Source organism: Thioalkalivibrio sp. AKL19, assembly GCF_000420165.1.
In the GTDB taxonomy this organism is placed as follows: Bacteria; Pseudomonadota; Gammaproteobacteria; order Ectothiorhodospirales; family Ectothiorhodospiraceae; genus Thioalkalivibrio.
In genome coordinates this window covers 55,641-104,748 of sequence record NZ_ATUK01000001.1, presented here as the reverse complement: position 1 = coordinate 104,748, position 49,108 = coordinate 55,641, and the positions used below count along the sequence as shown (strand labels likewise).

Annotated in this window: 47 protein-coding genes (1 of these 47 running past the window's edge); 16 read left to right on the top strand and 31 right to left on the bottom strand. The window is 67.3% G+C overall.

Annotated features, from left to right (window positions below; genetic code table 11):
• On the bottom strand, positions 1-538 hold a 538-nt coding region (locus F817_RS0100530), incomplete at its 3' end, for a hypothetical protein (protein ID WP_024325811.1).
• Between the two features lie 353 nt (positions 539-891).
• Between F817_RS0100530 and F817_RS14785 the strand changes: the two genes are divergently transcribed.
• Complete coding sequence (locus F817_RS14785; RefSeq protein WP_024325810.1) at positions 892-1,200, top strand: S24 family peptidase; 309 nt, start codon at positions 892-894, stop codon at positions 1,198-1,200.
• A 13-nt stretch (positions 1,201-1,213) separates the two neighbouring features.
• Here F817_RS14785 and F817_RS0100520 read toward each other — a convergent pair whose 3' ends face one another.
• Positions 1,214-1,846, bottom strand: coding sequence for a DUF429 domain-containing protein (locus tag F817_RS0100520; protein WP_024325809.1), 633 nt, complete (start codon positions 1,844-1,846; stop codon positions 1,214-1,216).
• Positions 1,847-1,970: 124 nt separating this feature from the next.
• Here F817_RS0100520 and ubiG point away from each other — a divergent pair, with 124 nt between their 5' ends.
• Positions 1,971-2,729 carry a bifunctional 2-polyprenyl-6-hydroxyphenol methylase/3-demethylubiquinol 3-O-methyltransferase UbiG gene (gene ubiG, locus F817_RS0100515; protein WP_024325808.1) on the top strand — a complete coding sequence of 253 codons (759 nt, stop codon included), beginning with the start codon at positions 1,971-1,973 and terminating at the stop codon, positions 2,727-2,729.
• Here the strand turns inward: ubiG and F817_RS0100510 are convergent.
• Positions 2,676-3,344 carry a bifunctional 2-polyprenyl-6-hydroxyphenol methylase/3-demethylubiquinol 3-O-methyltransferase UbiG gene (locus F817_RS0100510; RefSeq protein WP_024325807.1) on the bottom strand — a complete coding sequence of 223 codons (669 nt, stop codon included), beginning with the start codon at positions 3,342-3,344 and terminating at the stop codon, positions 2,676-2,678. The two genes, ubiG and F817_RS0100510, sit on opposite strands and share 54 nt — an antisense overlap.
• Before the next feature lie 253 nt (positions 3,345-3,597).
• Between F817_RS0100510 and F817_RS0100505 the strand changes: the two genes are divergently transcribed.
• Positions 3,598-4,221 (top strand): SPOR domain-containing protein, encoded by a 624-nt coding sequence (locus tag F817_RS0100505; RefSeq protein WP_024325806.1) that lies wholly within the window; start codon positions 3,598-3,600, stop codon positions 4,219-4,221.
• Positions 4,222-4,229: 8 nt separating this feature from the next.
• Here the strand turns inward: F817_RS0100505 and F817_RS0100500 are convergent, their stop codons facing one another.
• A complete protein-coding gene (locus F817_RS0100500; RefSeq protein WP_024325805.1) occupies positions 4,230-4,775 on the bottom strand; it encodes a cyclin-dependent kinase inhibitor 3 family protein in 546 nt (181 codons plus the stop codon).
• A 34-nt stretch (positions 4,776-4,809) separates the two neighbouring features.
• Entirely contained in the window at positions 4,810-6,078 is a 1,269-nt protein-coding gene (locus tag F817_RS0100495; protein ID WP_024325804.1) for a phosphatidylserine/phosphatidylglycerophosphate/cardiolipin synthase family protein, read from the bottom strand.
• 217 nt (positions 6,079-6,295) lie between these two features.
• On the opposite strand from F817_RS0100495, the gene F817_RS0100490 reads away from it, so the two are divergent.
• Positions 6,296-9,454, top strand: coding sequence for an error-prone DNA polymerase (locus F817_RS0100490; protein WP_042799027.1), 3,159 nt, complete (start codon positions 6,296-6,298; stop codon positions 9,452-9,454).
• Between the two features lie 17 nt (positions 9,455-9,471).
• On the opposite strand, the gene F817_RS0100485 is transcribed toward F817_RS0100490, so the two are convergent.
• From F817_RS0100485 to F817_RS0100465, 5 genes are all read right to left on the bottom strand, one after another.
• Positions 9,472-10,521, bottom strand: a complete 1,050-nt coding sequence (locus F817_RS0100485) for a glycosyltransferase family 10 domain-containing protein (RefSeq protein WP_024325802.1) — start codon at positions 10,519-10,521, stop codon at positions 9,472-9,474.
• The gene (locus F817_RS0100480) at positions 10,518-11,483 is read right to left on the bottom strand and encodes a GDP-L-fucose synthase (protein ID WP_024325801.1); all 966 of its coding nucleotides are present in this window, start codon (positions 11,481-11,483) and stop codon (positions 10,518-10,520) included. Before F817_RS0100480 ends, F817_RS0100485 begins: the two co-directional genes overlap by 4 nt.
• Entirely contained in the window at positions 11,476-12,561 is a 1,086-nt protein-coding gene (gene gmd / locus F817_RS0100475) for a GDP-mannose 4,6-dehydratase (protein WP_018145793.1), read from the bottom strand. The genes F817_RS0100480 and gmd overlap by 8 nt, the downstream gene beginning before the upstream one ends.
• Positions 12,562-12,648: 87 nt before the next feature.
• Positions 12,649-14,079, bottom strand: coding sequence for a mannose-1-phosphate guanylyltransferase/mannose-6-phosphate isomerase (locus tag F817_RS0100470; protein WP_024325800.1), 1,431 nt, complete (start codon positions 14,077-14,079; stop codon positions 12,649-12,651).
• A 5-nt stretch (positions 14,080-14,084) separates the two neighbouring features.
• Positions 14,085-15,428 carry a phosphomannomutase/phosphoglucomutase gene (locus tag F817_RS0100465; protein WP_024325799.1) on the bottom strand — a complete coding sequence of 448 codons (1,344 nt, stop codon included), beginning with the start codon at positions 15,426-15,428 and terminating at the stop codon, positions 14,085-14,087.
• 180 nt (positions 15,429-15,608) lie between these two features.
• On the opposite strand from F817_RS0100465, the gene F817_RS0100460 reads away from it, so the two are divergent.
• Positions 15,609-16,370, top strand: coding sequence for a class I SAM-dependent methyltransferase (locus F817_RS0100460; RefSeq protein WP_024325798.1), 762 nt, complete (start codon positions 15,609-15,611; stop codon positions 16,368-16,370).
• Positions 16,371-16,486: 116 nt separating this feature from the next.
• Here F817_RS0100460 and F817_RS0100455 read toward each other — a convergent pair whose 3' ends face one another.
• From F817_RS0100455 to F817_RS0100440, 4 genes are all read right to left on the bottom strand, one after another.
• Positions 16,487-17,761 (bottom strand): diguanylate cyclase, encoded by a 1,275-nt coding sequence (locus tag F817_RS0100455; RefSeq protein WP_024325797.1) that lies wholly within the window; start codon positions 17,759-17,761, stop codon positions 16,487-16,489.
• 84 nt (positions 17,762-17,845) lie between these two features.
• Positions 17,846-18,238 carry a CBS domain-containing protein gene (locus F817_RS0100450; protein ID WP_024325796.1) on the bottom strand — a complete coding sequence of 131 codons (393 nt, stop codon included), beginning with the start codon at positions 18,236-18,238 and terminating at the stop codon, positions 17,846-17,848.
• Between the two features lie 11 nt (positions 18,239-18,249).
• Positions 18,250-18,597 (bottom strand): hypothetical protein, encoded by a 348-nt coding sequence (locus F817_RS0100445; protein WP_024325795.1) that lies wholly within the window; start codon positions 18,595-18,597, stop codon positions 18,250-18,252.
• Between the two features lie 3 nt (positions 18,598-18,600).
• Positions 18,601-20,112 carry a DUF1538 domain-containing protein gene (locus tag F817_RS0100440; protein WP_024325794.1) on the bottom strand — a complete coding sequence of 504 codons (1,512 nt, stop codon included), beginning with the start codon at positions 20,110-20,112 and terminating at the stop codon, positions 18,601-18,603.
• Between the two features lie 60 nt (positions 20,113-20,172).
• Between F817_RS0100440 and F817_RS0100435 the strand changes: the two genes are divergently transcribed.
• Together F817_RS0100435 and F817_RS0100430 are read left to right on the top strand one after the other, a co-directional pair.
• A complete protein-coding gene (locus F817_RS0100435) occupies positions 20,173-20,877 on the top strand; it encodes an SDR family NAD(P)-dependent oxidoreductase (RefSeq protein WP_024325793.1) in 705 nt (234 codons plus the stop codon).
• Positions 20,878-20,969: 92 nt separating this feature from the next.
• Positions 20,970-21,632, top strand: coding sequence for an OmpW family protein (locus F817_RS0100430; RefSeq protein WP_024325792.1), 663 nt, complete (start codon positions 20,970-20,972; stop codon positions 21,630-21,632).
• Between the two features lie 26 nt (positions 21,633-21,658).
• On the opposite strand, the gene F817_RS0100425 is transcribed toward F817_RS0100430, so the two are convergent.
• Genes F817_RS0100425 through F817_RS0100415 form a run of 3 tightly spaced genes read right to left on the bottom strand, consistent with a single transcriptional unit; the run spans position 21,659 to position 25,199 of the window.
• Positions 21,659-22,081, bottom strand: coding sequence for an HIT domain-containing protein (locus F817_RS0100425; RefSeq protein WP_024325791.1), 423 nt, complete (start codon positions 22,079-22,081; stop codon positions 21,659-21,661).
• Positions 22,071-24,038, bottom strand: a complete 1,968-nt coding sequence (locus tag F817_RS0100420; RefSeq protein WP_024325790.1) for a M1 family metallopeptidase — start codon at positions 24,036-24,038, stop codon at positions 22,071-22,073. Before F817_RS0100420 ends, F817_RS0100425 begins: the two co-directional genes overlap by 11 nt.
• Before the next feature lie 3 nt (positions 24,039-24,041).
• Positions 24,042-25,199 (bottom strand): ChaN family lipoprotein, encoded by a 1,158-nt coding sequence (locus F817_RS0100415; protein WP_024325789.1) that lies wholly within the window; start codon positions 25,197-25,199, stop codon positions 24,042-24,044.
• A 117-nt stretch (positions 25,200-25,316) separates the two neighbouring features.
• On the opposite strand from F817_RS0100415, the gene F817_RS0100410 reads away from it, so the two are divergent.
• Positions 25,317-26,123: an FkbM family methyltransferase gene (locus tag F817_RS0100410; protein ID WP_029680981.1), complete on the top strand. Its 807-nt coding sequence runs from the start codon at positions 25,317-25,319 to the stop codon at positions 26,121-26,123.
• Positions 26,124-26,127: 4 nt separating this feature from the next.
• Positions 26,128-26,931: a creatininase family protein gene (locus tag F817_RS0100405; RefSeq protein WP_024325787.1), complete on the top strand. Its 804-nt coding sequence runs from the start codon at positions 26,128-26,130 to the stop codon at positions 26,929-26,931.
• A 20-nt stretch (positions 26,932-26,951) separates the two neighbouring features.
• Here F817_RS0100405 and ribA read toward each other — a convergent pair whose 3' ends face one another.
• Complete coding sequence (gene ribA / locus F817_RS0100400; RefSeq protein WP_024325786.1) at positions 26,952-28,097, bottom strand: GTP cyclohydrolase II RibA; 1,146 nt, start codon at positions 28,095-28,097, stop codon at positions 26,952-26,954.
• 140 nt (positions 28,098-28,237) lie between these two features.
• Here ribA and F817_RS0100395 point away from each other — a divergent pair, with 140 nt between their 5' ends.
• Positions 28,238-29,023 carry a RibD family protein gene (locus F817_RS0100395; RefSeq protein ID WP_024325785.1) on the top strand — a complete coding sequence of 262 codons (786 nt, stop codon included), beginning with the start codon at positions 28,238-28,240 and terminating at the stop codon, positions 29,021-29,023.
• Between the two features lie 48 nt (positions 29,024-29,071).
• Here the strand turns inward: F817_RS0100395 and thrC are convergent, their stop codons facing one another.
• From thrC to alaC, 3 genes are all read right to left on the bottom strand, one after another.
• Complete coding sequence (gene thrC, locus F817_RS0100390; protein ID WP_024325784.1) at positions 29,072-30,214, bottom strand: threonine synthase; 1,143 nt, start codon at positions 30,212-30,214, stop codon at positions 29,072-29,074.
• A 39-nt stretch (positions 30,215-30,253) separates the two neighbouring features.
• On the bottom strand, positions 30,254-31,567 hold the full coding sequence (locus tag F817_RS0100385; RefSeq protein ID WP_024325783.1) for a homoserine dehydrogenase: 1,314 nt from the start codon (positions 31,565-31,567) through the stop codon (positions 30,254-30,256).
• A gap of 72 nt (positions 31,568-31,639) precedes the next feature.
• A complete protein-coding gene (gene alaC, locus F817_RS0100380; RefSeq protein WP_024325782.1) occupies positions 31,640-32,863 on the bottom strand; it encodes an alanine transaminase in 1,224 nt (407 codons plus the stop codon).
• Between the two features lie 189 nt (positions 32,864-33,052).
• Between alaC and F817_RS0100375 the strand changes: the two genes are divergently transcribed.
• Positions 33,053-33,427 (top strand): Mth938-like domain-containing protein, encoded by a 375-nt coding sequence (locus F817_RS0100375; protein WP_024325781.1) that lies wholly within the window; start codon positions 33,053-33,055, stop codon positions 33,425-33,427.
• A 31-nt stretch (positions 33,428-33,458) separates the two neighbouring features.
• On the opposite strand, the gene rpoS is transcribed toward F817_RS0100375, so the two are convergent.
• From rpoS to surE, 5 genes are read right to left on the bottom strand one after another with little or no spacing between them, the layout of a single operon-like run.
• Entirely contained in the window at positions 33,459-34,550 is a 1,092-nt protein-coding gene (rpoS, locus tag F817_RS0100370; RefSeq protein ID WP_024325780.1) for an RNA polymerase sigma factor RpoS, read from the bottom strand.
• A 23-nt stretch (positions 34,551-34,573) separates the two neighbouring features.
• Positions 34,574-35,356, bottom strand: a complete 783-nt coding sequence (locus F817_RS0100365; protein WP_024325779.1) for a peptidoglycan DD-metalloendopeptidase family protein — start codon at positions 35,354-35,356, stop codon at positions 34,574-34,576.
• Position 35,357: 1 nt separating this feature from the next.
• Positions 35,358-35,942 carry a YqaA family protein gene (locus F817_RS0100360; RefSeq protein WP_024325778.1) on the bottom strand — a complete coding sequence of 195 codons (585 nt, stop codon included), beginning with the start codon at positions 35,940-35,942 and terminating at the stop codon, positions 35,358-35,360.
• Between the two features lie 59 nt (positions 35,943-36,001).
• Positions 36,002-36,667, bottom strand: coding sequence for a protein-L-isoaspartate(D-aspartate) O-methyltransferase (locus F817_RS0100355; protein WP_024325777.1), 666 nt, complete (start codon positions 36,665-36,667; stop codon positions 36,002-36,004).
• Positions 36,657-37,427, bottom strand: a complete 771-nt coding sequence (gene surE, locus F817_RS0100350) for a 5'/3'-nucleotidase SurE (protein ID WP_024325776.1) — start codon at positions 37,425-37,427, stop codon at positions 36,657-36,659. The genes F817_RS0100355 and surE overlap by 11 nt, the downstream gene beginning before the upstream one ends.
• A 111-nt stretch (positions 37,428-37,538) precedes the next feature.
• Between surE and F817_RS0100345 the strand changes: the two genes are divergently transcribed.
• The 3 genes from F817_RS0100345 to F817_RS0100335 all read left to right on the top strand — a co-directional run bounded on the left by F817_RS0100345 (position 37,539) and on the right by F817_RS0100335 (position 39,616).
• Complete coding sequence (locus F817_RS0100345) at positions 37,539-38,096, top strand: Smr/MutS family protein (protein ID WP_024325775.1); 558 nt, start codon at positions 37,539-37,541, stop codon at positions 38,094-38,096.
• A 252-nt stretch (positions 38,097-38,348) separates the two neighbouring features.
• Complete coding sequence (locus tag F817_RS0100340; RefSeq protein WP_024325774.1) at positions 38,349-38,957, top strand: DUF3365 domain-containing protein; 609 nt, start codon at positions 38,349-38,351, stop codon at positions 38,955-38,957.
• Positions 38,958-39,184: 227 nt separating this feature from the next.
• A complete protein-coding gene (locus tag F817_RS0100335; RefSeq protein WP_024325773.1) occupies positions 39,185-39,616 on the top strand; it encodes a PAS sensor domain-containing protein in 432 nt (143 codons plus the stop codon).
• 10 nt (positions 39,617-39,626) lie between these two features.
• Here the strand turns inward: F817_RS0100335 and truD are convergent, their stop codons facing one another.
• From truD to mrcB, 5 genes are all read right to left on the bottom strand, one after another.
• Entirely contained in the window at positions 39,627-40,685 is a 1,059-nt protein-coding gene (gene truD / locus F817_RS0100330; protein ID WP_042799026.1) for a tRNA pseudouridine(13) synthase TruD, read from the bottom strand.
• Positions 40,686-40,699: 14 nt separating this feature from the next.
• Entirely contained in the window at positions 40,700-41,386 is a 687-nt protein-coding gene (tsaB, locus tag F817_RS0100325) for a tRNA (adenosine(37)-N6)-threonylcarbamoyltransferase complex dimerization subunit type 1 TsaB (protein WP_024325771.1), read from the bottom strand.
• A 281-nt stretch (positions 41,387-41,667) separates the two neighbouring features.
• Positions 41,668-43,635 (bottom strand): ATP-dependent DNA helicase, encoded by a 1,968-nt coding sequence (locus F817_RS0100320; RefSeq protein ID WP_024325770.1) that lies wholly within the window; start codon positions 43,633-43,635, stop codon positions 41,668-41,670.
• On the bottom strand, positions 43,628-44,200 hold the full coding sequence (locus tag F817_RS0100315) for a tetratricopeptide repeat protein (RefSeq protein ID WP_024325769.1): 573 nt from the start codon (positions 44,198-44,200) through the stop codon (positions 43,628-43,630). The genes F817_RS0100320 and F817_RS0100315 overlap by 8 nt, the downstream gene beginning before the upstream one ends.
• Positions 44,197-46,551, bottom strand: a complete 2,355-nt coding sequence (gene mrcB / locus F817_RS0100310; protein ID WP_081644428.1) for a penicillin-binding protein 1B — start codon at positions 46,549-46,551, stop codon at positions 44,197-44,199. Before mrcB ends, F817_RS0100315 begins: the two co-directional genes overlap by 4 nt.
• A 139-nt stretch (positions 46,552-46,690) precedes the next feature.
• On the opposite strand from mrcB, the gene F817_RS0100305 reads away from it, so the two are divergent.
• Together F817_RS0100305 and F817_RS0100300 are read left to right on the top strand one after the other, a co-directional pair.
• A complete protein-coding gene (locus F817_RS0100305; RefSeq protein ID WP_024325767.1) occupies positions 46,691-48,253 on the top strand; it encodes a bifunctional aminoglycoside phosphotransferase/ATP-binding protein in 1,563 nt (520 codons plus the stop codon).
• Between the two features lie 140 nt (positions 48,254-48,393).
• Positions 48,394-49,108, top strand: partial view of a hypothetical protein gene (locus F817_RS0100300; RefSeq protein WP_024325766.1) — the 5' portion only. It continues 86 nt past the right edge of the window; the window shows 715 of its 801 coding nt (coding positions 1-715); the start codon lies at positions 48,394-48,396; the stop codon falls past the right edge of the window.

The window sequence follows — 49,108 nt, the reverse complement described above, 5'->3', positions numbered from 1 at the left end:
TCTGCTCGATCGGCACCAGGAAGCCTTCGTAATCACCCGCCGGAGTCGCATACCGCTCTAGAGTGATGGGCATGACTCGGTGCTGGTACTCACCCGTGTGTTCAACCTCTTGCGTCTCTCTATTCACGACGGTGGCCCTGCCAGAGGCGCTCCATGTCCGGTCGGGCACGATCCTGCTGGGTAGCAGCACCACCGGTGGCTCGTACAGCACGGTCTGGCCTTGCGTCAGCACGTCCAGACCGGTCAGCACCACACTGCCATCCCAAAGCTCGGAAAGATGGAGAATGTTGTAGTCACCAAATCGAACTTCCCAGCGGCCTTCACCATCTGCGGGAATCAGTTCCAGCACGACTTGCCGTCCCTCTCCGTCGCCGTCGACCACCCTGAACGTGCTTTTACCGGGAACCAGAGGGAAAAGCGCTCCGGCCTCCACCTCTTGCACCGTCGGCATCGGAGGCGCCGATGTCTCCGCGAAGGTGGCCCCGGCGGTGCAGAGGCCGACGCCGATCAGTATCGCTCGCGCGTAAGACCGATACATCGCATCTCTCCTGGAGTCCGTGAGCAAGGTGCGGCGCAACACTCGTAGCAGTGAAACGACGTCAACGGCAAAACCGGCGCCACTGGCCGGGATGGTGGAGACCTCTCCTAGATTGTAGAGGACGTCGTGCTCACGCGGCTCGCTGCACAAGCACATCCGGGCCCTGGGGGCCGCGGGATATGGGCAGCCCCCCGCGGTCGCCTTCGAGGGGTCCGGCTGGCCGACGGCTTGTCCGACTCACCCTCTTGCGGAGACGAAGGTGCGGCAACCGGGTCAGGGGTGCCCACAACCTGCCCCGGATCGGACGCATCGCGGCCGGCCAACCGTTCGAGGCGCTTGCGCACCCCGAACCCTTGGAAGTACCCGTTGCCCTGCGTGGGCGCGCCGAGCGCTATGTGCTCGAGGTGAAGGGTGACTCCATGCAGGACGCCGGCATTCTGGACGGCGACTGGGTGGTGATCGAGTCGCGCAGCCACGCGCGCAACGGCGAGATCGTCGTGGCCCTGATCGATGGCGCGGACGCCACCCTCAAACGCGTCGAGCAGACCCCGAAGGGCATCCTGCTGCACGCGGAGAATCCGGCCCATGCGCCCCTCTTCGTCGCCCCGGACCAGCTCCGCATCCAGGGCGTACTGGTCGGGCAGATGCGCCGCTACCCCTGATCGAAGCCGCCCGTCAGCAGGCGAAGTCGAACGGGTGCAGCGGCGGCTCGGCCGAGTGGATCCAGGCGGGTTTGCCCTGCCTCCACTGCCAGGCCGCCAGACCCGCAGCACAGGCGGCCACCGAGTGATCACTGACCTGGTCGAGATCGCACACCCCGCGGAGCCCCTGCCCCTCCAGCCAGGCCAGCAGCTCGCGGCGCGCCTCCGGCTCATGCTTCATGGCCTTCAATGTCGCCACCGAGGCGCCTTTCAGGACCATCGCCACGGTGGGATGTACCTCCACCACCCGGGCGTCCGGGCGCTCGCTGCCGAGCATGCGGCTGACCGCCACGCCCCGCAGCGTCAGGTAGGCCATGCGCGGTGCGGAAGGTGCCATGACGGTTCCGGCCGGCAATCCGTGTTCGACCGCGACGCGTCGCAGGGACTGGTCGGATGTGCGGCTGCCTCCGGTGGGCGAATACGACAAGGGCGCATCCAGCCCCACAATCGCGCCCGCGGGTACACGGTCGAGGATCGCCTGGTCGTTGGCTCCCGCCACCAGCTCCAACAGATCGAGCGCCCCACCCTGTTCACGGAACACGGCGACGGAGGTATGCGCGGCACTCCCGGGGCCGGACAGGTCCACCCCGATGATCGTCTGCCCCATTCGATCTACCTCGGCCCGCTGCTAACGAAGGGCCACCATCGCATCGATCCTGGGCGGGTGCGATCAAAAACGGGATCGCGTGGTCCGAAAGTAACCTTCACAACCATGGTGAGCCGCGCAGCCAATGAATTCTCCGGATGTGGAACGCGACCGAACCGTCGATCCGAACGAGGTGGAGCGCTACCGCGCCCTGGCCGAGATGTGGTGGCAACCGGATGGCAGGCTCTGGCCCCTGCACGTGCTGAACCGCCTGCGCAGCGACTATATACGCCATCAGCTCTGCCACTCGCTCGGACGGGACCCGGAAGCCGAGCACCCCTTGTCCGGCCTGCGCATGCTGGACATCGGCTGCGGTGGCGGCCTGCTGAGCGAGGCCATGGCCCGCCTCGGTGCGGACGTGCTGGGCGTCGACGTGGTGGACCGCAACATCGCCGCGGCCCGGCATCACGCCGACGAGCAAGGCCTCGACATCCACTACGAGGTCAACACGGCGGAGGCCCTCGCGGAGCGCGGGGAAGATTTCGATGTGATCCTCAACATGGAGGTGGTCGAACACGTCGCGGACCTGCCGGCCTTCATGGGGAGCGTCAATCGCATGCTCCGCCCCGGCGGTCACACCTTCGTGGCCACGATCAACCGCAATCCGGTCTCGTTCGTGGTGGCGATTGTCGGGGCCGAGTACCTCTTCCGCATCCTGCCCCGAGGCACCCATCAGTGGAAGCGATTCGTCACGCCCCGGGAAACGCGGGACCTACTGGCACGGGACGGCCTGGAGCCCGTGGCGCAGACGGGGGTCAGGGTCAATCCGCTCAACCGCCGGATGTGGCTGTCACGATCCATGAGCGTCAACTACATGATCCTGGCGCGCAAGCCCATTGCCTGATTCGGCGCTCTCGCTCGCCGGGCACGCCACCACGAGGCAGGAAGCGCGCGACCCATGGGTGGCCAGCACGCTCCATTCCTCCACCACCAGATCCGCGGCCGCGAGCTGGGCGCGGAGATCCGCCTCGTAGGTCACGTGCCCGAAATCGATGGTCGTGATCCGTCGCAGCAGGGGCTTGAGGATCTCGACCCAGCGCACCGGGCGGTGCTGGATGGTCTGCGTGAACAGGAACCGGCCGCCTGGCGCGAGCAGCCCCTTGCAGTGGCGCAGCGCCTGTTCCGGATCGGGCAGCAGCATGAAGCTCGCGGAAAAGTACACCACGTCGTAGGGACCACCCGCGTGGTCGTACACGGATTCCCGAAACACCGCGGCGCAGTCGGCCAGGGTTGATTCCTGCAACCGGCGCCGCGCCCGCCGGACGTAGGCGCCATCGATGTCGATCCCGGTCAGGTGCAACTGCTTGTGCCGCGCCCGCTCAGCATTGGCCAGCAATGCCCCCGCCGTGCCGATGCCCACATCCAGCACTCGCGCGGCATCGGGCATCCGTTCCAGGGCCTCCGCATACCAGCGGGCGGTCAGTCGCAGGATCAGGAGATCGTAGATCGCACTTCGCATCAGGCTTCTCGCCAGGAACCAGAAAGGCAGCGCGGCCGGGACAAGCGCCGTACGGACCCTCGCCAGGCCCAGCGCGCATCATCCCACCCAGGTAGACAGCTTTCCACGAACCTCTCGACTCCTGGCCCGACCCATAACTGGCATTTTGTTTGCATGTCGCTACAAGAGGGCGGAAACGTCATTTTTCTGTCGCACGACGGAGGACCCGCCCCTCGATGACGAAAAGGCAAAGATTGCCAAGGAGGGTCACAAGATGATCAATCTGTTCCTTACCCGACGCCAACTGTTCCTCCTGGTGCTGGGCACGCCGCTGGCCACGGTCCTGCTGTTCGTTCTGGGTGTCTTTTCGGGCGCCGCGATCGGGGCCCCCGGACCGCTTGTCGCCGAGCCCGAATCGGCGGCAACCGATAACACGAGCTCGGCGCCGGAATCCGGAAGCGCCCGCGCGTCGTGGCTGGATGCCCCGGCACCCTTGTCGACCCGCGCCGGCGATGACGCCGTATTGCCACTGTTCTCGCCGGCTCGCCATTCCAGCCGCATTGAGAGAAAAAACCAGGAACCGTCGCGGGCGGAACCCACGCCGGAACGCCAGCATGAGCCGAGCGAAGACGCCTCCGCACCCGAGGAGCTGTATTCTATCCAGGCCGGCGTATTCACCGAACTGGAAAACGCCCGGAAGCTGGACCAGACCCTCAAGGCCCGCGGGCTTGCCAGCCGCCTGGAGGTCGTGGACGGACCCGAGCCGGCCTCCGAACGCTACCGGGTTCGCATCGGCCTGTTCGACTCGCGCGCAGCCGCGATGGCCGCCCTCGAGGCACAGCAAGGGGATACGCTCGCGGATGCCTTTATCGTCGCGCGGCCGTTGAACCACTCCTGAAACGCACCTCAGTCCGTGCGCGGCAAGCTGCGCAGGTAACGCTCCTGGTCGGGGCTTTCGATCGCGCCGGGGCGGGCCGACCGGACCTCCCGGATGGCCGCCTCCGGCGCAAGCCCGCGTTCGATGAGGGTCAGGGCGGCAATGGTGCCCGCACGGCCCTGACCGCCCCCGCAGTGGAACACCACACGCTCCCCGGCCCGCAACCACTGATGGACCTGCGGCCCGACATCCTGCCAGCCCTCTTCCCAGGGCCGATCGGGAGCGGCCATGTCGCCAATCGGGAGATGCAGCCAGCGCATCCCTGCCGCCTGAACGGTTTGCCCCAGATCCGGGATAGCCAGATCCGTGAGTTCGCGCGTCTGATTCAGGGTCACGAGCACCTGCGTACCCCAATCCCGCAGGGCCGCGAGATCGTCCTGTACGTCCTGCATCTCGCAACCCACCCCATCCGGCCGCTTGCCGGGACAGCGAGTCATGCCGATCGCCCCACCCTCGGGCAGATGGATAACCCCGATGTCGAGGGAAGGAGCCGGACGGGTCGTGGTCGGGGTCATGGCACTCTCCTGCCAGTGCATGTGGATGGCTGCCTCAGAGATAGGGCCCAATCAGCTGCGTGATCCACCCTGCCAGGCGTCGCCGCAGTGGCCGGTTCTCCCAGTCCTCGATGGTCAGGCGTTCGGCATCGGCCTTGTCCGACTCGATCAACTCGCGGATCTCGCGGGCGAAGTCCTCGTTCCAGATACTCAGGTTGGCCTCGTCGTTCAGGCGAAACGACCGATTGTGCAGATTGGCGGAACCGACGCTGGCCCAGCGGTCGTCAACCGCCATCAGCTTGGAGTGGTACATGCGCGGGCGGTATTCGTACAGTTCCACGCCGGATTCGAGCATCGGCCGCCAACGATTGACCGATGCGTGACGGAAGAAACCGAAGTTCATGCTGTCACCCGGGGTCAACACGCGAATATGGACGCCCCGATCTGCTGCCTCCATCAGTGCGTCCAGGAACCGCGGATCGGGATAGAAATAGGCCGTGCCAATGGTGATGTGTTCCTCCGCCGCGGCGATCGCATGCAGAAACATCAGGCGTACCCGGTGACGCCCCTCGCGCGGGGCGCTGTTGACCACCTGGGCGTCGCGATCACCCCTCTCCGTCAGGGCGGGAAAATAGGCCTCGCCGGTGGGCATCCGACCCGTGGCGTCCAGCCAGGTCTCCAGGAACACCGCCTGCAGATTGCCGACCACCGGACCCTGAATGCGAAAGTGGTTGTCGCGATAGCCCTCGCGGTCGTCACGATCAACCCAGGGATCCGCCACGTTGGCTCCCCCGATGAAACCGGTATGGCCGTCCACCACGAGCAGCTTGCGATGGGTGCGGTGATTGAAGCGCGACAACTGGTACCAGGACGGCTCGCGCCAACGCACCAGCTCCACCCCGGCCTCTTCCATGCGTTCGAACGCCTCGGGGTCGGCATTGCGCGAGCCAAGGAAATCCAGCAGGGCATGTACCCGGACGCCGCGTTCCGCCGCATGCGCCAGGGCCTCGGCGAAAATAACCGCCTGCTCGCCCCCGTATTCATAGACTTCAAAGGTAACGGAGTGCTCGGCGTTTGCAATCGCCTCAAGCTTCGCCGCGTAGATGGCCTCACCATCCTGCAACAGGTCAATCCGATTGCCGCTCACGACCGGTTGTTGCAGGAGCAGCCCCATGTCCCGCCGGAACTGCTCCGATGAAGTCCCGTATTCCAGCACCAGCGGCTCTTTCAGCCGGTCCGGTTTCGGCAGCGCATTGAACAGCACCACATTCCCCAGCGCGAAGATCAGGGCAATCAGCACCATCGGGAGCAATACGTAGCGCATGGGGAGCTCCAGGCAGCCAGCGGGTGGACGAGAATTTCGCCGCAGTGTACACAGCCGAATACAGCAAACCGGGGAGCGATTCATCACAGGGCCTGATCCCGGATTTTGAACTCCCGGTTACATCCGCGCATCCGACCCCGTTCTTCAAGCGTGATAAGTCGACGCTCCCTACGGGCATTGCGGGGCGGACTCCGCATACTGTATATATCGACAGTCTATGGAATCCGCCCCGCATGCCCCCACCCGCAAGCATCCTGTCGCCCCCCCGGCCTATGCCGAACTGACGACGCTCAGCAACTTCTCGTTCCTGCGCGGGGCTTCGCACCCGGAGGAACTGGTCGAAAGGGCGCAGGCGCTGGGCTACCGCGCGCTGGCGCTGACCGATATCGCCTCGCTGGCGGGTGTAGTACGAGCACACTCGGCAGCAAAGGAATGTGGGTTGCACCTGATCCTGGGGGCGACCTTCCGGCTTGCCGATGGCCCCGCCCTGACGCTTCTGGTGCGCAATCCCACGGGATACGCCGCCCTGTGCCGATTGATCACTGGGGCCCGCGGCGCGGCGGACAAAGGACACTACCACCTGACGCGCGCCGATCTGGATGCCCTGCCCGCCGAGAGCCGCACCGGCTGGCACAGCCTGCTGCGGGTCGAGGCCGACAGCCCAGGGGCGGCGCTCGCCGAAGCGGCCCACTGGCTGTCCGGATGGGCCGCCCCAGGTCAGGGCCACCTGGCCGTGAGCCAGTTGCGTACCCCCGAAGATGCCACCCTGACGGCCCGCGCCCGGGCGCTGGGAACCGCCACGGGGCTCCCGCTCGTCGCCTGCGGCGACGTGCACATGCACCGGCGCGGCCGGCGCGCCCTGCAGGATGTGCTGACCGCCCTGCGCCTGCGTTCGACGGTCGCGGAGGCGGCGCAGGAACGCTTCCCCAATGGGGAACGCTGCCTGCGCCCGCGGGCCGAGCTGGCCGCGCTGTATCCCGCCGCCTGGCTTGAGGCCAGTGTAGCCATCGCGCGGGACTGCGATTTCTCGCTGGACGCGGTCACCTACCGCTACCCCACCGACCCGTTGCCGAAGACCATGACCCCGTCCGCCTACCTGCGCGAGGAGACCCTCAAAGGTGCTCGCCAGCGTTGGCCCGACGGCATCCCGCCGACAGTGCAGGAACAGATCGAACGCGAACTGGGCATCATCCGCGAGCTGGGCTACGAGCCGTACTTCCTGACCGTCTACGACATCGTGTGCTTTGCCCGCAGCCGCGGGATCCTGTGCCAGGGGCGTGGCTCGGCCGCGAACTCGGCGGTTTGTTACGCACTCGGCATCACCGCGGTCGATCCCTCGCGCTCCAGCATGCTGTTCGAGCGCTTCATCTCCGCCGAGCGCGGCGAGCCGCCGGACATCGACGTCGACTTCGAGCACGAACGCCGCGAGGAGGTGATCCAGTACATCTACCGGCGCTACGGCCGCGAGCGCGCCGCGCTGGCCTGCACGGTAATCCGCTACCGCCGCCGCAGCGCCCTGCGCGACGTCGGCCGGGCGCTGGGCATCTCGCGCGCGCGGCTGGATGCGCTGACCGCCAACCTCGCCTGGTGGGACGACGGCATCCCCGCCGAGCGCCTGCGCGAGGTCGGACTGGACCCGGACGGCGCGCTGGCCCGGCAGTGGCAGACCCTGACCGCCGAGCTGCTCGGCTTCCCGCGCCACCTGTCGCAGCACACCGGCGGCTTCGTGATCGCCGACGGCCGGCTGGACGAACTGGTGCCCATCGAGAACGCGGCGATGCCGGAGCGCTCGGTGATCCAGTGGGACAAGGACGACCTTGACGCGGTGGGCCTGCTGAAGATCGACGTGCTGGCGCTGGGTATGCTCTCCTGCGTGCGCCGCGCGCTGGAGCTGATGGCGCATCACCGGGGCCGCGACTGGGGCCTGGCCGACATCCCCGCCGAGGATCCGGCGGTCTATCGCATTCTGCAGAAGGCCGACACCCTGGGCGTGTTCCAGATCGAGTCGCGCGCGCAGATGAGCATGCTGCCGCGCCTGAAGCCCGCGAACTTCTACGACCTGGTGATCGAGATCGCCATCGTGCGCCCCGGCCCGATCCAGGGCGAGATGGTGCACCCGTATCTCAAGCGCCGCGCCCACCCGGAGCGGGTGCGCTATCCGAACGCAGAGGTAAAACGCGTGCTCGGACGCACGCTGGGCGTGCCGATCTTCCAGGAGCAGGTGATCGAGCTGGCGATGGTCGCGGCCGGTTTCTCCGCCGGCGAGGCGGACGGGCTACGCCGCGCGATCGGCGCCTGGCGGCGCACCGGCCAGCTCGCGCGCTACCGCGAGCGCCTGATGGACGGCATGCGCGAACGCGGCTATCCGGAGAGATTCGCCGAGCAGCTGTACAAGCAGATCCTCGGCTTCGGCGAATACGGCTTCCCCGAGTCACACTCGGCGAGCTTTGCGCTGATCACCTATGTCTCGTCCTGGCTCAAGTGCCACGAGCCCGCGATCTTCGCCTGCGCCCTGCTGAACAGCCAGCCGATGGGCTTCTACGCCCCGGCGCAGATCGTCGCCGACGCCCGCCGCCACGGCGTGGAGGTCCGCCCGGTGGACGTGCGTTGTAGTGACTGGGAGTGCACGGTGGAACCGCTGGCCGGGAGCGACGCGCTGGCCCTGCGCCTGGGCCTGAACCGCGTCGGCGGGCTGGCGCGCGACGTCGCCGAGCGCGTGGTCACCGCCCGCGCTGAACGGGCCTTCGCGGACGTCCCGGACCTGGTGGCCCGCGCCGCCCTCACCCGCGCCCAGGCCAATCGCCTGGCCCGCGCCGACGCGCTCAAGGGCCTGGCCGGCAATCGCCACCAGGCACGCTGGGCCACCGAGGCGGTGGAGGAGCCCCTGCCGCTGTTCGCCGAGGGACCGGGCGAGACCGTGCGCGAGGCCGACGTGACCCCGTTGCTGCCCCGCCCGGATGCCGTGGACGATCTGGTGCAGGACTACGCCACTACCGGGCTGAGCCTGGGCCCGCACCCGCTGGCGCTGATGCGCCCGTTCCTGGAACAGCACCGGTTATCCACCGCCGCCCGGCTACTCGAACAGCCCGGCTACAGTAGCGCCCGCTACGCCGGGATCGTGATCACCCGCCAGCGCCCCGGTTCGGCCAATGGCACGGTGTTCCTCACCCTGGAGGACGAGACCGGCACGCTCAACCTGATCGTCTGGCCGGACCGCGTGGAACGCTTTCGCGCCGAGGTCCTGCACGGCCGCCTGCTGGAGGCCCATGGCGAGTGGCAGTACAGCGAAGGCGTCGGCCACCTGATCGTGCAGCGCCTGATCGACCGCAGCGCCTGGCTCGGCGAACTCGCCACCCACTCCCGCGACTTCGGCTGAACCGCAAAGCGGCCAGTTCAGATACGTCCGGCGAGGTGGCCAACGCGCTGGCTGACCTTCTCCCAGGCTCCTTCCAGAGCGGCCAGCGGATCGCGGCGCCGCAGGGCGCGACGAGAATGGATCCACTGCCCCGTGGGACCAGCCGGCTCGGTGTCGTGTGCAGCCTCGATAATCCGCGAGACCACGGCGAACTGGTTGTACTCCTCCAGCACCCGGCGCCGGGCCTCGAGGATGTGTGGCAGGCGCTGTTCATACTCGTTGTCGCGGATGGCGCGGCGAATGCGTTGTGCCATCCCCTCCACGTCTTCGATATCAATCGCGATGAAGCTTTCCGGCGGAAAATAGTCCGCCGCATTGGGCGCACCGTAGTAAAACGGGAGCGTCGCGCCGAGAAAGGCGTCCGCCAGCTTCTCGGTCCAGTGGTGCGCGCCCACGTAATTCTCCACCGCCAGGTGGTACCGGTACGCGTCCAGGCACTCGGCCTTGTCATCCAGCGGCTGCACGCCCTTGCCGAAGATCTCCAGTTCCGGCAGCTCGGCCTTCAGCGCCCAGGTGAAGTCATAGCGTCGCCGGTGCAAGGTGTGACGCTGGCGTTTCGCCGAACACATGGTGGCGATCTCGCGGGTCTTCTCCAGCGGCGGCCTCGCGTGCATCTCGTTGTACGGCCGCTCGCCCTGGCTGCCGAAACCGTAGTACCAGATCATCCCCTGCTGGGAATGGATGCGCCGCCGGTGCTTGAGGGCCCATTCCGGGTGCGAGGTCAGCACACGCCCGAACTGCCGGGTAAAACGCCGGCCGTAGGACTTGATGGACGGCGGCTCCATGGTTACCAGGAGCGTACGCTCGGCCCCACAGGTCAGCTGTTCGCTGTAGTGCCGGTTGCGCCCGGTGTTGGAAGGAAATTCGTCGTAGACCACCAGCCAGTCGTAGTCCGTTACCGCGGGGTCGAAAACGAACTCGCAGCGCCCCCAGCGCGCCTCGCCGTCCGGCAACTGGTGGCGCCAGATACCCTCGCGCATGGTCGAGAGAAACTTCACCCGAATCGGACGCGAGGCGGGCTCGGTCACGGCCGATCTCCGCCGCGTTCCAGGAACTCGGCATAGGCCCCGGAGAGCCCCTCTTCGAGTTCGATTCGGGCCTTCCATCCCAGCGCCGCGAGTCGCGAGACATCCAGCAGCTTGCGCGGCGTCCCGTCCGGGCGCGACGTGTCAAAACGCAGTTCGCCGGAAAAGCCCACCACCCGCGCCACCAGCCGCGCCAGGTCGGCGATCGCAAGATCTTCGCCGGTGCCGACGTTGATATGGCTCAGCATCGGTTGCGTGTGTTCTGCGTAGGTCACGTGATCGAGGTTCATCACGTGCACACAGGCCGCCGCCATGTCATCCACGTGGAGGAACTCCCGGCGCGGGGTGCCACTCCCCCAGACGGTCACCTGCCCGGCTCCGGCCCGCTTCGCCTCGTGAAAGCGCCGGATCAGCCCGGGAATCACGTGGCTGTTCTCCGGGTGATAGTTGTCACCCGGGCCGTAGAGGTTGGTCGGCATCACCGAGCGGTAATCCGTGCCGTACTGCCGGTTGTAGCTCTCGCACAGCTTGATGCCGGCGATCTTGGCAATCGCGTAGGGCTCGTTGGTCGGCTCCAGCGGCCCGGTCAGCAGGGCCTCCTCGGGGATTGGCTGCGGCGCCTCGCGCGGATAGATGCAGCTGGACCCGAGAAAGAGCAGCCGCCGCACGCCCGCGATGTGCGCGCCATGGATCACGTTCGTCTGGATCGCGAGGTTGTCGCGGATGAACTCGGCCGGATAGGTGTTGTTGGCATGGATACCCCCGACCTTGGCCGCCGCCAGATAGACCTGATCCGGGCGCTCCACGCGCATGAAGGCCTCGACCGCCGCCTGATCGGTCAGGTCCAGCTCCGCATGGCTACGGGTCAGCAGTTCCACACCCGGCCAGTCCTCGAGCTGGCGACACACCGCGCTGCCCACCATCCCCCGGTGTCCGGCGACGAAGACGCGTTGCGATTTACTCATGGCGGCTCAGGGTCCGGTAGCCGTGGTCGCGCACCAGCTCGTCCCGCTCGGCGCTCCTGAGGTCCTCGCGCACCATCTCGGCCACCAGTTCGTCAAAGCGAATACGCGGTTCCCAGCCCAGCTCGCGCTTGGCCTTGCTGGCATCCCCCAACAGGGTCTCGACCTCGGTGGGACGAAAATAGCGCGGGTCCACCGACACGATGCAGCGGCCCTTTTCGTCGAATCCCTGTTCGTCCACGCCCTCGCCGCGCCATTCGATACGCATGCCCAGCTCGCGCGCCGCGGCATCCACGAAGTCGCGCACGCTGTGCTGTTCGCCGGTGGCGATCACGTAGTCGTCCGGGGTTTCCTGCTGCAGCATCAGCCACTGCATCTCGACGTAGTCACGGGCATGCCCCCAGTCCCGTTTGGCATCCAGGTTGCCCAGATAGAGCCGTTCCTGCAGCCCCAGCTTGATACGGGCCAGGGCGCGCGTAATCTTGCGGGTGACGAAGGTTTCGCCACGCACCGGCGATTCGTGGTTGAACAGGATGCCGTTGCAGGCGTACATCCCGTAGGCCTCGCGGTAATTGACCACGATCCAGTAGGCATACAGCTTGGCCACCGCATACGGGCTGCGCGGATAAAATGGGGTGGTCTCGTCCTGCGGGGTGGCCTGAACCTTCCCGTAGAGCTCCGAGGTGCTGGCCTGATAGAAGCGCGTGGTCTGCTCCATACCGAGGATGCGGATCGCCTCCAGCACGCGGAGCGTGCCCAGGGCATCGGAGTTGGCGGTGTACTCCGGCTCCTCAAACGAGACCGCGACATGCGACTGCGCGGCGAGATTGTAGATCTCGTCCGGCTGCACCTGCTGAATGATGCGGATCAGGCAGGTCGAATCGGTCAGATCCCCGTGATGCAGAATGAACCGGCGATCGCTCTCATGCGGGTCCTGGTAAAGGTGGTCAATGCGATCGGTGTTGAAGAGCGACGAGCGGCGCTTGATCCCGTGCACCTCGTAGCCCTTGTCCAGCAGGAACTCGGCCAGGTAGGCCCCGTCCTGCCCCGTGATCCCGGTGATCAATGCCACTTTGGCCATGTCGACTCCCGCTACCGGACGGCACCACGCAAAAACGCCGCCCAAAACGCCGGATCATAGCATTCCCGCCACAGCCAGGCCGCACGCTCAGGCGCGACCGTAGACGTCCTCCAGGCGAACGATGTCGTCCTCGCCCAGGTAGCTGCCGGACTGGACCTCGATCAGCTCCAGCGGGAGTGCGCCCGGGTTTTCCAGGCAGTGGACCTGCCCGATGGGGATGAAGGTCGATTCGTTTTCGGTGACCAGGTAGTTCCGTTCGCCGTTTGTCACGCGGGCGGTCCCGCTGACCACCACCCAGTGCTCAGCGCGATGATGATGCATTTGCAGGGACAGTCGGGCCCCCGGGTTCACGGTGATGCGCTTGACCTGATAGCGCGATCCAGTATCGATGGATTCGTAGCAGCCCCAGGGACGGTAGACCACGGTGTGGTCCACGTGCTCGCTGCGATTGGCCTCCTTCAGGCGGTCAACGATGCGCTTGACGTCCTGCACCCGGTCGCGATCGGCGACCAGCACCGCATCGCGGGTTGCCACCACCGCCAGGTTGCGCAGTCCGATGCCCGCGACCAGGAGGCCATCGGCGTCCACCACGCAGCCCTCGCTGTCTTCCAGCAGGCAGTCGCCGCGCAGCGTGTTGCCCTCCTCGTCCATGCCGCGTACCCCGGCCAGGGCGGACCACGAGCCGATGTCGCTCCAGCCGGCGGCGAGTGGCGTCACCGCGGCATGTTCGGTGCGCTCCATCACCGCGTAATCCACGGAGATATTGGGCGCCGAGGCGAAGGCCTCGGGGTCCACCCGCAGGAAGTCGAGATCCTCGCGGGCATCCTCCAGCGCGGCGCGACAGGCGGTCATGATGGCGGGCTCGAATCGCGCCAGCTCGTCGAGGTACTGCGATGCGCGGAAGACGAACATCCCGCTGTTCCAGAGGTAGTCGCCGCGCTCGACGTAGTCGCGGGCCGTCGCGGCATCCGGCTTCTCGACAAACCGCGCCACCCGGGCGCCGGCTTCTCCCAGCGACTCCCCCTGCTGGATATAGCCATAGCCCGTCTCCGCGGCGGTGGGCACGATGCCGAAGGTCACCAGGTAACCCGCGTCCGCCAGGGCCACGGCTCGCGCAACGGCTTCGCGAAAGGCCGCGGCATCCCCGATGTGGTGGTCCGCGGCCAGCACCAGCAACAGCGGATCGCGCCCTTCGGTTCGCGCCTGCAGCGCGGCCAGGGCGATCGCCGGAGCGGTATTGCGCCCCTCGGGTTCCAGCATAATGCGCGCCTGCTCCACACCCGCCGCGCGCAACTGCTCGGCCGCGAGGAAACGATGCTCGACATTGGCCAGTACCAGCGGCGGTGCCGCGCCCAGGCCGTCCAGCCGCTGCGCCGTCTGCTGCAGCAGGGTCTGCTCGCCCGTCAGGGACAGGAACTGCTTCGGATAGTGGCTGCGTGACACGGGCCACAGCCGGGTACCCGAGCCGCCGGCCAGGATCACCGGCTGCAGGTCGGTCCGGCTTTGCGTCTGTTCCATTGGTCTTACCCCCGTATCAGGCGGGAAATCTCGTCCACGCGGCGTTCCAGCAGGGCCGGGTCGGCGCGGGTTTCCACATTCAGCCGCAGCAGCGGTTCGGTATTCGAGCTGCGCAAGTTGAAGCGCCAGTCGGCGAACTCCAGGCTGACGCCATCGGTATGATCCAGCGCCCCGCCCTGCTCCGCGTAGGCACCCAGTACCCGGTTGGTGGCGGCCGCCACATCCTCGACCTCGAAGTTGAGCTCGCCACTGCATGGAAAGCGGGCCATGCGTTCGGCCACCATCTCGCCCAGCGACTGGCTCCGCCGGCCCATAAGTTCGGCGACCCGCAGCCAGGGCAGCATCCCGGTATCGCAATAGTAGAAATCGCGGAAATAGTGGTGGGCACTCATCTCGCCGCCGTAGATCGCATCCTCGTGGCGCAGCCGCTCCTTCATGAAGGCATGTCCGGTCTTGGACTGGATCGGCTCGCCCCCGGCCGCGCGCACCATCTCGATGGTGTTCCAGGTCAGGCGCGGGTCATGGACGATCCGTTCCCCGGCATGACCCTCCAGGCAGGCCTCGGCGAGCAGGCCGACGATGTAATACCCCTCGATGAAGTTGCCTTGGGCGTCGAACAGGAAACAGCGATCAAAGTCCCCGTCCCAGGCCACGCCCAGATCGGCGCCGTGGCGGCGTACCGCCTCGGCGGTCGCCGCCCGGTTCTCCGGCAACAGTGGATTGGGGATCCCGTTGGGGAATCGGCCGTCCGGCTCGAAATTGACCCGGATCAGTTCAAACGGGAGATACGGCTCCAGCGCTTCCAGTACCGGACCCGCGCCCCCGTTTCCGGGGTTTACGACCACCCTGAGCCTCGGAAGCGCCTCGCGATCGACCGAGGCCAGCAACCGGGCGACATAGTCAGCCCGGTGGTCCAGGTGTCGCACCTGGCCATGGGGCATAGGCCGGAAATCGCCACGCTCGGCGCGCGCGCGGATCGCCTGCAGCCCGGAATCCCCACTGATCGGCCGCGCCTCCCTGCGCACCAGCTTCAAACCGTTGTAGTCCAGCGGGTTGTGGCTGGCGGTCACCATGATCCCGCCGCCCGCGCCGTAATGCGCCGTGGCGAAATAGACCTCTTCCGTACCGCACATGCCGATATCGGCCACGTCGCTGCCCCCGGCCGTCAGGCCTTCGGTCAGCGCCCGCGCCAGTTCCGGGCTGGACAGGCGGATATCGTGTCCGACTACGGTTCGCCCCGGACGGATCTCCTCGGCGAAGGCGCGCCCGATCGCTCGCACCACGTCCGCGTTGAGTTGATCCGGCACCCGGCCGCGCACGTCGTAGGCCTTGAAACAGTCGATCTTCATGCACTCCCCTTCCTGCGATATTCAGTCCCCGTCCTGGTGGGGACCGCGACTCTTCGTTTCATGATACATAGCCGAATCGCCCCATGGCGCCCACTCGGTACCAACAGCGTGAACGGCGTTACTTGACGTTCCGGGTTCATGCCCCCGAACATGGTGTGTTTATCCAACGAGGAGAAGTCGATGAGTGAGCCGCAAGTGAAGACCGAGGAGAAGAAACAGCATTTTGACGACATCTACGTCGCCGAGACCCCGGTGCCGTTCAAAGAGCGCATCATCGACGCGCTCGACTACATCTCCGACGACTTCAACCGGCAAACCTTCGACCGGCTGATCCTCCCCTGGGCCGAAAAGCAGGCCGCCGCCGGCAAGACCCTGAATTACGTGGATCTGTGCTGCTGCTTCGGCAACACCACCATGGCCGCCATCCACAACATGGATGTCGAGGCAATCCGCGCCAACTGGGCCGACGAGCAGGCCTGCAAGACCGTCGCCGCGCCGCGCCGCCTGCCGATGAAGACCACCGGGATCGATATCTCCGGCAATGCGCTGGCCTATGGCAAGAGCGCCGGGCTGTTCGACACGACGTTCGAGGCCGATCTGAACCAGCCGGCCCCGGAGACCCAGGCCGCGATCGAAAAATCCATGGCCGATGCGGACATCGTGATCTCCACCGCATCGCTGGTCTACCTGGATCCGCCGGCGATCGAGAAGCTCGTGCGCTCCTTCGCGGAGACGCCGCGCGAGGGCTACATGCTGGTCAACTTCCTGAACCCCTTCGCCCTGGAAAAGGCCGACGCGACCAAGCGCCTGCTGCTGGAACACCTGGAATTCGTCGGTAGCACCGCCAGCCGCCATCGCCGCCTGTCGCCGCTGGAGCAGGAGAACTATCCGGGCGAGGACTGGGCCCTGCTGGAGATCTGGGTCCTGCGCCGCCGCGCGTAGTCCGGACGCTGCCAATATCGGGGCATGGCATCCCCGACAGGACACAGGACGGGCCGACCCTTTTGGGGTCGGCCCGTTTTCGTTACGGCCACCGACGCACTACCGGAACCACGGCCTCAGAGCAAGACAACGCGGTTACGACCCGACTCCTTGGCCTGATACATCGCTTCGTCCACTCGGCGGGCGAAGGTCTTGGGGGTATCGCCCTGGCGCATCTCGGTCACCCCGAAACTCGCCGTCACCGACGCCGGGCATCCCGTTTCCATGGCCGCCACTGCCTTGCGCAGCTTTTCGGCCATGGCTTCGGCGCCTTCTCCCGTTGTCTCCGGAACCACGACCATGAATTCCTCGCCGCCCCAGCGCCCAAGGGCGTCTGCCTCGCGCAGCGCGCCCTGCACCGTATCGGCCAGCCGCTTGAGGACGTTGTCTCCGGTCTCGTGGCCGTAGTCGTCGTTGAAGTCCTTGAAATAGTCGATATCGAACATGATCAGGGAGAGGGGCCGTCCATAGCGGCGGCTGCGCTCCATCTCCGCCTCCAGGGTATTGCCCAGACTCAGACGGTTGGCCAGCCCCGTCAGCCAGTCGGTATGGGCCAGGCGCCGGATCTCGTCCTCCATGCGCACTCGATCGGTCACATCCTTGCTGATCGACACGTAGTGCGTTACCCGGCCATGGGCATCGGTCACCGGACTGATGCTCTGCTCCATGTTCATCAGGGTGCCGTCGCGGCGGCGGTTCACGAACTCCCCACGAAAGGCGTCACCCCGTTTCAGGGTCTCCCACATCTCGCGGTAGAACGCGGCATCCTGCTGACCGGACTGGAGAAATCGCGGATTCTTGCCGACGGCTTCATTCCGGCTGTACCCGGTCTGCTCCTCGAAGGCCGCGTTCACATAGGTGATCGTGCCGTCCGGATCGGTGATCAGCACGGGATCCACCGACACCTCCAGCGCGGTCGACAGCAGCCGCAGATCGTCATCCCGCCGCCGCTCCTCGGTAACGTCCTTCTGCACCGAGACGAAGTGGGTAATGTCCCGGTCGTTATCGCTGGCATAGACGGGCGAGATGTGCCAGCGAACCGCGTACGAGTTGCCATCCTTGCGGTAGTTGACCGTTTCGCCCTCGAAATACTCTCCACCGAGGAGCGCCCCGCGCAACCTGTCCAGAACGGCGCGCGAGGTTGCCGCACCCTGAAGGATACGCGGGGTTTTACCGAGGGCTTCCTCCCGCGAATACCCGGTCATACGCTCGAAGCCGGCATTGACGTAAACGATCCGCGGGCCGGCGTCCAGATCGGCGTCTGTAATGACGACCGCGTTGTACGATTGCTCGATGGCCGCATCCAGCAATCGGAGTTTCTCGAACCCCTCGATGATCGACACGGACGCCATATCGGGCCTTCTGCAAAAAGTGAACGCACAACACCGGGTCATGCGCGAAGTCACTGAAATCCGACCCGCTTGGGGCGGCGGGGTTCAGTCCATGTCGGCCATCTCGAGGATCGATCCGACGATGTCGCTGGTCGTCACGATCCCTTCCAGCTCGTTGCCCTTCAGCACCACCAGCCGCCGGATCCCCTGGCTCACCATCAGCCGCGCGACGTACTTCACATCCATCTCGGCCGGCACGGTGATGACTGGCTTGGTGCAGACATCATAGACATTCGAGAGGTCGATATCGCCCTCCTCCGCGACGATCGTCTTGAGAATCGTGGTGTAGGTGATGATGCCGTAGGCGTCGTGCGGATGCTGCTTTTCCACCACCAGCGACTTCACGCCGTGCTTGCGCATCAATTGCATCGCCTCGCGAAGCGGTGCCAGCGGCGACACCGTGACGACATCGGGTCTGAGAATTTCGCTTACCAGCATGATGTTCTCCGTCAGAGTTCTTCCTTGACCTGTTCCTGGAACTGCTCGATCTGCTTGCGCCCGATACCGGCGAGATGGGCCACATCCACCGTAAAGGCCACTCCCCGCGGGTCATTGGCAAGATCCAGCTCCTTCGAGATGCACTTGAGCACGTCCAGGGCTACCTTTTTCTCCAGCACCCACAAGAGGACCGACTGACTGCCCTCGTAGGTCATGCCAAGAAACGTCTTGCGCGCCTCGGCGCCAATCCCGCGCGCATCCATAATGGTCACGCCACCTGCGCCCGCTTCCTTGGCCGTGGCAATCGCCTGTTCCTCCAGGTCATCCGAGAGCACGGCCACCAGTGCCGAAAATCGCATTGCTCACTCCTCCTGCCGCTCGTCGCGAGCGGACCAGCGTTCGTAAAGGTCCACGGCGATCGCGTAGAGCATCACCGTGACGATGGGAAATATCGACGCAAACGCGATCAGGCCGAAGCCGTCGATCAGTACGTTGCGATCCTCCAGGTGTGTCGCCAGGCCGATACCCAGCGCCGTCACCAGCGGCACGGTCACCTCCGAGGTCGTGACCCCGCCCAGGTCGAAGGCCAGGGCCACGATCTGCTTGGGGGCAAGGAGGGTCAGCACGATCACCAGCAGGTAGCCGCCCATGATGTAGTGGTGTATGGAATCCCCCGCGAGGATCCGATGGACCCCGATGGTGATCCCGATCGCCACCCCCAGCGCTACCAGGATCCGGATCACGTCACCCCGCAGGGAGCCGCGAGCCGCCTCTTCCGCCTTCTGGCCGATCGCGATCAGTGCCGGTTCAGCCATCGTGGTGGCAAACCCGATGGAGAAGGCGAACAGATAGACCCACAAGAACAGCTCGTTGGTGATGAGCTGCTCCGCCATGCTCTCGCCGATCGGGAACAAGCCCAGCTTGAGCCCGACCACGAAGGCGTACAGCCCCAGCACCACCAGGACGAAGCCGAAGATCACCCGCGGCAGATACGGGATGCGCTTGCGCAGCACGAAATACTGGAACACCACGATCACCGCGATGATCGGCGCCACGTCGCGCAGCATCAGTAGCAGGTCCATCCCCATCGCGCTCAGCCAGTGCCGCTCGCCAGCGCCCGGAAGATCCGTATCCGGATCCATCGCGGCGGTCTCGGTACCGGTCGGGGCTGCAACCTCAGCCCCCGAAAAGACGATGATCCCGTAGATCTGCACCGTGATCATCGGCACCATCACCGCCAGCGCCACCAGGCCGAAGCCGTCGCGCAGCGGGTTGCGCCCGCTGATCGAGGCGGCCAGGCCCAGGCCCAGCGCGGCCACCAGCGGCACGGTAACGATGTTCGTGGTCACCCCGCCCGAATCATAGGCCAGGCCCACGATCTCCTCGGGGGCGAAGAAGGTCACCAGAACCACCAGCACGTACCCGCTCAGGATGTACCAGTGCAACGGATGGCCCAGCACCGTGCGCAGGATGCCAAGCGCCACCACGGCTCCCACCGAAAGCGCGACGATCAGGCGCAGAATGAAGCCCTCGATCCGCCCCTCGCTGATCAGCTCCGCCTGCTCCGCCACGGCAATCAGGGCCGGTTCCGCGATCACCGTCGCAAATCCGAGGGTAAAGCCGAAAGCCATCAGCAGCAGCAAGGAACCGCGCCGCGCCAAAGCATTGGAGAGATTCTTCCCGATGGGGAAGATCCCCATCTCCAGCCCCTGCAGAAAGAGCGCCACCCCAAACACGACGATCGCCAGCCCTACGACCATGGACAGCAGGCCATCCGGCACCGTGCGCAGCACCAGTGCCTGGAACACCGCCACCACGATCACGATCGGCGCCAGATTGCGCGCCGCGTGACCCAGGGTGTGGAGAAAGTTCATGCGCTCCCTTGCCGGGGTATCGCCCCGGAATCAATTCCCCGCGTGGTGGTCGCAGGGTGTATGGAATCCCTGCAGATACCCTATCGCGCCGTGGTCATCGGCGCCACGGGCGGCCTCGGCGCCGCGTTCCTCCAGCATCTTGAAAACGACCCGAACTGCGCGCAGGTGGTGGGCCTCGGGCGCAGCACCCGGCCCGCCGTAGACCTTCTGAACGAGATCAGTATCGAGGCCGTGGCAAACTGGCTACAGGAGCAGGCACCGGAATGGGACCTGATCATCGACGCCACCGGCGTCCTGACCATGGACGGCCAGGGACCGGAAAAGCGCCTGCGCGACCTCGACCCGACGATCATGGCACAGGCCTTCGCCGTCAACGCCATCGGTCCGGCGCTGTTATTCAAGCATCTGGCACCACTGCTCCCGCGCGGCCGCAAGGGTGTCCTGGCCACCCTGTCCGCCCGGGTCGGCTCCATCGAGGACAATCACCTCGGCGGCTGGGTCAGCTATCGCGCCTCCAAGGCCGCGCTCAACCAGATCGTCCGCACCACGGCCCTGGAGATGCGTTTCAGCCATCGCCAGGCCGTCGTGGTCGCCCTGCAGCCCGGGACCTGTGCCACGCCCCTGTCGGAGCCGTATCGTTCGCGCGCACCCGAGGTGCTGAGCCCTGAGTACGCCACTGGCCAGCTGCTGGCAGTCCTCGACCGACTGGACGCCGAGCAGTCCGGGAGCTTTCATGACTTCGAGGGCCAGCGTCTCCCCTTCTGAAAACCGTCACGGGACATGATCTGCATCAACGAATACTGATACGCGCGGCGCGATAGTACCTCCGAACAATCACGCTTTCGGAGGAACCGAACATGCGACGCACCCTGACCTTCCGCTCCCTGGCGCTGGCCGGCCTGCTGGCCCCCGCCTCCCTGATCCCGGCCCACGCCACCGCCGCCAATGCCGATGTCTCCGCCGGCGACTGGCTGCTGCGTGGCGGCCTGACCCACGTGGCCCCCAAGTCCGACAATGGCAATCTGGATGCAAGAGGCCTGGCCCTGAGCGCCACTGCACCAGCTGACGTCGGCTCCAACACCCGCCCTTCCGGCAACATCACCTACATGATGACCGACAACCTGGGCCTGGAACTGCTGGTCGCCATCCCGTTCAAGCATGATCTGAACGTGGGCGGTGTCGACATCGGCAGCACGCGCCACCTGCCGCCGACCCTGAGCCTGCAATACCACTTCAACACCGGCACCGCGGTCCGCCCCTACGTGGGTGCCGGCATCAACTACACCCACTTCTTCGACGAAGATACGGCTGACGTGACGGGGCAGGACATCGACCTGGATGATTCCTGGGGAGCCGCGGTGCAGGCCGGGATCGACTTCGCGGTGGACGACAACTGGTTCGTGAACGCCGAAGTCCGCTGGATCGACATCGATACCGACGTGTCCCTGGGTGGCGACCATCTCGGCACCGTCAACATCGACCCCTGGACCTTCGGGATGAACGTCGGCTACCGCTTCTGACGCATGCCCTGCAGTAAGACGCCGGCCTAACCGCCGACGTCTTCCACGAGGCCGAGGACTCGCGCGATGCGGTCCTCGGCCTCCTGCGTTTCCAGGCCCCGCGATCTCGGCGCGCCCCAGACCGGACCGGGCCAGGCCGGGTCCCCCTCCGAGCGCGCCACATGGTGCAGGTGCAACTGCGCGACGATGTTGCCGAGCTTGGCCACATTGAGTGCCCGGGGCGCGAAGGCCTCCTCCATCGCTCGCGCCAGTGCCCCCGATTCGCGGGCCAGCTGGACCGCATCCTCGGCGTCCAGGTGGTGCAACTCCTGGATGTCGTCCCGCCGTGGCACCAGGATGAACCAGGGATAGTCGAAGTGATCCATCAGCCGGACACTCGAGAGCGGCCACTCGGCGACCGACCAGGTATCCGCCGCCAGGCGCCCATCCAGCTGGAACTTACTCATCATCATCGAACCTCTGCCAGACACCCGGTTGCGACCAGAGCCCCGTACGCCAGGCGCCATCCGCTTCCTGCAACAGGTAACTGTAGTGCGATCGATGGCGCAACGCCGCCGCGACCTCGCGCCGGGCCTCCGGCTCCTCGCCGCTGACCACGACCAGCCGTGTCTCCGGCACAGTCCAGGCCCGTGGGCCTGTTTCCGTACCTGCATCACCCTCCACCGCGCCAGGATTCCGTGGCAGGCCTCGTGCCTCCAGCCAGTCGGCCACGCTGGAGTGGGACCCCAGCAGGATGCGTGTCCCGTCCGAATCCTCCGCAATATCCGGAACCCGGCCAAGCCAGGGTGCGACCTCGGACGCTGCGGCATTCCCCAGTGTGACAATCCGCGTGTCCGGGTCCAGCGCCGCCTGCCGCAGGATCGCGGGTGACTCGTCCGGGGCCAGCTGACGAAACAACCGCCAATCCGGATCGACTGCGATCGCCCGGGGGCGGCTGGAGGTCTCGAGCGAAACTGTTGTCCGCTCGCCATTGAGCATCACCCAGTGCGTCTCGTGCCCCGCCCCGGTGTCCACCACCAGCGGGACATACAGGTCCCATGGGTCGTGATCGTCGGCCTGACGCAGAAGCCCCCGGACCACCCAACCCGTGTCACGCTCCTCCCGCCGTAGATTGGTCAACGCCAGCGCCGGCGCCCCGGCACGCTCGATCCACTGGGCAAAGAACGGCCGCAGATCCTCGTCGGTCACCTCATCGAAGGCCGCGATCACGGCATCCCAGTCCGCCTCGCGAAAACGCCATTCGTCGTACAGGCTGCGTGTCCCGGCCCGAAACGCCTCGGCCCCGACCCGATCCTCCAGCATCCGCCACAGCATCGCCCCTCGGTGATACCCGGCGATGCGCGCTGCCCCGGAGTTCCCGCCGCGGAAACTCGCGTGCGGGCGATCCTCGTCGGCGGGAAGTGCCGCGTAGTCGCGCAGCCACTGGCCGCGCTCCTCGCGCCCTTCCCCGCGTTCGCGTTTGAACTGGTAGTCCGCCATGTAGGTGGTCAGCCCCTCCGACCAGTTACCGCCGGAGGAATCCACATACACGCTGGTGCCCCACCAGGCGTGCAGTACCTCGTGCCCCAGCGAGGTATGCGGGATGAACGGCAGCGGAATCACGCGCTCCCCCAGCAGGGTAAATCCCGAAAACGCGAGCCCCACCGGCCGGGGACTCGCGGCCATGGTGAAGGTGTCGAACGGATACGGGCCGATCTCCTCGCTGAAGCGCTGCAGGTACTCGGCCGCCTGGTCCCGGTAGGTCTCGCCAAAGCCTTGCTCCAGGCCCTCCGGGAACAGGGTGCGGACCGTCGCATCGCCGGCCGCGCGCTCGCCCGAGACCCATGGACCGGTCGCTACGGCCAGTGCACGTCCCGCCGGGTGTTCGTAGGTGGCTCGGTACTCGCCACCATCCGCTTCCTCGGCCACACGCGAGCCTGAGGCAACCGCGAGATGCCCACCGGTCGTCGTCAACTCGATCCGCACTGCGTGGGGCTCGGCGTCCGGTCGCCGTGGATACCAGTCCGTCCCGGGGGGCAGATAGCCGCCCTGCGGATCCAGGAATCCGCTTCCGGGCCGCGCCTCCTCCTGTACGGGAAGCCGTGCGCCATAGCGAATCACCAGGGGGCCGGGCTCGTGCTCCGGCGCCCGGGCCAGCTCCAGCCAGCCGTCCTCGGTTCGACCAAACTCGACCGACTGCCCACCGAGCGAGACGGTATCCACGGCAATACCCGGATCCAGCCGGAACCGCCGCAGCGACTCCGGATCGACCCTTGCCGGATCCGCTTCGAAACGCCCTTCGAGAAGTGCCCTGTCCGGGTCCAGTTTGATCTGCAGGCTCACCCCGTCCAATCCCGACGTGGCGGCCACCGAGCCGCTCACCAGCCACAGCACCGCTGCAAAGCCGGCCATGCCCCATGCACGCATCGATCAGTCCTCGCGCGGGAATCGGGCCACGCGCTCGAGCCGTTCGCCTGCGCGCTCGATCTCCAACGGCAGCCACGTACCGGGTGCCACCGCCTGCACCACCCGCTGCAGGTCGGACGCGGCACGGATCGGCCGTTCGCCGGCCTGCAAGACGCGATCCCCTGCCTGCAGGCCCGCGGCCTCTCCTACCGAACCCGGCTGGACACGCAGGACACGAATACCCGGCTCGTCATCCGCCTCCAGGTGCACACCCAGCAGAGCCCCGGAGGTCTCGAAGCGGTCATCCTTCGGCACACCAAACAGCGCATCGGCCAGCACCGGATCGCTTTCCTCGCACTTGCCCGGCTCGCGCGGAAGCAGAACCACTGCATCGGTCACGCCCAGGTCGTCCAGCTGGTGGGGCACGCCATAGCCATATTCCAGATGCCCGGAACCAATGATCGCGGCCACCAGCGGGGGTCGCTCACCCCCCGCGTCGATCCGGTCGGCGATCGCGCCGGCCATCATGCGATCCCACGCCACCTGGGTGGCGATGAAGCGATCCGCATCCGGACCCATACCTGCGGGATGCCGTTCCAGTACCGCCTCCAGATACGCCCGATACCCCTCACTGGGCTCGGCCGGCGCCGAAACTCCGTCGCGGGTCTCCGCATCCACGGCCTCCCAGCCGTCATGCCCGAGACGGCGAATGTGTTCCCGCTCGAGGTTCAAAGCCAGGAGCGGGACCCCATGGACCCGGGCAAAGTGCAGGATGGGCCAGTACAGATCGGGATCGAAACCCCAGTGCGTATACCAGCCACTTTCCTCCAGGAAGGTCTCGGGACCGAGTTCACCCGCGACCCAGGCGTCCAGGACGGGCTGCCTGGAACGCGGAAGCATCTCCAGGCCGATCACCAGGTCCGGACGATGGCCGTGCAGCGCGGCCAGGGTCCCCAGTTGCCAGCGATGATGATCCATACGGTCGTGGCGTTCGCCCAGCAGGACCGCATCCCGGGTCGCCAGATCGGCATACAGCCCGCCCACATCCAGCGGCTCGCCCGCCGGCGACACCCACGTACCCGGGGCCGGACAATCGACGGCACCCTGTGCCGTGCCCGCCAGCAACAGGGCCAGAAAGCCCAGGATTCCCAAACGCTCGCCCATCCGCAAACCTGCGCTCATGCATCGCTCCTCGTCTCGCGCGTCCCAGTTGCTCTAACGCCTGGCCGCCAACCCTCCTGAAGACCCCGTCGTGGCGCGGGCGTTCCCACGGGGCGTCCGCTCGGTTAGCCTGCGGGGATGAATGCCACTCCGCAAAGCCCCTCGCGCCTGGCCTGGCTGGACCAGGCCATCGGCGTGCTGCGATCCCTTGTCATCTACCGCCGTCCCGGGCGCCAGCAGGGCCTGAAGCGGATGTACGCCCCGTTCATCCAGCCCGGCGATCTCGTGTTCGACATTGGCGCCCATGTGGGCGATCGCACCCGTGCCTTCGCCGACCTCGGCGCGCGGGTCGTCGCCCTGGAACCCCAGCCACAGCTCATCCCCTGGCTGCGCCGGGCCGTGCGGGGCCGCACGGGGGTCTCGATCCGGCGCGAGGTGGCCGGGCCCCGCCCCGGTTCCGCGCAGCTGCAGGTGAGCCGCCGCCACCCGACCGTCTCATCGGCCTCGCGCCCCTGGGTCCAGTCCCTGCGCACACGCAACCGCAGCTTCCAGCACGTGCGCTGGGACGAGGAAATCACGGTCCCCATGGTCACGCTCGACCAGCTGATCGAGGAATACGGCTCCCCGGCCTTCTGCAAGATCGACGTGGAAGGTCTGGAGGCCGAGGTCCTGCGTGGCCTGACGCATCCTGTTCCCGCATTGTCGTTCGAGTTCGTCGCCGGCGCACTGGACGTTACCCGCGACTGTATCGAGCAGCTGGACGCGCTGGGCGCCTATGGGTACAACCTCATTGCCGGGGAACGACGCCGGTATCAGTTCGCCGAATGGCAATCCGGCGCGGCCATCCTCGCCTGGCTGGAGGATCACGGCGAACGCATGGGCTCGGGCGATCTCTACGCCCGCCGGCTCCCCGCTTTACCCGCCCGCGGGGAACGGCAAGGCTGAGCACATGAAGCCCGACAATCTCCCCTGGTGGCAGGACCAGACAAGCGACGCGATCACCCAGCTTGCCGCGCGCGACGCCGTCGCGATCCTGCCCCTGTCCGCCATCGAGCAGCACGGCCCCCACCTGCCGCTGGAGACCGATTACCGCATCTGCCTCGGGCTGCTGCAGGCGGCCTGCGCCATGTTGCAGGACGATGTGCCGCTGACGGTCCTCCCGCCGATGGCGGTTGCCACCAGCACCGAGCACACGGCCTTTGCCGGGACCCTCACCCTGCGCCCGGAAACGGCGCTGGCCGCCCTGCGCGATCTCGGCGACAGCGTGGCTCGCAGCGACCTGCGACGCCTGGTGATCGTGAACAGCCACGGCGGCAATACCGCCATATGCGACCTCGCCGGACTGGAATTGCGCCGCGCGCACCGCATGCTTGTGGTGAAACATCACTATTTCGCCCAGCCACCGCCGGAGGCGCTCGGCATCCCGCCCTCGGAACTTCGCCACGGCCTGCACGGCGGGCTGATCGAGACGGCGATGATGCGGTTCCTGGCCCCGGAGAAGGTCCACCTGGAGGCCACCACGAACGCGCTCTCACTGGGCGCGAGACTCGCGGACGAGCTGGAAACCCTGGCACCCGAAGGGCGTGCGTCATTCGCCTGGATGGCGGGCGACCTGCACCCCTCCGGCGTGGTCGGCGATGCCCGTGGCGCGACCGTCGAGATGGGGCAGCGTCTGGTCGAGCACTACGCCGCCCACCTGGCCGCAACGATCCGCGACAGCGCCCGCTTCGACCGGGCGTACCTCGCGCCCTGAACGGGGCGCGCGGACACGGTTCAGCCGCGTTCGGCCTCCGAGGCCAGCAGCTCCTGCAACCAGTGGCCGCCCCGGTCCGCCTTGGTGCTGAGATACCGCAGGTTGTGCGGGTTCAACTTGCCGTGCACCGGTTCGCGGGCGACCACGTCGATCCCGCCGGCACGCAGCGCGTCGATCTTGCCGGGATTGTTGGTCAGCAGCCGCACGCTATCGATACCGAGGAACTCGAGCATCTCCACGGCCGCATCATAGCGTCGCCCGTCGGCCTCGAACCCGAGCTGGCAGTCGGAGTCGATGGTATCCAGGCCGGCCGTCTGCATGGTGTAGGCGCGCAGCTTGTTGGCCAGGCCGATGCCGCGCCCCTCCTGGGCCAGGTACAGCAGCACCCCCCCGCCCGACTCGTTGATGGTCTTCACGCCCAGGCGCAGCTGGTCGCCGCAGTCACAGCGCAGGCTCCCGAACAGGTCCCCGGTCAGGCAGGCGGAATGCAACCGCACCGGAACCGCGTCCGGCCACTCGCGGGGCTCGCCGATCAGGACCGCGACGTGCTCGAGGATCCCGTTGCCCTCGCGGAACAGCATGAAGCGCGTGACCGGGGCATCCGCCAGCGGCACCGGGGCCTCGCTGACATAGGCCAGCTCGAGCCGCGGGTGCTTGGCCACCGCGCGCGCCTCCTGCTCGTCCACGTCGAGGAACATGCCATCGGCGAGGGCCGAGCGAATCGCCTCCGGCACCGGCTCGGGCACCGGTGCCGCCACCACCGCCGGCAGCAGGCGGCCGGCCCGCACCAGTTCCAGGGCCGCGATCTCCGCCGGCAGCGCCGGGGTGACAGCCGGCTGCCCAAGCGAGGCCTCCGGGTGGGCGGCCTCGTTCGAGGCCTCGGGCGCGCTGGCCAGCGTGAACAGGGCCTCGGGATCGGTGTCCGGCGCGAATTCCAGCGCCACGCCCTCCCAACCTTCCTGCAGTGGCTGCGACCAACCCATTGCAGAGGCCCGGTGCGAAGTTAGAATCAGTCGAGGCGCCGACCCGGTCATGTGGGTCAGGCGATCCAGCAACACGGGGGTAAGACCCTCGACGGCCGCAACGAGTACACTCGACTGCGAACCACTTACCAGGACCGGATGGCCCCGGCGAAGATCAAAGATCCCGCGATCGGCGTTGTGCATCGGGTACTTCCATAGGGAGTTTTGTTTATGACCAGCCCGCAAACCGCGAATTCCCCGAACCGGGGTCCCGGCTTATCCAGGCAGGTCGGTAGCCTACCCCAACTGGCCGGTCGCGGTCCCGTAACCCCGGAAATTGCGGCATGACGGCGTATCCGGTCACCGAGGAACAGGCCTGGCGCTGGCTGCTGGCTCAACGGGCCGACCCAGGCTGCTGCCCCCTTCCCGGTCCGCTCGCGCCGGGCGCTCACGAGCTGCTGGATCTCTACGGCCCGATCGTCGAGGCGCCCAGCATTACGGTCGCCCAGCTCGGCCAGAGCCTGGACGGGCGCATCGCCACCGCCAGCGGGCACTCACACTACGTAACCGGCCCCGAGGACATCGAGCGCCTGCACCGCCTGCGGGCCCTGGTGGATGCGGTCGTCGTCGGCGCCGGCACCGTGGTCGCCGACGACCCCCGCCTCACGGTGCGCAAGACCGAGGGCCCCAACCCCACCCGCGTGATCCTCGATCCCGACGGCCGCATCCCCAGCGATGCACATGTCTTCCGTGAAGCCGAGGTCCGTACCATCGTGCTGCACGCGGCAGGGTATGGACCTTGCGGGCTTCCCGAACACGTCGAATGCCTGGAGATGCCCACCGGGGCGGATGGACGCTTCGATCCCGCGCAGATCCGCGCACGCCTGGCGGAGATGGGCCTGCACCGCCTGCTGGTCGAAGGCGGCGGCCAGACCGTCTCGCGCTTTCTCGAGGCCGACACCCTGGACCGCCTGCACCTGACCGTCGCGCCGATGCTGATCGGCTCCGGGCGTCCGGGCGTCACGCTGCCCGAGATCGATTCGCTGGATCAGGCCCTGCGTCCGCCCTGCCGCATCTTCCGGCTGGGGGGCGATACCCTGTTCGACCTCGACCTGCGCAGCAAGCCCTGACCCGACCGGGGCGTACCGGCTTCACGCCTGGCGCGACGCCGGTACGGCTCAGCTCAGGTTGTCGCGAATCGCGCGGGAGACCGCGTCCAGCTCCGCCGGGACCTTGGTCGGCTGCACCACGCTCTGGGCGATCGCGGTGTCCGGGTCCTTCAGGCCATTGCCGGTCAGTGTGCATACGACCGTGGAGCCTCCGGGGATCTTGCCCTCGCGGATGTCGCGCAGCGCGCCGGCCAGGGATGCGGCCGAGGCCGGTTCGCAGAACACGCCCTCCTTCTCGGCCAGGAGCTTCTGCGCGGCCAGGATCTCGTCATCCTGACACTCGTCGAACCAGCCACCGGATTCCTCGCGCACCTTCCACGCCATGTCCCAGGACTGCGGATGGCCAATGCGGATTGCGGTCGCGACGGTGTCTGGGTTGTCGACCATCGCGCCGCGCATGAACGGCGCCGAGCCGGATGCCTGGTAGCCCACCATGTGCGGACGATTGCCCACCATCCCGCCACCGGCGTACTTGCAGTGGCCCTTGCAGTACGAACAGGCATCGGTGACGTCGTCACTGTTCTTGGCCGCCATCTCGCTGTAGCCAATCCAGTGCGCGGTGATATTGCCCGCGTTGCCGACCGGCAGGCAGTGGAAGTCCGGCGCACGGCCCAGCTCCTCGACGATTTCGAACGCGGCCGTCTTCTGGCCCTGCAGGCGATACGGGTTGACCGAGTTCACCAGGGTGACCGGCGTGTTGGAGGCGACCTCCTTGACCAGCCGCATACCGTCGTCGAAGTTGCCCTCGATCTGGATCACGGTCGCCCCGTGCATCATCGCCTGTGCCAGCTTGCCCATCGCGATCTTGCCGTCCGGGATGACCACGAAGGCGGTGATGCCGGCACGCGCCGCATAGGCGGCCGCCGCGGCCGAGGTGTTGCCGGTGGAGGCGCAGACAATCGCGCGTGATCCCTCTTCCACCGCCTTGGTCACAGCCATGGTCATGCCGCGATCCTTGAACGACCCGGTCGGGTTCAGTCCCTCGAACTTCACGTAGATCTCGACCTCGCGCGACAGCTCGCGCGGGATGTTGTTGAGCCGGATCAGGGGCGTGTTGCCCTCGCCCAGCGAGATGATGCGCGTGTCGTCGTGTACCGGCAGGCGGTCACGGTAGCGCTCGATCAGTCCGGTATAGCGATATCCAAAGGCCATGGTGTTCTCTTCGTCGTTGCGAAAGGCAGGACACGCCAACTAGCGCGCCAGTCCTTCCATGCGGATACGGGTAATCGGGGTCAACAGATGATCCAGGGCCTCGATCGCGGCAATCGCCTCGTTCATCGCACCCTCGCGGACCTTGTGCGTCAGCATGATGATCGTGGCCTCGCCGCGCTCCGGGTCCGGCTCGCGCTGCAGGATCGCCTCGATGCTGATGCCGTGCTCGCCCAGGATCCGGGTAATGTCGGCCAGTACGCCGGGGCGGTCCTGGGTGCGCAGGCGCAGGTAGAACGAGGTCTCCACGTCGGCGAGATCCAGCACCGGCTTGTCCGACAGGGCATCCGGCTGAAACGCCAGGTGGGGCACGCGGTTCTCCGGGTCCGTGGTCAGGGCACGGACCACGTCGACCAGATCGGCCACCACCGCGGAGGCGGTCGCCTCGGCCCCGGCCCCGGCGCCGTAGTACAGCGTCGGGCCGACGGCATCGGCGTTCACCAGCACGGCGTTCATCACGCCGTCGACGTTCGCGATCAGCCGGCGCTCCGGGATCAGCGTCGGGTGCACCCGCAGCTCGTAGCCCTTCGGCGTCCGCCGAGCAATGCCCAGGTGCTTGATCCGATAGCCCAGCTCCGCGGCGAAGCCGACATCCTCGCGCGTGATATTGCTGATCCCCTCCACCGCGACACGGTCGAACTGCAGCGGGATGCCGAAGGCGATGGAGGCCAGGATCGCCAGCTTGTGCGCGGCGTCGATCCCCTCCACGTCAAAGGTCGGATCGGCCTCGGCGTAGCCCAGCGCCTGGGCCTCGGCCAGTACGTCCTCGAAGTCGCGACCCTTGTCACGCATCTCGCTGAGGATGAAGTTGCCGGTGCCGTTGATGATCCCGGCCAGCCACTCGATCTGGTTGCCGGCCAGCCCCTCGCGGATGGCCTTGATGATCGGGATACCACCGGCGACCGCCGCCTCGAAGGCGACCATTACGCCCTTTTGCTGAGCGCGTTCGAAGATGGTGTTGCCGTGCAGCGCGATCAGAGCCTTGTTCGCGGTGACCACGTGCTTGCCCGCGTCGATCGCCGCCAGCACCAGGTTCAGAGCCGGGTCAGTGCCCCCCATCAGCTCGACGATGACCTCGACCTCGGGATCGTTGACGACCTCGGCCGGATCCGTTGTCAGACGGATCTGCGAGCAATCGCACTCGCGTTCGCGGTTAATATCGCGCGCGGCGGCCGCCACGACCTGGATGTCGCGACCCGCGCGCCGCGCGATCTCGGTGCCATTGCGTGCCAGCACGTTGACCGTACCGCAGCCAACGGTACCCAACCCAAGAATTCCGATCTTTACCGGCGTCATAGCCTTGCTGTCCTTGACGTCAGGCGCCCCGCGGCGCCCGGTGTTGATTGCATTCGGAGTGTGCCGTGCGTGTCAGGCGTTCGAGCCCGGACTCTCCACGGCCGCGTCGGCCAGGATCGAATCGGCGCGAAACATCGCCTTGATCCCGCGCAGCGCCTGGCGCGTGCGTTGTTCGTTCTCGATCAGGCTGAAACGCACGTGATCATCGCCGTAGTTGCCGAACCCGATGCCCGGCGAGACCGCGACCTTGGCATCCCGCAGCATCTTTTTGGCGAACTCCAGCGAGCCCATCTCGCGGTAGGGCTCAGGGATCGGCGCCCAGACGAACATGGTCGCCTTTGGTTTTTCCACCTGCCAGCCCAGCTTGTTGAGACCGTCGCAGAGCACGTCGCGGCGCACCCGATAGAGCTCGCGGATCTCCTCGACGCAGTCCTGCGGCCCTTCCAGCGCGGCGATAGCCGCGACCTGGATGGGCGTGAAAGTGCCGTAGTCGAGGTACGACTTGATACGCGCGAGCGCCGCGACCAGTGTCGGGTTGCCGCACATAAAGCCCACCCGCCAGCCGGGCATGTTGTAGGTCTTGGACAGGGTGTAGAACTCCACCGCGATGTCCTTCGCCCCCGGCACCTCGAAGATCGACGGCGCCTTGTAGCCGTCGAAGCTGATCTCCGCGTAGGCCAGATCGTGCACGATCCAGATCCCGTGTTCCTTGCAGATCGCCACCACCCGTTCGAAGAACTCCAGGTCCACGCATTGCGTGGTCGGATTCGCCGGGAAGTTCAGGATCAGCATTTTTGGCTTCGGCCAGGAGTCCTGGATCGCCCGCTCCAGCTCCGCGAAGAAGTCGACATCCGGCGTCAGCGGCACGTGGCGCACGTCGGCGCCGGCGATCACGCAGCCATACGGATGGATCGGATAGGCCGGGTTCGGTACCAGCACGGCGTCGCCCGGGCCCAGGGTCGCCAGTGCCAGATGCGCCAGGCCTTCCTTGGAGCCGATCGTCACGATCGCTTCGGTCTCCGGATCAAGGTCCACGTCGAAGCGCGTCTTGTACCAGCGCGTGATCGCCCGGCGCAGACGCGGAATGCCCTTGGAGACGGAGTAGCGATGCGTATCCCCGCGCTGTGCCGCTTCACACAGCTTGTCCACGATGTGCTGCGGAGTCGGCTGGTCCGGGTTCCCCATCCCAAAGTCGATGATGTCCTCGCCACGGGCGCGGGCCTCGGCCTTCAACTGGTTCACGATGTTGAAGACGTAGGGCGGGAGGCGCTCGATACGGGGAAAGACGTCGGTCACGGGTCTGGGTCCTGGTTGGGGCCTGGGCAGTCGCATTGCAGGGCCATGACGGCCCCTCCGGATGCCGCACCGGAAAGCGCGCCAAAGTATAACCCGGGCCCGGACCTGTCAACGAATCGGGGCACCGCCACCCCTTCGGCGCGGCGCGAATTCTTGAGAGATTTCGCGCCCCGGAGTAGCGTACGCGACATGCTGTTCTCCGAAGTCACCAGCGAAGAGTCCTACATCGTCACCGGCTACGAAACCGGCCGTGTCGGGATCAATCAGGTTGCCCATACGCACAGCCTGATCGTGCGTCCGCACCAACTGCAGACCGACTGGCCGGTACAGACCGTGGGTGAGCTGCAGGTCGAGCACCTGCAAGCATTGCTGGACCACCCACCCGAAGTGCTGCTGATCGGTACCGGCGAGACCCAGCAATTTCCCGATCGCGCCGTCTGGCGCCACCTGCGCGCGCAGGGCCTGGGGGTGGAGATCATGGATACCGCGGCCGCATGCCGCACCTACAACCTGATCATGGCCGAGGGCCGCGACGTCGCGGCGGCCCTGATCATCGAGGGATAACCAACTCCCGACGGCCCGCGGGTCAGCCGGGTCAGGAATTCGGCAGGACCTCGTCGCCCTTCATCCCGCGCGACTCCAGCAGCTTGCGCAGGCGCTTGAGCGCATCCATCTGGATCTGGCGCACGCGTTCCCGGGTGACCCCGATCTCCGCCCCCACCTGCTCCAGCGTCGAGCGCTCGAAGCCGTGCAGGCCAAAGCGGCGGACCAGCACCTCGCGCTGCTTGTGATCCAGCTCCTCCAGCCAGGCCTCCACCAGGTGGTGGAGATCCTGGTCCTCCAGCAGCGTGGACGGCTCCGGGGCATTCACGTCCGCGAGGATGTCGGTCAGCGAGCGGTCGCCCTCCGGCCCCGACGGCAGATCCATGGAGGTCGAGGGCTCGGACATCGCGCGCAGCTTCTGGATTTCCGCCACCGGCTTGCCCAGACGCTGGGCCAGTTCCTCCTCGGTGGGATCACGGCCCAGTTCCTGCGTGAGATTGCGGGCAATCCGCGCGTGCATGCGCAGTTCCTTGCTGACATGCACCGGGATTCGGATCGTCCGCCCCTGATTCATCAGCGCCCGTTCGATGGTCTGCCGGATCCACCAGGTGGCATAGGTGGAAAACCGGAAGCCCCGCTCGGGATCGAACTTCTCCACCGCGTGCATCAGACCGAGGTTGCCTTCCTCGATCAGGTCGAGCAGCGGCAGGCCGCGATTGAGGTAGCGCCGGGCGATCTTCACCACCAGCCGCAGGTTGCACTCGATCATGCGGCGTCGACCGGCGTCGTCGCCCTGGCGGGCCAGACGGGCGTACTTGCGTTCTTCGTCGGGGGTCAGCAGGGGCCGGTATTCGATGTCGCGCAGGTAGATCTGGATGGCATCCAGCTCCGCGGGCCGGGCATCGCGCAGGGTCTTCGGCCGCACCGGTGCCCCTTGTTCCGGTTCCAGACCGACCGTGACCTCGGGAACGGCAGCGGCCGGATCGTCTTCGGCATCAAGGGATTCCTCCAGGGATTCCTCGACGCCCTCGGCCGGACGGGCCAGATCCTCGGGCACCGCATCCGCGTCGGGTTCCGGGATCGGGTCCCGGGGCAGGCTGTCGTCATCCCGATCCGTCTCAACCGGCTGCCGGCTCTTGGCCATGTAGTGTCCTGCTCTTGATCGCGTCAGCGGCCCGGGAGATAGCGCGCCGGGTCAACCGGCGTCCCGTCCACCCGGATCTCGAAATGCAACATCGGGCGCTCGGCCCCCGATGAACCCAGGCGCGCGATCGTCTCACCCGCCTGCACCTGATCACCCTCCGCGACCAGCAGCTCGTCATTGTGCCCGTAGGCACTGAGGAACCGCGCATCGTGCTTGAGGATGATCAATCGACCATACCCCACCAGCCCGCCACCTGCATAGACCACCTCGCCGGCCCGCGTGGCGCGAACGTGATCTCCCCGTTCACCGCCAATGGCAAGCCCCCGCCGGGTGCCACTACTGGAGAAACTGCGCAACACCTCGCCGTCGGCCGGCCATTGCCAGCCGCCCGGGTCGGAGGGCGGAGAACTCGAACGGGATGAACCCGACGCGGAGTCGGATGAATCGCCGCCTCCGGAGCGGGTTTCGCCGCCGGAGCCGGATTCGCTGGAGGAGGAAGGCGAACCCGAACCCGACGTGGAGGCAGTCGGCGCGCTGGGCGGCGAGGACCGCGCAGCGCCCCGCAGGCGCAGACGCTGGCCGGGATGGATGACGTAAGGGGCACCGATGGCATTGCGCCGGGCCAGATCGCGCCACTCCAGGCCGTAGCGCTGGGCAATACGGTAGAGCGTCTCGTTCCGCTGCACCACATGGGTGTCCGGCATTGAGGCCCCGCTTGGCGCCCGCGCCGCACAACCGGCCAGGACACCCACGAACAGGACCAGCACCAGTCCCGCCAGCAAACCCTGAACGGCCAGCCCCCGCATCTCAGTCCATTACCACGTAAATCGTCATCGCCACGACCAGCAGGATAACCGCCGCCCAGCCCAGACGCTCCATATACGGTCGCAAATGCTGCTCCGCACGCGGACCCGCCCAGGCCATGAACAGCGCAACCAGAAAGAAGCGCAGCCCCCGCCCGACCAGGGATGCGATGAAGAACGGCAGCAAGGCCATCGACAACGCCCCGGCGGTCACCGTGAACAGCTTGTAGGGGATGGGCGAAAAACCGGCGATCAACACGACCCAGACGCCCCAGATCTCGAACCATGCCTCGGCCTGACGCAACTCCTCGCCATACCCGATCTGCTGCAGCCAGGGCCCGATCCACTCGAACGCCAGCCAGCCGATCAGGTAGCCGAGCAGCCCGCCCAGCGCCGAGAACAGCGTGGTCAGGGCGGCCAGGCGCCAGGCGGATCGTGGACGCGCGGCCGCCATCGGCGCGAGCATCACGTCCGGTGGAATCGGAAAGAACGAGGACTCGGCGAACGAGAGCCCCGCCAGGTAGCGCGGTGCGTGGCGATGACGGGACCAGCTCATTACCCGGTCGTAGAGCGGCTCGAAGAACTTCATCGGTGCCGTACCGCCGCCACCGATTCAGTCACGCCGGCACCGGGGCCCGGAATACGCGCTCACTGCTCGGCACCCGGTAGCATGGGCACGAACATCACCGCATCCAGGATGTCGCGCACATACGCCTCTTCCGTCCGGGTATAGCGCACCAGCTGCTGGCGTCCGTCGGGGCCCTCCACCGGGGCGACCAGACGCCCGCCCAGTGCCAGCTGGGTCAGCAGGGCCTCCGGGACTTCCTTCGGCGCCGCGGTCAGGATGATGCCGTCGAACGGCGCCTTCTCCGGCCAGCCTTCGCCGCCATCGCTATGGCGCAGGTTCACGTTGTTGATGCCCAGGCGACTAAGGAGCTCACGCGCGCTGCGGCTAAGGGCCTGGATGCGTTCCACCGAGTACACCCGGTCCACGATCTGCGCCAGCACCGCTGCCTGGTAACCCGAGCCCGTGCCGACCTCCAGCACCGTCCGCGGCCGCTCGCCTTCCAGCAGCGCCTCGGTCATCCGCGCGACGATAAAGGGCTGGGAGATCGTCTGGCGATGGCCGATCGGCAACGCCGTGTTTTCGTAGGCGCGATGGCCCAGGGCCTCCTCTACGAACAGGTGGCGCGGAATCGTGCGAACCGCATCCAGCACGCGCGGGTCTCGGATCCCCTGCCCCTCCAGGATCCGCACCAGGCGGTCCCGGGCCCGTTGCGAGGTCAGGCCCGCGCCTGCGGCATCAGGAACCATCATCTGCCCCCGGCAGCGAGTCATCCAGCCAGCGGCCCACCGTGTCGATGGCGTCAAAGCGCGTGAGGTCCACCTGGATCGGCGTCACCGAGACGTAGCCCTCGCGGACCGCGTGGAAGTCGGTACCGGGGCCGGCATCCTGTTCCGATCCGGCCGGCCCGACCCAGTAGATCGGGCGCCCGCGGGGGTCCTCGTCCGCGATCATCGGCTCCGCCCGATGCCGATGTCCAAGGCGCGTGGCCTGCACGCCGCGGATCTCCGAACGCGGCAGATCGGGGACATTCACATTCAGGATGGTGGCCGCCGGCAGCGGCACACGGTTGATCCGGTCCAGCAACTCGACCACCACGCTCGCCGCGGCGTCGTAATGCTGCAGATCCGGCCCCACCAGCGACACCGCAATCGACGGGAGCCCCAGAAAGCGTCCTTCCATGGCGGCTGCGACCGTGCCCGAATACAGCACGTCGTCGCCCATGTTCGCACCGGCATTGATGCCGGAGATGACCACGTCCGGCTCCTGCTGCAACAATCCGGTGATGGCCAGGTGCACGCAGTCCGTCGGCGTGCCGTCGACCTGCACGTCACCCCCCTGGAGGTGCCGGGCCCGCAACGGGCGCACCAGCGTCAGGCTGTTGCTGGCGCCACTGCGATCCCGGTCCGGGGCCACCACGTACACCTCGGCAATCCGGCGCAAATGCGTCGCCAGGCACTGGATGCCCGGGGCGTGAATTCCATCGTCGTTGCTAACCAGAATGCGCATGCAGGAACAGGGCCGTTGGGAGGGCTCTTAATATACTGGAAACCGGTTCAGGGAGACGCTCGCGGTTCGACCGGATCGCGCCTGCCCCCCGAAAAGTGCGAGTATCCTGCCATGAACTCCGGGGACGATCCCAACGATTTCGAAGAATTCCTGCAGGCCATCGGCAACGTGCGACGGCTGCACAGCGATCGGGCCGAGGTCCGCCCGCCGCGCCCCGCCCCGCGAGCCCGCCAGCGGGATGCGGACGAGGCGCGCGCGCACGCCGACTGGCTCAGCGATCCGCTCAACGCCGCTGACCTGCAGCCGGGGGACGAACTCCGCTTTGCTCGCCCGGGCATCAGTCAACGCGTGTTCCGCAAGCTGCGCGGCGGGCATTACCGCATTCAGGACGAGATCGACCTCCACGGCCTGTTCGCCGACGAGGCGCGCCGGGCGATTGGCCTGTTCCTGGACGATGCCCGCCACAATGGCGCCCTGTGCGTTCGCATCGTGCACGGCAAGGGCCTGCGCTCACGGCAGAAGGGCCCGGTCCTCAAGGGCCTGACCGACCACTGGCTGCGCCAGCGCGACGATGTCCTCGCGTTCTCCTCCGCGCGACCCGCCGACGGTGGAACCGGCGCCGTCTATGTCCTCCTCAAGCGGCCACGCAAGAGCGATCCCGTGCGCTGAAACCCGCACCCGGCCGGGATGTTTTCACTCACTGACGTCGCGCTCACATATGGCCCCCGACATATTCGCAATTTACGATATACAGGCTTAGACTGGCTCCAGATGCGCGAGGCGGCCTGCGGAAACCGAGCGCAATACCGGCTATAATTTCCGCACAACGGGCCTTGCATCTTATCCATGACCGGTCCATGCTTTGTACAGCTCTTGTATAGATACAGGACGCAACGGAATCTGCACTGCGAGGTAATTGCCATGAAGAACTGGAAGCTTGCCCCCCTGGCCCTCGGCCTGATCGCATTCACCGCCGGCAGCGGCTACGCGAGTGCCGACAATACACCGCAGCTCAGCCAGGATGATCTGCAGGAACGCATCGCCGCCAACCGCGACGCCATTCAGAAGTTCGCCAGCACCCTGCAAGGCGAACTGATGTCCGCCATGCAGTCCGGCGGTCCGACCGAGGCGATCCAGGTGTGCAACGAGCGTGCGCCCGCCATCGCGCGCGATATCTCGGCCGAAACCGGCATCGAGATCGGCCGCACCAGCCTGAAGCTGCGCAACCAGGACAACGCCCCCGATCGCTGGGAGCGCCTGACGCTGCAGGGTTTCGAGGCGCAGCACGCCGCCGGAACGCCGGCTGCCGACCTGCCGCCCCGCTTCGGCGTGGTCGAGTCCGACGACGGCGAGCCGAAATTCCGCTTCATGGCCGCAATCCCGACCGGTGGCGCCTGCCTCACCTGCCACGGCTCCGATGTCAGCGGCGACGTCAAGCACGCCCTGGAGCGCCTGTATCCGGAAGACCAGGCCACCGGATTCAGCGAGGGTGACGTGCGCGGCGCCTTCACCGTGACCCAGGAAATGTAAGCGCCCGTATCCCCCCCCAGGCCCGCGCGATCCGGGCCTGATCCTGCCAGGCCGCCTCCGGGCGGCCTTTTTTGTGCCCACAGTGCGCCGGCACGGCCCCGCCGCATGTCCGATTTTTGAACACACCCCCCAGGGAACGTGCTATTTTCGTGACGTAGAAGCGCGGAGGCTGCGCACGGCATGGATCCTCCGCGCGCTCGACCCGCAGACCAGACCGATACCCGTTTATGACGCGAACAATAGACGCCGAACTGCTCGCCCTCGCGGTCGATGCCTCCAACGACGGTATCGTGATTGCCGAGCGCGAAGGCGACGACAACATCCTGATCTACGTCAACCGCGCCTTCGAGCAACTGACCGGCTACCGCTCGGAAGAGATCCTCTACCGCGACTGCCGCTTCCTCCAGGGGGACGACACCGACCAGGACGTGCGCCAGGAGATCCGCGCCGCCATCGAGGACAACCGCCCCTGCCGCGTGACCCTGCGCAACTACCGCAAGGACGGCACCCTTTTCTGGAACGAACTGTCGCTGACCCCGGTGTTCAACGACGAGGACCGCCTGACCTACTACATCGGCATTCAGAAGGACATCACCGACCGTGTAGAAGCCGAACAGCGCGCCGAACGCGCGGAAAGCAAGCTCAAGAACTCCGCCTGACCCCTTGCGGTCAGGGCGTCATGCCCGGCTCCCGGGGCTGACAGATCGCCTCCAGGAGACCGGTCGCATACTCTCCGGCCCCCAGTTCCAGCGAGAGCATCAGGTCCTCCCCTTCCCAGCGCCAGTCCACCGTCCCCGGCACCATCCGCAGGGACCGGCGCGCCGCCTTCATGTCGGCCCTCTCGAGCCCTTCCGCCAGCTCGGGCTCGCCGGCCGCGACGGCCGCCTCCAGTGCCTGCACCTCGCCTCCGGTCTGCATCGAGCCCTTGCCCCACAGCGGCCCCGTCGGATGGATGTCCAGACGCGCGGCACGCGCCTCCAGCTCGGCATCCACCTCCGCTACCGGAAACACGCTCCCCGATCCCTCGAGGTTCGCCACGTCGCCCGGTAGCAGTCGGTTCCAGTCCCCGCGCCGCACGCGTTCGGCGAGCACCGCATTGAAGATTGCGGAACGCGCGGCCGACAGCAGGAGGCTGCGCTGGTTGCGGCTGCGCGGCGGGCGGCCACCACCCAGCCAGGCTCGCGCCCGGGCCAGATTGTCGCGGCCGAAGCGCTGCGCCCCGAAGTAGTTGGGGATGCCGCCCTCGCGGATCGCCGCCAGGATCGCCTCGGCGGCCGCGCGATCGCCCTCCACGGCGCCCAGTCGAATCTCGAAGCGATTCCCTGCCAGATGCCCGGTGCGCAGCTTGCGGGCATGCCGGGCCACCTGCAGCACCCGCGCGCGGCCAGCCGTCTCCCCGTCGGCCTGGGCGGCATTCCAGGCCTCGGCCCGGACCACCCAGTCCGGCTCGGACTCGGGCGGGCACTGCACGCTGAACCACTGGCGCGTGACCGCCTGGCGGTCCTTGCGCCCCGCATAGCTGACCCGGCCCCGCCCCGCACCCGATTCACGCGCCAGCCAGACGGCCACGTCCTCGCTGTTCAGCAGGCGTTTCTCGATCTCCAGCCAGACATGTTCGCCCCGTCCCTCCGGCATCGTCGCCGGCAATTCCTCGACCTGGAAATCCTCCGGCTGCGCCTTGATCGTCGCCGTCAGCGGCGGTTCCCATGGATACGCGGCAGCACCCATCTCGCGCTCCGGGCTCATCGCGGGGCCGCCGGGCGAGCGACATCGTCGCGTACGTACACCGGTTGCGCGTCCTCCGGGGCCACCGCCTCGCCCCGCTCCCAGGCGTCCACTGCCAGCAGTGCCACCTCGCGGGCATCCGGGAGCGCATCCGCGTCCACCGCCGACAGCTCCAGACCCTGCGCCATGGCCAGGTCGGGGAACGCCGCGAAGGCGGAGCCCAGGGCATACCGCTGCCCCTCCGGCCATGCCACCTCAAGCGCGGCCGGTGCACCGACCTGTTCCGCCGCAGGACCGGCCCGCTCGCCGCGCACCGGACACAGGCTCCAGTAGATCTCGCCCATGCGTGCGTCCAGCGCCGCCAGAACCGCCGTGGGTCGACGGCCACCACCCTGAAGGGCCTGCTGGGCCAATGCCTGCAGCGTGGAGATCGGGACCACGGGGCGGTCCAGCGCGAAGGCCATCCCCTGTGCCACGCCCAGGCCAAGGCGCACGCCCGTGAATGCGCCCGGCCCCCGGCCCACGGCCACGCCATCCAGACTGCCGCGCGGGATATCCGCCTCGCGCAGCAGCTGTTCGACCTGGCCCAGGATCAGTTCGCCATGCCGGCGTGCGGCGCGCACCCGAACCGAGTGAATCTCGCCATCGAGATACAGGGCGGCCGAACACTGCTCGGTCGCGGTTTCCAGTGCGATCAGACGCATGTGTCAGCCTCTCGGGCCTGTTGTAGGGAAACACTGATCCATGTACACGCTCGCGCTCGAGTCGCTTTTGCGTGCGAACAAGGCGCGGTGACGGCCGTGCAGTCATTCTGCACAAGGGAATCGCAACGCCGTGCGCGCGCAAAAGAGGCCGAGCCCCTTCGGGGTTGGCACCCCAGGTTCCCCGATCCTGCGTTGCGGCCCTTGCCGGTAGAACCACTACCGACTGCGCACCGCGCCTGGTCTCGGAAAACCTGGGGTGCTAACGCGAGCGTGTACATGGATCAGTGTTTCCCTAGGAAACGCAGCGCAGCGGCCGGCTCCCGGGTACGGTGGAACGGCGGAAGGCTGGCGAGAAACCGCCGGCCGTAGGACTTGCCGGTCAGACGCGGATCGCACAGTGCGAGAATACCGGCGTCATTGGCATCGCGGATCAGGCGACCCGCCCCCTGTTTCAGGGCGAGCACGGCCTGCGGCAGGGTGAACTCCATGAACGGCGAGCGGCCCTCGGCCTCCAGCGCGGATGCCCGGGCCTGCAGCACCGGGTCATTGGGCGCGGCAAACGGCAACCGGTCAATGATCACGACGGACAGCGCCTCGCCGCGAATGTCCACTCCTTCCCAGAAACTGTGCGCCCCCAGCAACCACGCCTTGCCGGACTCGCGGAAGCGCGCCAGCAGATCACCGCGCGGCTGTTCCCCCTGCACCAGGAGCTCGCGATCGCCCGGAAGCTCGGCGCGCAGGATCGCCGCCGCCTCCTGCAGGGCACGATGACTGGTAAACAGGAAGAACCCGCCACCCGGATTGTCACGCAGCAATGGCCATGCCCAGGCAATACAGGCTCGCGTATACCCCGGGTCATTGGGATTGGGCAGCGGCGGCTGCGGATGGACGAGACAGGCCTGGCGGGGAAAGTCGAAGGGACTGTCCAGCCGCTCGCTGGCCACGTCCGCCGGGAGCCCGAGGCGCCGCGCCGCGTGGCCGAAGTCCTCGCCGACAGCCAGGGTGGCCGAGGTGAAGATCCAGGCCGCCGGACGCGCGGCCCGGCGCTGCGCCAGCGGGCGCGCCGCGTCCAGCGGGGTCCGGTGCAGGGTCACGCTCTGGCTGAAGCGCTCCGCCCAGGCGACGGTATCGGGTGTCTCCTCGCGCCACGTGCGCAGGCGTTCGAGCAGCAGGGCACTGCGCCCGCGCAGCTGCTCCAGCCCCGGTGCCCGGGCCGCGGCGGCCTCCAGGGCATCCCCGACAAAGCCGAGATTCGCGTCCAGCCGGTCCAGCAACGGGTCCAGCGCACCATCCGGGTTGACCGTGTCCCAGCTGGAGCGTCCCTCCCAGGTCCGGGAGGCCTCCAGCAGTTCAGCCACGCTGGCCTCCAGTTCCGCGACCCGCTGGCGGATGTCCAGCATCTCCGGGGCATGTTGTTCCTGCTCGCGCCGGGTATCCCGCGCCAATTCCCGGAGCGCGCGCGTGCCCACCGCAATACCGAAGAACGACCCGGCGATATCGGGCAGCTGATGCGCCTCGTCCACGATTACCGCATCCACCTCCGGCAGGAGTTCGCCGAAGCCCTCTTCCTTCAGCGCCATGTCCGCGAGGAGCAGGTGGTGATTAACCACCACCACATCGGCCTCCTGCGCCCGCTTGCGCGCCTGCACCACGAAGCAGTCGTTGTAGCTGGGGCATTCCCCGCCCAGACAATTGTCCACCGTGGAGGTCACCTGTGGCCACAGCATCGAATCCTCCGCGAGGATCCCGGCATGCCCGAGGTCGCCGGTATCGCTGGCGCGGGCAAATCGTTGCAGCGCCTCGATGACCGGTAACTGTTCGCGGCGCACGCCTCCCCCCGTCGCGCCCCCGGCCTCGGCGGCCGCCAGTTCCAGGCGGTAGTGGCAAAGGTAATTGGCACGCCCCTTCAGCAGCGCCGCTCGCGGACGATACCCCAGGGCCTCGCAGACCACCGGCAGGTCACGCTCGAACAGCTGGTCCTGCAGGGTCTTGGTCCCGGTGGAGATCAGGGCGCGGCGCCGTGACTGCAGGATTGGCACCAAGTAGGCGAAGGTCTTGCCCACCCCGGTCGCCGCTTCGACCAGCAGCGCGGTGGGCGCGGTCGCCAGCGCATCCTCCACGGCCACCGCCATGCGCTGCTGGGGTTCGCGCGGGCGAAACCCCTCGACCGCAGTCGCGAGATCACCGCCCGGGCTCAATGCCCGTACGGCCGCCGACTCCGCCGAAACGGTGCCGAATGCGTCAGACAACGTCGGCTTCCAGGCGGCGAATCGCCTCGCGGGCCTCGGCGGCGCCCGCCGCGTCTCCCTGTGCCTCGCGGGCTCGCAGGATCAGGCGCCAGTTCTTCAGCGCCAGCTCGCGGTCGCGGCCACCGGCCATCTGCAGGGAACGCCCGGCCAGCCGCTCGGCCTGCTCGTAATGCTGCTGCTCCAGGCGCAGCGCGGCCATCTGGTGCCACAAACCGGCATCCCGCGGCGCGATGCGCAGCGCGCGCTCCAGGCGCTGTTCCGCCCGCGCCGTATCCCCGGCCTGGCGGGCGGACTCCGCTTGCTGGGCGAGGTTCAGCGCCGCGGAGGGGGTCGGTTCGCGTTCCCGTTCGGGCTCCCGAGTGTCCGGTTCCGGCGCCGGCGCGTCCTCACCGGCCCGTTCGGCGTCATCCGGGGCCTGGGTGCCGGCATCCCGGGGCGCGGGTGTGGCGCACGCGGCCAGCAGCAAGGCGAGCGCGACCGCCAGCGCCACCGGCGCGACCCGTCGCGCCCAACCGGCGCATATTCCTTTGAAAAAACCGGTCGTTGCAGTACAAACTTTCTTCAACGGAATAGCCTCTCGAACCAGCCCTGCCGGCCGGAATCACCGCCCAGATCACACTCGGCGCGCGTTTCAGGGCCCGAATTCTGCCAGAACGGCAGCGTCTTCACCGACTCACAGGCGTGATCGTCGCCGTCCACCCGCAATCCGGAGGCGAGGTCGATTCCCTGGTAATCAATGCCTGGATGGCCCTCGAGGTGCAGGGACTGCACGCCAATCCCTTCCATGATCTCCGCCCACACGGGCGCGGCGGAGACCCCGCCCGTCAACCCGGTCGGGCGGTTGTCGTCCATGCCCAGCCACACCACCGCGACATGCCGATCGTCGAAGCCGGCGAACCAGCTGTCCCGAAAGTTGTTGGTGGTGCCGGTTTTCCCGGCCACTACCTGGCCATTCAGGCGGGCATCGATCCGGCGCCCGGTCCCCTCGCGCGTGACATCGTGAAGGGCGTGTGACAGCAGGCGGACCGATCCATCGGATACCGCCCCCTGCAACGACAGCCCGTAGTGCGACAGCACCTCGTCGTCCTGGTCCAGCACGTCCCGGATCACCCGGGTACCCGTCGCATACCCCCCGTTCGCCAGCGCCTGATAGAGCCCGGCCACCTCCAGGGGCGACAACTCGATGGCCCCCAGGGCCAGCGAGGGCAGCGGGGCCGGCGTACGCTGCAGCCCCAGCGTCTGCATCAGGCTGATCACCTGTGTGATGCCAATATCCTCCGCCAGGCGCACGGTGGCGACGTTGTAGGACTGCACCAGCGCTTCCCACGCCGTGACCGGTCCGCGGTGCTCGCGGTCGAAGTTGCGCGGCGTCCACGGCTCGCCGTGCGGCAGTTGCAGGGTGAGCGGGCTGTCGTCCAGGAGCGTGGCCAGGGTGTATCGCTCCGGGTTGGTCAGGGCCGCGAGGTACACGAACGGCTTGATCACGGACCCCACCTGGCGCTGGGCCTCGACCGCGCGGTTGTACCCGGGGTAACGCGGATTGCGGTCCCCGACCACGCCCAGGACCTCGCCGGCCTGCGGGTCGGTCACCACGGCGGCCGCCTGCAGGCCGTCGAGGTCCGTGCCCCCGCCGCGACGCCGCACCAGGTCATCGACGCCCCGGACGAGCCGCTCCTCAAGACGCAGCTGCACCACGGGATCCATGGTGGTGAAGATCCGCAGGCCCTCGCTGCGCAGATCCTCGTCCGCGTAATCCGCGCGCAGCTCCCGGCGCACCAGGTCGAGGAACGCCGGGAAGCGGCTGCGTCCCTCGGGCATCACCGGGGACACGTCCAGCGCGGTCTCCAGCGCCCGGTTCACCCGCTCGCGATCGGCCAGACCGGTATCGGCCATCGCCTCGAGCACCCGGTCTCGCCGCTGCATCGCGCGCTCCGGGAACCGCCGGGGGTCGTAGTAACTGGCCCCTCGCGCCAGGCCCACCAGCAGCGCCAGCTGATCCAGGCGCAGCTCGTTGAGCGGCCGTTGATAGTAGAACCGGGCCGCCTGCCCGAACCCGTGAATCGCGCGCTCCCCGGTCTGGCCCAGGAAGACCTCGTTCAGGTAGGCCTCGAGGATCTCGCGCTTGTCGTAGCGGTGCTCGAGCAACAGCGCCATCACCGCCTCGTTGAGCTTGCGGGTCAGCGTCTGGTCGCGGGTCAGGTAAAAGTTCTTGACCAGTTGCTGGGTGAGCGTGCTGCCCCCCTGCACCGTGCGGCCGGCACGCAGGTTGGCGAGCGCCGCGCGCCCGATGCCCACGGGATCGATCCCCCGGTGCGACATGAAGCGGCGGTCCTCGATGGCCAGCAAGGCGCCGATCAGCTCGCGCGGCACCTCGTCGAGGTCGACCAGGATGCGGTCCTCGCCATGGGTCGGGTAGATGCTGCCGATCAGCAGCGGCTCCACGCGCATCAGGTCCACATTGCGCCCACTGGACTGCTCGGCAACCGACTGTACGCGCCCGTTGGACAGCCGCACCCGAACCGAGTGCGCCGGTTCCGGCCCGTCCCCGAACGTGAACGGACGCGTGGTCAGCCGGACGTCGTCCCCGCGGATGTGAAACTCCCCCGGCCCCGCCCCGTCCGGCGTCTCGCGATAATTCAGGGCCCGCAGCTCGGTCTCCAGCGCGTCCGCCGTCAACGGTCGCCCGGCATACAGCTCCAGCGGTCGCGCGTACACCCGGGCGGGCAACGCCCAGCGCTGGCCCTCGAACCGTTCGCGGATCTCGCGGTCCAGTTGATGGACGTAGACGCCCCCCACCGCCACGGCCGCAAGCAGCAGACCGGCCAGCGTCCAGCCGCCGGCACCCAACAGGCGCCGGAGCCGCCCCCTGCGGGGCGCGCTTTGCTTGCGTGGTCGTCGAGAGGGCTTTCGCGGCATGGCGGGTACGGGACGGGGTGACCAGAACGGCTGCAATGGTAACCTGACACACAGGGGAAAACGGGTGCATACCCGGCGATTCCGGCAAAAACATGTTCCCCTCGATGCACCAGACCCCACGCCTCACCACGGAGTCCCGATGACCGAACTGGAACAGCACCACGATCGCCTGCGCCACCTGGTCGAGGGCCTCGGGTTTCCCGAGCCCGTACCGGAGGCGAAGACCGTGCGCAGCATCGAGACGCATATCTCCACCGTGATCCTGGCCGGCGAAGACGCCTACAAGTTCAAGAAGCCGCTGAACCTGGGCTTTCTCGACTTCTCCACCCTGGAGGCCCGTCGCCAGTACTGCGAGACCGAGCTGGAGATCAATCGCCGCCTGGCGCCGCAGATCTACCTCGAGGTCGTCACCCTCAATGGGGACGACGCCCACCCGGTGATCAACGGGCCGGGCCCGTTGCTCGACTATGCCGTGCACATGCGCCGATTCGACCGCGCCCGCCAGCTCGACCGGCTGCTGGAGAACGACCAGCTGCCGCCTTCCGCCATGGAGGCCCTGGGCCATTACATCGCCGCCTTCCACGAACGGACCGAGCGCACGGATGTACAGTCCGAATACGGCACCGTGGAGGCCGCCACCCAGCCCATGCTGGACAATTTCCCCGCCCTGGCGAAGGCGGTGACCGGTGCGGCCGACCGCGCACGGCTCGAACGCCTGGAGGCCTGGACACGTTCGGAAATCGATCGCTTGCGGGCAATCCTTCAGCAACGACATGACCAGGGGTTCGTGCGCCATGGTCATGGCGACCTGCACTTGGGAAACCTGGTGTACATCAATGACGAAGGCGGGCAGGAAGTCCCGGTTGCCTTCGATGCCATCGAGTTCGATCCCGCCCTGCGCTGGATCGACGTGATCTCGGAGATCGCGTTCACCACCATGGATTTGCTGGCCCGCCAGTCGCGGGCCCACGCCTGGCGCCTGCTGAACGCCTATCTCGACGGCCGCGAGGACTTCGACGGTCTTGCCCTGCTGCCGCTCTACCAGGTCTACCGTGCACTGATCCGCGCCAAGGTCCAGGGCATCCACAGCGCCGAGGCCCAGCTCCCCTCCGACGAGCAGGCGGCTCACAAGGCCGAGATGGGGCGCTACCTCGCCCTGGCCGATCGCCTGACGGAGCGCGGATCGCCCCGGCTGATCCTCATGCATGGCGTCTCCGGCAGCGGCAAGACCGTGATCAGTACTCAGGTAGTGGAAGGCCTGGGGGCCGTCCGCCTGCGCTCCGACATCGAACGCAAGCGCATGTCCGAACCGGTCGACTACAGCGAATCCGGTCGCGCGCGCATCTACGACCACCTGCACCAGCGCGCCAACCAACTGCTGTCGCTGGGCCTCACCGTGGTGGTGGACGCGACCTTTCTTTCCCGCGCGCAGCGGGCGCCATTCCGGGATCTCGCGCACCGTCACGCAGCCGGCTTCGCGGTCGTGGCCTGCCGCGCGAACGAGAACGTCCTGCGCGAGCGGCTGGAGCAGCGGGCCCGTGCCGGCACCGATGCATCGGATGCGGGCATCGAGGTGATGGAGCAGCAACAGCCCCATCAGGAATGGCCGGCCCCGGAGGAAGGCTGTATCGAGGTCGCCCCGGAGCGCCCACTGGATTCCGATGCCCTTGCGCGCCAGTTGCTGCGCCCCCTCGCATCCTGAGCGACCGGGTACAATCGAACATGGACAGTCGCCGGCAAGGCCCGCAACATGAGTGGATGCAGGCGAGAACCCGTTGCCGGCCACCCCGCCGGTCGCGGTCATCCCGCTCTCGCCGCCGCCCCACAACCGCAGGAGTTCCCATGCACCATCGTCGCACCGGTCCGCTCACCCGTATCCGCAAGACCCTCATGCCCGTGGTCGCATGCGGGCTGCTAACGATCGGGGCCGGGGCCCAGGCCGATGCCCTCCTGCACTATGTCGACGACGAGGGTCTGGAGAGCCAGATCCTGGTGCGCGGCGACATCGTGCGCATGGAGCTCAACGAATCCATCAGCGGCACCTCCGGCTACATGCTCTTCGACGCCGCAACCGAGCAGCTGACGGTCGTGGACGACACGGAGCAGACCTACACCCCGCTGACCCGCGAGGTGATGGACCAGCAGATGCGCGCCATGACCGACATGGTCAGCGACCTGCGTCGCCAGATGGAACAACTCCCGCCCGAGGTGCGCCAGCAACTCGAGGAACAACTGGGCATCGGGGCCGAGGGCTTCGAAGCCGATATCGCCACCCGTGCTACCGGCGAGCAACGCGAAATCGGGGACTTCGTCTGTGACGATCACGAGGTCCTGATTGACGGGAACGTGCAAAGCACCGTCTGCGTGGCACAGCCCGATGCCCTGGGGCTTCAGGATGACGACTTCGCCACCCTTGGCAACCTGATGGACCGGCTGTACGAGCTGTCCCTCAGCGCCCTGGAGGCCGGGGGGCCCATGGCGTCGCAAATGGGCGCCTCGTTACTGCCACGCGTCGACGGCATCCCCCTGGAGGTCAGCGAACAGGATGGCGTGACCA

Coding starts and splice junctions, on each gene's coding strand:
- thrC (WP_024325784.1), bottom strand. CDS start 30,214: ATGGCCTTTGGATATCGCTATACCGGACTGATCGAGCGCTACCGTGAC.
- F817_RS0100445 (WP_024325795.1), bottom strand. CDS start 18,597: ATGCGATTTTCGGCACTGGTGGCCGTGCTCTCGGATGACCTGGAGGAA.
- gmd (WP_018145793.1), bottom strand. CDS start 12,561: ATGGCCAAAGTGGCATTGATCACCGGGATCACGGGGCAGGACGGGGCC.
- rpoS (WP_024325780.1), bottom strand. CDS start 34,550: ATGGCCAAGAGCCGGCAGCCGGTTGAGACGGATCGGGATGACGACAGC.
- truD (WP_042799026.1), bottom strand. CDS start 40,685: ATGGGTGCTGCCGCGTATCCATGGGAACCGCCGCTGACGGCGACGATC.
- F817_RS0100430 (WP_024325792.1), top strand. CDS start 20,970: ATGCGACGCACCCTGACCTTCCGCTCCCTGGCGCTGGCCGGCCTGCTG.
- F817_RS0100395 (WP_024325785.1), top strand. CDS start 28,238: ATGACGGCGTATCCGGTCACCGAGGAACAGGCCTGGCGCTGGCTGCTG.
- F817_RS0100415 (WP_024325789.1), bottom strand. CDS start 25,199: ATGAGCGCAGGTTTGCGGATGGGCGAGCGTTTGGGAATCCTGGGCTTT.
- F817_RS0100450 (WP_024325796.1), bottom strand. CDS start 18,238: ATGCTGGTAAGCGAAATTCTCAGACCCGATGTCGTCACGGTGTCGCCG.
- F817_RS0100420 (WP_024325790.1), bottom strand. CDS start 24,038: ATGCGTGCATGGGGCATGGCCGGCTTTGCAGCGGTGCTGTGGCTGGTG.
- F817_RS0100520 (WP_024325809.1), bottom strand. CDS start 1,846: ATGGGGCAGACGATCATCGGGGTGGACCTGTCCGGCCCCGGGAGTGCC.
- F817_RS0100435 (WP_024325793.1), top strand. CDS start 20,173: ATGGAATCCCTGCAGATACCCTATCGCGCCGTGGTCATCGGCGCCACG.
- F817_RS0100505 (WP_024325806.1), top strand. CDS start 3,598: ATGATCAATCTGTTCCTTACCCGACGCCAACTGTTCCTCCTGGTGCTG.
- F817_RS0100385 (WP_024325783.1), bottom strand. CDS start 31,567: ATGACGCCGGTAAAGATCGGAATTCTTGGGTTGGGTACCGTTGGCTGC.
- F817_RS0100365 (WP_024325779.1), bottom strand. CDS start 35,356: ATGCGGGGGCTGGCCGTTCAGGGTTTGCTGGCGGGACTGGTGCTGGTC.
- F817_RS0100460 (WP_024325798.1), top strand. CDS start 15,609: ATGAGTGAGCCGCAAGTGAAGACCGAGGAGAAGAAACAGCATTTTGAC.
- F817_RS0100465 (WP_024325799.1), bottom strand. CDS start 15,428: ATGAAGATCGACTGTTTCAAGGCCTACGACGTGCGCGGCCGGGTGCCG.
- F817_RS0100360 (WP_024325778.1), bottom strand. CDS start 35,942: ATGAAGTTCTTCGAGCCGCTCTACGACCGGGTAATGAGCTGGTCCCGT.
- tsaB (WP_024325771.1), bottom strand. CDS start 41,386: ATGCGTCTGATCGCACTGGAAACCGCGACCGAGCAGTGTTCGGCCGCC.
- F817_RS0100305 (WP_024325767.1), top strand. CDS start 46,691: ATGACCGAACTGGAACAGCACCACGATCGCCTGCGCCACCTGGTCGAG.
- F817_RS0100410 (WP_029680981.1), top strand. CDS start 25,317: ATGAATGCCACTCCGCAAAGCCCCTCGCGCCTGGCCTGGCTGGACCAG.
- F817_RS0100490 (WP_042799027.1), top strand. CDS start 6,296: ATGGAATCCGCCCCGCATGCCCCCACCCGCAAGCATCCTGTCGCCCCC.
- F817_RS0100345 (WP_024325775.1), top strand. CDS start 37,539: ATGAACTCCGGGGACGATCCCAACGATTTCGAAGAATTCCTGCAGGCC.
- F817_RS0100510 (WP_024325807.1), bottom strand. CDS start 3,344: ATGCGAAGTGCGATCTACGATCTCCTGATCCTGCGACTGACCGCCCGC.
- F817_RS0100355 (WP_024325777.1), bottom strand. CDS start 36,667: ATGGTTCCTGATGCCGCAGGCGCGGGCCTGACCTCGCAACGGGCCCGG.
- F817_RS0100495 (WP_024325804.1), bottom strand. CDS start 6,078: ATGCGCTACGTATTGCTCCCGATGGTGCTGATTGCCCTGATCTTCGCG.
- ribA (WP_024325786.1), bottom strand. CDS start 28,097: ATGCACAACGCCGATCGCGGGATCTTTGATCTTCGCCGGGGCCATCCG.
- ubiG (WP_024325808.1), top strand. CDS start 1,971: ATGAATTCTCCGGATGTGGAACGCGACCGAACCGTCGATCCGAACGAG.
- F817_RS0100340 (WP_024325774.1), top strand. CDS start 38,349: ATGAAGAACTGGAAGCTTGCCCCCCTGGCCCTCGGCCTGATCGCATTC.
- F817_RS0100470 (WP_024325800.1), bottom strand. CDS start 14,079: ATGGAACAGACGCAAAGCCGGACCGACCTGCAGCCGGTGATCCTGGCC.
- F817_RS0100500 (WP_024325805.1), bottom strand. CDS start 4,775: ATGACCCCGACCACGACCCGTCCGGCTCCTTCCCTCGACATCGGGGTT.
- F817_RS0100375 (WP_024325781.1), top strand. CDS start 33,053: ATGCTGTTCTCCGAAGTCACCAGCGAAGAGTCCTACATCGTCACCGGC.
- F817_RS0100455 (WP_024325797.1), bottom strand. CDS start 17,761: ATGGCGTCCGTGTCGATCATCGAGGGGTTCGAGAAACTCCGATTGCTG.
- F817_RS0100425 (WP_024325791.1), bottom strand. CDS start 22,081: ATGATGAGTAAGTTCCAGCTGGATGGGCGCCTGGCGGCGGATACCTGG.
- F817_RS0100335 (WP_024325773.1), top strand. CDS start 39,185: ATGACGCGAACAATAGACGCCGAACTGCTCGCCCTCGCGGTCGATGCC.
- F817_RS0100440 (WP_024325794.1), bottom strand. CDS start 20,112: ATGAACTTTCTCCACACCCTGGGTCACGCGGCGCGCAATCTGGCGCCG.
- F817_RS0100480 (WP_024325801.1), bottom strand. CDS start 11,483: ATGAGTAAATCGCAACGCGTCTTCGTCGCCGGACACCGGGGGATGGTG.
- mrcB (WP_081644428.1), bottom strand. CDS start 46,551: ATGCCGCGAAAGCCCTCTCGACGACCACGCAAGCAAAGCGCGCCCCGC.
- F817_RS0100405 (WP_024325787.1), top strand. CDS start 26,128: ATGAAGCCCGACAATCTCCCCTGGTGGCAGGACCAGACAAGCGACGCG.
- surE (WP_024325776.1), bottom strand. CDS start 37,427: ATGCGCATTCTGGTTAGCAACGACGATGGAATTCACGCCCCGGGCATC.